Here is a 42,710-nt window from a genome sequence, read left to right as displayed (position 1 = left end):
CCGCCGTTATTGCCGGGGCCGACGAAAATCCACCAGCAGCGACTGTCGGGCCAATGCAGGGTGGCATAGGTGCGCAGCGCGGCACCTGCTCGCTCCATCAGGGCATAAAGAGGTTGCCCCTCGCGCGCGGCCCAGTTGCGCTCCAGTGCGCGGATCTGTTCAGTCTGCCACAGCCCCTGTGGTAAACTGCCCCCCTCTTTTGTGCCCAACGCGCCCCTGATGACCTCTACCATGACGGCTCCCGCCTCTTATCGATCGACCCACGCCAGCAAACGCCGGCCAGGCCAAGCCGCATGAGCGCACCTGACTTCCACCAGCTGGCCCAAGATATCAAGCTCTGGGCACAGGAGCTAGGATTTGACCAGGCGGGCATCACCGACACCGATCTGCGTATCGAAGAGCCGAGATTGCAGGCCTGGCTGGATGCGGGCTATCACGGCAGCATGGATTACATGGCGCGCCACGGCATGATGCGCGCGCGCCCCCACGAGCTGCTGCCGGGCACGGTGCGGGTGTTGTCGGTGCGGATGAACTACCTGCCGTTCGAGGCGGGCTTCGCCGCCACCCTGCGCGATCCGACCCTCGGCTATATAAGCCGCTATGCTCTCGGTCGCGACTACCACAAGGTGCTGCGCAACCGGCTCAAACAGCTGGGTGATCGCATCGAAGCACGCTGCGCCGAGCTGTTTCAAGGCACCGAAGAGACCTTGGGGGAGTGGCGCCCCTTCGTCGACTCCGCCCCCATCCTCGAGCGGCCACTGGCAGCCAAGGCGGGCCTCGGCTGGGTTGGCAAACACTCACTGCTGCTCAACGAATCGGCCGGCTCCTTCTTCTTTCTCGGTGAGCTGTTGCTCAACCTGCCGCTACCGCTCGACCAGCCAGTGGAGAAAGAGCAGTGCGGCAAGTGCGTCGCCTGCATCAACATCTGCCCGACCGGCGCCATTGTCGCACCCTATGTGGTGGATGGCCGCCGCTGCATCTCCTATCTCACCATCGAGAATGACGGCCCTATTCCGGAAGAGTTCAGGCCCCTGATGGGCAACCGCATCTACGGCTGCGACGACTGCCAGCTTATCTGCCCCTGGAATCGCTACGCCGATGCCAGCCCGGAACCCGATTTCAGCCCCCGCCCCAGCCTGCACCGACCGCCCCTGCTGGCGCTGTGGTGCTGGAGCGAGAGCGATTTCCTCAAACAAACCGAAGGAAGCCCGATCCGCCGCATCGGTTACCAGCGCTGGCGCCGCAATCTGGCGGTCGCCCTTGGCAATGGCCCGGCGACTCCCGATGTGATCGCGGCCCTGCAACTGGGGCTGACCACCGCCGAGCCCATGGTGGCCGAACATATCGAATGGGCGCTGACCACCCTTGCCCGGCGTCAGGATGAAGAGAACAAGAAGACCCGTTTGCTGATCCGCTGCATCGAAAAAGGTCTGTCGGATCACGCATAAGTGATCTGCCCCTTGCCGGATTGCAGCACTTTTTTCATGCTCTGCCGACCTGCAGTGCCCATAACAGCGTGGTCACTGCAAACTGGTCGGCACACAACAAGGACAACACAGATGCATATGTTGGGAGTGGATATTGGAGGCTCAGGGATCAAGGGCTGTCTGGTCGATACCAAAACCGGCGAATTGATTGGCGAGCGCCATCGCATTGCCACACCGCAACCGGCCACCCCGGCCGCCATCGCCCATACCCTCAAGGCGCTGGTCGAACACTTTGACTGGAAAGGACCGGTGGGCTGCGGCTTTCCCGCCACCATTCACAACGGCATTGCCAAGAGTGCCGCCAACATCGACAAGAGCTGGATTGAGACCGATGCCGAGCATCTGTTTGCCGATGTCACCGGCAAACCCTGCTATGTGCTGAATGATGCCGATGCCGCCGGTCTGGCCGAGATGCGCTTTGGCGCTGGCAAGGATCGCAAGGGGGTCATCATCCTCATCACGGTCGGCACCGGTATCGGCACCGCCATCTTCGTCAACGGCCATCTGCTGCCCAACACCGAGCTGGGCCATCTGATGCTGGAAGGAATGGTCGCCGAGCACTACTGCTCCGATGCGGCGCGCAAACGGGAAGATCTCTCCTGGAACCGCTGGGGCAAGCGCTTCAACAAGTATCTGGCGCGCCTTGAGTTTCTCTTCTCCCCCGACCTCTTCATTCTGGGGGGCGGCAGCGCAGCCAAGCTGGATAAGTTTGTCGATCGCATCGAGACCCGGGCACCGCTTATTCCGGCGGCCAGCCTCAATCAGGCGGGCATTATCGGGGCCGCCCTTTACGCGGCCGAGCAGCAGGGCTGACCCAGGCTCACTGCAAGTCCGCAGATATCCAATGGAAAGGGCCCGGCACTGCTGTCGGGTCCTTTTGTTTGGCGGTCATCTTGCGTGTTTGGCGCTTATCACCCGTTACATGTCGTCGAGTCGCTGCACCCCGTGCACCAGTCGGGTCAGGCGGGTCTGCTCCAGCCCGGCCAGATTCTCGAGCAAGGCGGTGGTGGCCGGTGTCGGGCACTCCCGGGCCAGATGGCTCAGCTCGCCCACCAGCTGCTCCTCCCAACGGCATACCTGAGTGACGATATCCTGAGTCTGGACTGATGCTGGCAGCTCGAAGCGGGTAATGGCAGGCAACATATCCTCGCTGAAACTCTGGTTCAGCCAGGTCTCCCTGACCGCCTCTCCCAGTTGAGCAGCATATTCGTGCAGATGGGCACTGGCCGCATCCTCACGCCCTTGCAGATAGACCAGCAACATCCGGCTGCGTTCGCTGTCCACCTGACTGGTCAAACGCCCGTAACAGAGTCCGAGCTGGTGGTGAACCTGCTCAAGATAGTGCAGCAACTCTTTGATCTGTTGGAATCTCATCGCACTGCCCTCCATGCTTGTCGACATCATCAGTATAAAAAACCGGCGCCACCGACCCAATCCCTATCAGTGCGCCCCTTGCGCTGCATCAAGGTTGACGCCGACAAAGTGGCCGCCAGGTGATCCTGTCACGAATAGGGAACGATTTGTGCAGCAATTTGTGCAACGATGGAGGAGCATCAGGCTCGATAGCCGATATGGACAGATACGGGCTGACACACTAATAAAACCAGCATTTACCCGGAATAAACCATCTTTAATTCGGTTATCTGCCGCAGGGACGAAACAGGATCTGGAAGAGCAACAATACCATCCTGATTGTTATCCACCTTACAGAAATCCTTATCACTTTTTTAGACGTCTAGACGTAAAAACATGCGTTGACACAGCCATCCGGACATCTTAGCATCATCCTCCATGATGACAGAGTAACCCAGTGGAACCTCTGCCCAATTTCCCCGCCTGTAGCGCCCTGTGCTTTAAGGCTGTTAGCACGGAAGAATCCATGATTAAGTTGATCGGTCTCAACAAAGTCTACGGTACAGGCAGTGACGCCGTGCACGCCCTGCGTGATGTGAGTCTGCATGTACCCCAAGGCAAAATTTTCGGGGTGATCGGTGCCTCCGGTGCCGGCAAGAGTACCCTCATTCGTTGTGTCAACCTGCTGGAGCGCCCGACAGAGGGCCAAGTCATCGTTGATGGCCAGGATCTGGTCGCCCTGAGCGAACGGGATCTGACCCAGGCTCGCCGCCAGATCGGGATGATTTTCCAGCACTTCAACCTGCTTGCCTCCCGCACCGTCTCCGCCAACATCGCCTTTCCGCTGGAGCTGGCGGGCTGGAGCAAAGAGAAGATCCAGCAACGGGTTGCCGAGCTGCTGGCACTGGTCGGGCTGGAAGCCCGTGCCCAGGCCTATCCGTCCGAGCTTTCCGGCGGTCAGAAACAGCGTGTCGCCATTGCCCGCGCACTGGCACCGTCCCCCAAGGTACTGCTCTGCGACGAGGCCACCTCGGCCCTCGACCCGCAGACCACCCGCTCGATCCTGACCCTGCTCAAGGAGATCAACGTCAAGCTGGGGCTCACCATCCTGCTCATCACCCACGAGATGGATGTGGTGAAGGGGATCTGTGACGAAGTGGCCATCATCAGCGACGGCCGTCTGATCGAGCAGGGCGAAGTGGCCTGGTTCTTCAGCAACGCCAAGACCCAGCTGGCCCGTGACTTCATCCACTCCACCATCCATCTGGAGGTACCGCAGGAGTATCAGGATCGGATGAGCAGCGAGCGGGTGCCGGGCAGCTACCCGCTGGTGAAGCTTGGCTTTACCGGCAGCACGGTCGATACGCCGCTCATCTCCGAGGCGAGCCGCCGTTTCAATATCGACATCAGCATTCTGAGCGCAGACATCGAATACGCCGGTGGCGTCAAATTCGGTTTCCTGCTGGCCGAGCTGTTCGGGGACGAAACCCAGTGCGAGGCGACCCAGCAGTTCCTTATCGACAACCACATTCAGCTGGAGGTAATGGGTTATGTCCGAAGCCATGATTAATCTGCTCATCACGGCCCTGGGCGACACCCTGATCATGGTGTTTGCCTCCGCCCTGTTTGGCTGCCTGCTGGGTCTGCCGCTCGGCGTGGCACTGCACGTGACCAAGGCGGGCCAGATCCTAGCCAACCCCTTGCTCAACCGTACTCTGGGTATGGTGGTCAACGTGGGTCGCTCGGTGCCCTTTATCATCCTGCTGGTCGCCATCATTCCGCTAACCCGGCTGATTGTCGGCACCAGTATCGGCACCATCGCCGCCATCGTGCCGCTGACTGTCGGCTGCATCCCTTTCATCGCCCGTCTGGTGGAAGGGGCACTGATGGAGGTGCCGGACGGCCTGCTGGAAGCGGCCAAGGCGATGGGCGCCAAGCCGTTGCAAATTATCACCAAGGTGCTGCTGCCCGAGGCTCTGCCTGGCATCCTCAACAGCGTCACCATTACCCTCGTCACTCTGGTGAACTACTCGGCCATGGCCGGGGCCATCGGTGGCGGCGGTCTGGGGGATGTGGGTATTCGTTATGGTTATCAGCGCTTCGATCCAACCGTCATGCTGGTGACCGTGGTTATCCTGGTAGTACTGGTTCAACTTATCCAGAGCGCGGGTGAGCGCCTGGTCAACAAATGTGATCATCGTTAATCGTCGATTTCTGACAGGAGGTTTTATGAAATTTGGCATCAAATCCGTTGCGGCTGCCCTGCTGGCTGGTCTGGTTCTGGCCGGTTGCGGTCAAAAAGAAGAGAGCAAGGTTCTGAAAGTGGGCGCCATTGCCGGCCCCGAGACCGAGCTGGTTGAAGTGGCGGCCAAGGTAGCCAAAGAGAAATACGGTCTGACAGTCGAGGTGGTCAACTTCTCCGACTATGTCACCCCGAACGTGGCGCTGAACGATGGCAGCATCGACGTCAACGCCTTCCAGCACAAACCCTATCTGGATGCACAGGTGCGTGATCGTGGCTTCAAGCTGGTGCCGGTTGGCAACACCTTCGTCTACCCGATTGCCGGTTACTCCAAGAAGATCAAGGCGCTGAGCGAGCTGCAAGATGGCGCCCAGATCGCGGTACCGAACGATCCGACCAACCTGGGCCGCTCCCTGATCCTGCTGGCCAAACAGGGTCTGATCACCCTGAAGGATGGCGCCGGTCTGGAAGCCACCGTGCTGGATATCGCCAACAACCCGCGTAACTTCAAGATTGTGGAACTGGAAGCAGCCCAGCTGCCGCGCTCGCTGGAAGACGTGGACTTGGCCATCATCAACAACACCTTCGCCGGTCAGATTGGTCTGACCCCGACTGAAAACGGCCTGTTTGTTGAAGACAAAGAGTCCCCCTACGTCAACCTGATCGTCGCCCGCGACAACAACAAGGATGACGAGAAGGTCAAACAGTTCGTACAAGCTTTCCAAACCGATGATGTTTACAAGAAAGGTCTCGAGCTGTTCAAAGGCGGCCTGGTAAAAGGTTGGTAATTGCTCACTCGGCAAAAAAGGCCACGCAATGCGTGGCCTTTTTTATTGGCGCCGCTATCATATCCGCGAGCACGGCAACACGAACATACTCATAACATGAAAAAATGGTATCTGGCCTACTGCAAGCCAAAAGAAGAGGCCCGCGCCCGCGCCCACCTCGATGCCCAGGGTATCGAATCCTATTACCCCATGGTGGAGATCGATAAGCTGCGCCGGGGCAAGCGAGTTCCGGTACGGGAACCCATGTTCCCCAACTACCTGTTTATCTTTGTCGATTTGGAAGAGGTGACACCGGTCACCCTGAAATCGACCCGCGGCATCAGCCGGATCATCCACTTTGGCAGTGAATGGACCCCCATCAGCAGCAAGCTGGTCTATCAACTGATGAGCCGCGATGATAGCGACGAGGCGAGAGCCAGCTACGCCAGCCTGCCCTGCTCGGGCGACAAGGTGCTGATTGAAGAGGGGCCGTTGGCTGGATTCGAAGCCATCTATATGGAGCCGGATGGAGAGAAACGGGCAATTTTGCTGGTCAGCCTGCTCAACCGGGAGACCACCAGCAGCTTCGACAACCACACCTTCAGACGCCTGGACTAAACCCACGGGCCAGACGGATCGGTGCATGGCAATAGCAATAGCGCGATGATCCTGCCTTCTCACGCATCAAGATCAAAGCGGGCGATGACCGCCTTCAGCTTGCCGGTATCGCCAGCCAGTCTGGCTACGATCTCCTCCCCCTGCTGACTACGCTGACAGGATTGCCGACTGAGCGAGGCAATGTCGTCGACCGTCCCGGATACCTCGGCGGCCACCCGCGACTGCTGCTCGGTTGCTACCGAAATGGCCTCCAGCTGGCCCGATAGCGACTGCACCAGCTGGTTCATGGCACTCAGGGTATCGGTCACCAATCCGACTGCATCCCGCCCTTGCTCCACCAACCGGGTACCGCTGCTAACGGTACTTACCGTCTGGCGAGTCTGCTGGGAGATGGCCGCAATAGTCTGGCTGATCTCGGCGGTTGATTGATGGGTGCGGGTCGCCAGCTGGCGCACCTCATCGGCCACCACCGCAAAACCGCGCCCCTGCTCGCCTGCCCGCGCAGCTTCTATCGCCGCATTGAGTGCCAGCAGATTGGTCTGCTCGGCTATAGTGGCGATCACCTCGGTGATCTGCCCCACCTGTTCACTCTGATGCTCCAGCAGCCCCATGGCTTCGTTGGCCTGTCCAATCATGGCGGCAATCTGCTGCATGGTATCGCTCATTCGTGCCAGCGCGGCCTCTCCCTGACGGGTCTGCTGCCGCACCTGATGGGCTCCATCCGCCACACCGGCAATGTTGCCAGCCACATCACGAGCACTCACTGACATCTGATCGATAGCCGCCGCCACCGCATCGACCCGCTGATCCTGCTCCGTCAGATCCGCCACTATGGCTCTGGTGGTGCTGCCCACATCGAGACAGGCCACCTCGACCTGCCCCACTGCGCCCTGCAACTCCCCGACCAGATGATGTAACTGGGCAGACATCCGGTTGATGGAACCGGTCAACTCTCCCAACTCATCCTGCCCTGTGATTGGCAAGGGCTCGGCCGCCAGCCGACCATCCGCAACCTGCCCCGCCCGGGTCACCAGACAGGCAATGTCACGGGTCAGACGGCGACTAAAGAGCCATGCGACCAACATGCCAAGCACGATGGCGCTGCCGGTAGCCAACAGCAGTGTCTGGTTGATGGCCCTCCCGGCTCCGGTCATCTGCGCCGAAATCTGATCCACCTCGGCACGGGTTTTCCCCACCTGCTGGACCAGCTGCTCACTGAGGCTGGACTGCATCGGCTCGATGTCGGTGGCCATCAGGTAGTTTGCCTGATCCCAATCCGGTGCCTGGCGCTTCTCGATCACCTGCCCCACCAGCTCGGAGAAGGGGGTCGCCATCTCTTCAAACAGCTGCCAGAGGCTCTGCTGGGTGTCGGTAAAGAGCGCGGCTTGCTGCTTCACCTCAGCCACCCGCTGCTGGTGAAACTGGTAGTAATCCTGATACTTGCTGCGGTATTCGAGATCGCCTGAGATGAGAAAATCCCGCAGTGCGGAGAGGGAATTGGCGAGGCTGTTGTAGGCATCTCCCACCTGCTTGAGCAGCATGCGGCGATCGCCGGAGAGTTGATCCTGCGGAGTGCCAACTTCTTCATTGGCAAAGGATTGCAGCTGATCGAGCGCAGCCTCCGCCAGCGGCCCCGCTTCCTGCAGCATCAGGGTGTGAGCGGGCAGATTCTCTTCGCTCTGGGCGATGGTCCACACCTTCTCCTGATGGCTTTTGAAGGTCTCGAGAGACTTGGCGAGCGCCGGACTGAACGCCTGATGGGCAATAGCCTGCCAGGCCGACTCCCACTCCTGCTTGAGGCGGGAAGCCTGAGCCGGATCCTTGCCGAGGATCAGATAGCCACGCAAGGCAGAAACGGTGGCAACCAGTGCCTTCTGGCTCGCCTCATCCCGCTGCAAAGCGGGCAGCGCCTGCTCCAACAAGGTGTGTTGGGCCTGATTGATCTGGGTCAGCCGGTAATAGACCAGCGTGGAGGAGAGCAGGATCAGCAGGTTGATAAAACCGAAGCTGAGCAGCAACTTGCTTGAGATTTTCATGAACATCCTTGTTCAAACGGAGGGATCCAGCCAACAGAATCAGATAGATATCAGTGTAGGCAATCTATCTTGCCAAGTCCGGTGCCAATTAGCCAATTCACTGCGCGGCATCGGGCGGGCAGAGAAAAATCCCTGACAGAGGTCACAACCGAGCTGAGCCAGCACTCGCCAGGTCGCCTCATCCTCTACCCCTTCCGCCACCGACTTCAACCCCAGCTTGCGGGCCAACTCAATACTGGACTCGATGATAGCCAAACGTGACGGATCGGCATGGCAGCGATCGACGAAAGAGCGATCCAGCTTGAGTTCGGTGAATGGCAACAGTGCCAGCTGCTGCATCGAGGAGTAGCCGGTACCAAAATCATCGATTGAGAGGCCAAAACCATGCATCCTCAGCCGGGTCAGCACCTCCAGAGACTTGCCCAGATCCTGTACGAATGCGCTCTCGGTCACCTCCAGGGTGATGAGCTCAGGATTGATACTCCAGCGCTTGCACTGATCAATCAATAAGTTGCAAAGATCCCCTTCAATGAGTGAGGTGGTGGAGAGGTTCATCGACAGATTGAGTGACAACCCGGTTTCCTCCCATAAATGGCCATCACTCAGAGATTTGCTGATGATCACCTCGGTCAACGGATCGATAAGCCCGTTGTGCTCCGCCAGTGAAATAAAACGCCCGGGCGGGATCAGGCCAAACTCGGGGTGTTGCCAGCGGGCCAACGCCTCCATCCCGACCCACTCGCCGGATGCAAAACTCACCTTGGGCTGATACCAGGGCAGCAGTTGATCTTGTTCGATCGCCCGACGCAACTCATCGAGTCCTATTCTGTGCCCCTCTTCCTCCTTGAGGGGTTCCTGCCGGGGTGACCAAGCCTGGATAAGCCGCTGGAGCTGCTGCGGCGTTGAGGGTTTCTCTATGCGACCGAGCACCTGCAGGCCATAAGCGGTACTCATACGCAATACGGCTTCGACCACATCCCCCTCAAGCGCGCTGGAGAGGATAATGCCGCCCTGAAAACCACCCAGCGACAGGCGGCGCAACAGCGCCATGCCATCCATTCCGGGCATTCGCAGATCGCAAAACAGGATATCGACGTTGTGTTGCTGGCTAAGCGCCAACGCCTCGATACCATCAACCGCTTCCAGCAGATTCTGGTAACCCAGGCTGCGGATCTGGTGCAGCAGCGCCTTGCGCTGAAATCCATGGTCTTCCACGACCATGATGACCAACTCATGTTGTGCTTTTTTCATCGAGCCATAATCCAATGTCGTGGGCAATCGCCGTCATCAACCTCTGCACTGTGCTGACCAGATCGTCGAGCTCGTCGAGCCGCTTCAATCGCGCTGCCGATTCCAGCATGGCAGCCTGGCTGGCAAGCTCCTCCAACCCGACCATTCGGGCAGCCCCCTTGATCCGGTGGGTTGTCTCTACCAAAGCGCTGGCATCATGACAAATCAGTGCTGCCATCATGGCCTCGCCATCCTGCCGGTTGGAATCGAGATACTCCACCGCCATGGCTCGCGCGGTCAGCTCGTCACCAAACAGCGCCAACCAGCGCTCAGCCTGCATGCCTGTAGCCCCAACAACGGGCGCAACCGCGCTTCTGGTTGGCGTCCTCTCTGCCAGCCAATGGGCCAGCATCTGGCGCAAGATATCCAGCGGGTAGGGCTTCAGTAACATGTCACTCATGCCTGCCTCTACCATACGCGCACTCGCCTCTTCCGACGTATCTGCCGTTACCCCTATGATAGGGGCCGTCACTCCCGCAGCCCGCAGCGCCTTGGTCAGGGCATAACCATCCATCACCGGCATATGGCAATCAGTCAACAGCAGGGAGAATTGCTGTCCCTGCCAGGCCCGCAGAGCCTTCTCGCCATCTTCCACAACCTGAGCCTCGATACCAAGAATGGCCAACTGCCGTGCCAGCAAGGCACGATTGACCGGATGATCATCAGCCACCAATACTTTGCCACCCAGCTTCTCTGCAAGCGTAGGGAGGTGCGGTGTGACCCGCTCCTGTAGCAATTCGTGGCAGCTCTCCAGCAGAAGATCCGGATAGAGAGGAGATAGACCCAGGCGCCACCATTTCTGTTCACCAATCCGCCCCCGTAACGCCTCATCGGGTGACGCTATGATCCCCTTCAGCGCAGAGTGTTGCAGCCAGCTTTGCCATTCCCCCCCAAGCGCTTGCTCAAGCCACCGTTGATCGGCCAACAGCAACCCGTCTAGTGAGCGACTGAGCTCATTGGCCCCCAAGTACCTGAGCTTGGCCCCCTGCCGCACCATGGCCGCTTCGAGGTTGGTGTCATCGCTGAAAAACCACCATTCTGTATCAGCCAGAGCTGGGGGATCCCACTGCGGATTGGTAAGCGGTACGGTAAAGCGGAAGCTGGAGCCCTCCCCTGCCTTGCTGGTCAGTGTCAGTGCCCCCCCCATTTTGCACACCAGCTGCTCACAGATTGCCAACCCCAAGCCGGTGCCACCAAAACGACGGTTGATATCTGACTCCACCTGCTCAAAAGGCGTGAACAGCAGCGCCTGCTTCTCTTCGGCGATCCCGATACCGGTGTCACTGACACTGATGGTCAGTTGCTCGCTCAGGTAGCTGACCTGGATAGTAATCCCCCCTTGTTCGGTAAACTTCACCGCATTATTGAGCAGGTTGGAGATAACTTGACCGATACGCACCCCATCGATGTCGGCCCAATCCGGCACATGATGCTCCCACTCAAGCACCACGTTGAGCCCCTTGTTATGAGCCAGTGCCGCGTGGCCACGAATGGCATCGCAGATCACCGTTTGCAACCGGCTGCTCTGGTAATTCAACTGCAACTGACCCGCTTCTATCTTGGAGAAATCGAGGATGTCATTGACCAGATAGAGCAGGTTATTGGTCGAGGTGACCACATTGCGCACCATAAAACGCTGGTCGTCGTTGAGCTCGCTCATTTGCAGCAATTCGAGCATGCCATGCATGCCTGAGATGGGTGTTCGTAGTTCATGGCTCATGGTTGCCAAAAAGCGGCTGCGAGCCTGCATCGCCTGCTCGGCATAGGCGCGAGCTTCGCGCAGCTCATATTCCTGTTGCTTGAGGGCAGTGATGTCCTGAATCACCCCATTGAGGATCAGTGCCTGCTGCTCCTGTCTGACAAAGTTGCCACGCACTTGCAGATAGCGATCTCCATCAGGTCGCTCCACCTTGACCTCCAGGTCGAGGGGGGCCAGGGTTTCGGCATGGTTGGCCACCTTGCTGACAAACTCCTGCAGGGCCTGTTCGGTAAAGCCAAATACCTCACCACCCGATTCAGCGTTAAATAAATCCTGGTGAGATACCCCCAGAATCTCGTTGGCCCCCTGAGAGGCATAAAGAAAGCGCCCCTTGCCCGGCCCTTGCCACAAATACTGATAGACCACCCCAGGCATGCTGTCGGTAATCTGGGTAAGGCGATTTTCAGCCTGACGGGCGCGCTCCTCCGCCTCCTTGATCCGGCTGACATCGGTCAGTACTGTCAACACCCCCAGCATATTGCCATCGGGATCGCGATAAGGGCGTTTGGCATAGATAACATGGCAGGGCGTACCATCAGCTCGCAGGTTGCTCCCTGCCCCCTCCAAATCCTGTCCTGTCTGCCACACTAAACGCTCTTCTTCCAACACACTGTTTCTGAGTGTCTCTGGCATGTTTTGCAGCTCCTCACTGCAACTGCCAGCACCGAGAAAAGCATCGCGATAGGCCTGATTGCACAAGGTGATCCGCTGCTCGCTATCACGTAGCGCCACCATGGTTGGCAGTGAGTTGAGCAAAGTCTGCACAAACAGCAACTGTTCGTTCAGCTTGTCCTCTGCGATTTTCCGCTGCGCAATCTGGCGACGCAAACTGCGAGCCCAGAACATCACCAGCAAACCGCTGACGAGCAAGGCGCCCCCCCCTATGGCCAACCATTTGTAAATCAGGGTGTAATCAGACTCGATATTGACCGACACATTGAGCCAGCGTCGTTCCAGCAGTTGCCACTCCTCATCCGTGATGGTCAGCAGCAACTTGTCCATGATGCGGAGCAACTCGGGCTGAGCATTGTCGACAGCCATACTGATAGGTACGGAAAATTCGGGAGAGCTCAGCACCACCCTATACTTCTCATTGAAACCCTTCATTGCCTGCTGTCCCAGATTGGTCATGGTCAACAGCACATATTCGGCTCGCCCAGTATCAAGCAAGGTCAGTAAATCGGCATCTTTGCCTACTTTGATAATATTGGCGCCCAGCGCGTGAATGAGAGAGGCTTCGTAAGAGCCCGTCACACCACCAATCAGACGCCCTTTCAGCTCGACCAACGACTTCAGCGGGCGAGCACCGTGTCTGGCCACGACATAGCTGTCGAACTTCAGATAGGAGGAGGTAAAAGAGGCAAAGGACTGACGATCCTTGAGCGGTGTCATCAAGGGAATAAGGTCCACTTTGTGCTCTTTCAGCAGTTTAAGTGACTCCTGCCAGGTATTTGTCGACGCCAGCTCAAAGCGGATCCCGGAGCGCAGACTCAGTAACTTCATCAGGTCTGCCGTATAGCCATGCAATTCACCTTCGTCATCGATTTCGCTGATGCCGGCAAATCCGGGGGCAACGGCGAACTTGATCACCTTGTTTCTCTGCTTCAGCCAACTAGCCTCATCTGGTTCCAGCAAAAGGCCAGCGTTGGCGCGTTCATCTTTCTGATGCAACCGTAATCGTGAGTCTGCAACGGGTATCTGTTGATATGCATGCCAAAGCTTCTCGCTCAGCTCTGGCTGGCGGGAGCTGGTCGCCATCGTCAGCGTGCTGCCAGAAAGCCACCCTGGAGCGACAACCCCCATTGACGCTGGCATTCTCTCCATCTTGAGGGTAACAATTGGGCCCAACTCAAGATATGCATCGACAGCGCCCAGCTTGACCATATAGGTCGCCTCAGTGCGGCTCTCAAGCTCAGTTACATCAGAGATCCCCAAACGAGCCAATTCATTACAACTGCCAAACCCGCGAATACAGACCCAGCGTAACTTGCGCGCCTGCTCCAGGGTCAATTGCTGATCCGGGGTATGCATTAAAATGGAGCGGGCATATGAACCGATACTGCCGATATGGTTTATCCCCTTCAGCTCAAGAGCATTACGTTCGACTCCGATTAATGCATCGATCTGGCCGCCTTGGAGAGCAATCTGGGCATCCACGTAGGAGTTGTAGGGGATATAGCGCAGGGACACGCCCATTTCGGCTGCAATGCGCGAGGCCAACTCCTTGAGCGGACCGGCATAACGCTGGTTGGGGAGTTGATAGATGAAAGGGGGATAACCACCACGGGGAACCCCGACCAGCAGCTCCTTTTGTGCAGAAATTTCGTTACTTGTGCTCTCATCTTGCGGCTGGGGAGCCGCAACAGCCAACATGCCTGAAAACAACAGCAAAATGGGAAGAAAAAGCTGACGAAGGAGTGGCATAAGGTCTTGTCCTGATGAGTAAAACAGATAGGGCTGCCACCTCTAATCTTGCAGATCCTGACGACGCAAGGCGAGAAAACAATCGCAGCTGTTACAAAGAGGGCGGAGAGGATAATACTGAGTCACCAACATGTGAACCTGGAATCAACCATAAGATGGAAAAATGGCAGGCATGCAGCCTGCCATTTCACTAGCGAGGGGGATCTTATTCTCCCCTTCGCGATCAGGTTATTCGATTCCCGAGGCGGAAGCCGGTTTGATACTCCCGCTCGCGAACGAGGGCGATTTGACCCTGATATCCTTCCAGCCCGATATCCCTGAGCAGGGCGGGCGACAGATTGACCTGCACGAGACGACGCTCGACCCGGGCAATCCTTCTCTGGACCAGGGATTCAACACTGCGCAGTAAAACCAGTTCGATAGACATGACATTCTCCAGTTGAACATGCGGTTCTCCCGGAGAAAGTGGATATCACCCTGCGGGACGAACCGCGGGTGATAAAAAGACAGGGGTTACCTGTTTACGCCACGCGGTAAAAGAGCACGAGATTTCACGCCGCACGCAGTGCCGCGAGAGAATGCAATATTGAGCATCAGATGTTGCATTTTCGTCTCCTTACCGGGTAAAAGTTGAACAGGTTGCAGAAGTCTAAAAAATATCCGAATTTAAAACAAGCCTCTTGCGACTCCTTTTTAAACGTTTTTACGGCATTTTATGCTGCCCGACAGGGAGCCTGGGGCATCAGATCCCCGAGAGTAGCCGGTACTCCTCCAGCACGTAGGTATCCGTCATGCCGCTGACATAATCGAGCAGCAGCCGCACCCGGTAATACCACTCCTGCTCGTTCTGGCAGGCAAAGCGCGGATCCGGAGTGGCGATCGCCAATCGATAGGCCTTGAGATGGCGGGCCGAGAGGCGGTGATAGAGGCGGCGCGCAAAGAAAAGCGTCTGACTCCCCTCCCCGGCCAGCAGACGGGCAAACTGTGGCGCTGGCAGCGCCAACAGGCAGGCATAACTGGTCAGCACCCCGCGCAGCGCCGCATACCCCTCCAGCTCAAGCGCTTCCACCTCGGGGCGCATAAAGACCAGCTCGCGGGCCACCCGTTTGAGGATATCGAGCACCCGCGCCGCCGGCGCCTGACCGTGCAGCAGCGCTTGCGGATAGGATCCCTGCAAAATGGCCTGATGTTCGCTGACATAGCTCTGCGCCGCCAACGCCACCAGATCCCGGGTCAGTTGCTGGCGAAAATGGGGGAAAAAGCCCCGACCACTGGCAAGCGCCTCATCCAGCAAAGTGCCCATGTAGTCACTCTGGTCAGCAGCTCGCAGTGCCGCCAGCAGTTCACCCTGAGTCAGGATCCTCCGATCTACCGCATCTTCCAGATCGGCGATGCAGTAGGAGATGTCATCGGCCGCCTCCATGATGTAGACCAGCGGATGACGACAACCGGGGGCCAATCCCAGGCTCTGACCGAGGGCCCGGTAGAGCGGCTGCTCACTGAAGAAGATGCCCCGCTTGCTGCTCCAGCCATGATGCTGGCCGTAACTCACACCGGGTTGCGGCTGCTGCGGGTATTTGCAGAGTGCCGCCAGCTGCCCGAGCGTCAGGTTGAGCTCGTGCAGGCTGTGCACCAGCCGCAGGCTCTGGGCGTTGCCATCAAACAGTTGCAGGTCCTGACGCAGCTCAGCCCACTGGGTCGAGGGGGGCTGCGCCAGCGCCTGCTGATAGAGGGGATCCAGCATCTCGCCGAGCCACTGGCTCATCACCTGCTCGCCAAAGTGGCCAAACGGCGGGTTGCCCACGTCATGAAGCAGGCAGGACATCTCCACCAGATTGATAAAAGCCCCTTCACAGACCATCCTGGCAGGCAAGGCGGCCAGAATGCGGCGGCTGATCTGGCGACCGGTCTCCTGCACCTCCAGCGAGTGGGTGAGGCGACTGCGCACCGAGGCCTTCACATCGAGCGGAAAGACCTGGGTCTTCTGCTGCAACCGGCGTACCGGCGCCGCCTGCACGATACGGGCGCGATCCTGCTCGGTCGCCTCCAGCAGCTCCTCATCCCCCCAGGAGTGGATGCGCGCGGGGGTAATCAAACGGCTATACATATTGCAGCTCCTTGCCAGCAACTTCCATCAGACACAAGACAACCTCCAGCCTCAAGACAGCAACCAGCGCCGCAGACGGGCGATGTCGCCCGGATATTCGCGGCGCAGCGTCTCAATCCAATCTTCCACGTTTTCCCACCAGGCGGGATGATCCGGGCTCTGGATCAGCTGTGCCGTCTGCTGCAATCGGCGCAGGCCAATGGAGCCTGCCGCCCCTTTGATCTTGTGTGCTTCTTCCACCACCCCCGCTTGATCCCGGGCGATCATATTGGAGTCGAGCACTGCCATGTAGTCCGGCATCATCTTCTCGAACAGCTCAACGCTGGAGAGCAGCACCGGCTTGCCCACGGTATCGGCGTAATCGGTGAGGAAGGGCAAGTCCAGTAGCGCATCCTGATTGCCCGCATCCGCCTGCTCGTCCGCTTCATCCTCGGCCAGACCGGCAAACAGGTGGCCAATCACCTCCCGCACCGCTTTGGAGCCAAGCGGCTTGTTAATGACATCCTGCATGCCGTGATCCCGGTAGTACTGGCGATCGCCGGTGGAGTTGGCGGTGAGCGCCACCATGGGTGGCAGGCTGTCGCCATAACGCTCCAGCAGGGTTTTCGCCACATCGAAGCCGGTCATGTCCGGCAGCTGGATATCGAGCAAAATGAGGTCGAAATCATCCGGGTTGGCCATCGCCAACGCCTGGGTGCCGTCCCGTGCCACCTGCACCTGATGACCCAGCTTGCCCAGCAGGGCGCAGGCCACCGTCACGTTGAGCTCCACATCCTCCACCAGCAGGATATCGAGGGAGGGCATCTCCTCCTCCTGCTCTGGCAACACAGGTTCGGCGCAAGCCACTTCCAATTCGGCAGTGAAGCAGGAACCTTCGCCCGGATCGCTGTCCACATAGAGCTGGCCGCCCATCGCCTGCACCAGCTGACGGGAGACCGCGAGGCCAATGCCGGTGCCGGTGGCGTGCTTCTTGCCCTGTACCTGATAGTACATGGCGAAGATCTTCTCCTGCTGGGCGCGCGGGATGCCGATGCCGGTATCCTCCACCTCGAAGTGCAGGGCCAGCTTGCCCGGCTCGTCAGCGGGATGGGATAGGCAACGCACGGTGACGCCCCCCTCATCGGTAAACTTGACCGCATTGCCCACCAGATTCCACAGCACCTGACGCAGACGGGTGCCGTCAGCCATCACGAATTGCGGCATGTCACCATCGCGATCGAAATGGAGGTAGAGCCCCTTCTGCTCCGCCTGAATGCGCGACAGGGTCTCCAGCTCGTCGAGGAAGGCGGGCAGGTCGATACGGGTCGGCGCAATTTCTAGGCGACGGCGATCGAGTTTGTCCAAGTCGATGATGTCGTTGAAGATATTGCCAAGGGTCACCGCACTCAGGTGAATGGTCTTGAGCTGCTGGTGCTGCTTGGGATCGAGGGGGGTATCCATCAGCATCCGGCTTAAGCCCACGATGCCGTTGAGCGGGGTGCGCAACTCGTGGCTGATGGTGGAGATAAAGGTGGTCTTGTCGCGACTCGCCTTCTCCAGCTTGTCCTGATACTGCTTGCGCTCGGTGATGTCACGGCCAAAGCCGAGCAGGCCGAGTCGCTTGCCGAAGCGGTCGAAGAAGGGCACCTTGCGCAGCTCGAAGTAGGCTTTACGGCCATCGGGATACTCCAGCCACTGCTCGTAGGTGAGCGGCTCGTTGCTGGCAAAGACCTGCTTGTCGGTCTCCACCACCTTGTTGGCGATCTCCTGCTTGTAGACATCGAACGGGGTCAGACCGATCAGCTCGGCCTCCACCTTGCCGGTCAGCTCCTCCATGGCGCGGTTGCAACCGGAGAACTGTTCATCCTCGTTGCGGTAGTAGACCAGATCCGGGGAGCAGTCGATAAAGGAGCGCAGCAGCGCGGTGCGCTCCCCCAGATGGAGCTGGGCTTTCTCCCGCTGGAACACTTCGTTCTCGAGATCCTCGATAGCCTGCAGACGCAGACTCTCGGCCCGGTTGGTCTCGGCAATCTGGGCATTGAGGCGGCTGATGTTCTCCTGCAGCTGGGTATTGAGCTCCAGATCCCGCTCGCGCATATCTTGCAGCTTGCGCACCATCCGGCTCAGTCGCTGACGGGAATCCTCCAGCTGATCCACCACGATGGAGAGAAAATAGACCGCCCAGGGGGTCACCAGCAGGCCAAAAAACACCGAGCGAACGAAGTCGATCACATCGATATTGCCACGCAGGAACAGGGTCACCCCCATCTGGATGGCGACCGCCAGCACGATAATGCCCGCCGCCAGGAACATGCTGAAGCGCACCAGTCCCAGCTTGGTCATCAGATCGACATAATATTGCGCCCAGGATTTAATCTGTTTCATCTTATTATTTTCCCCCGATATTCGCGGTACAGAATACCAGCACACTAGATTGAACTCTTCTTATCTCGCACAATTAATTAACGATTCGCCGAATCAAATGAGTGGGTTAGGATAATTGGCAATATTGAGTCAGTTACCATTAAGGTTTTTTCTTTATACTCACCGGCCGAAAAATTCATACCCGTTTAATTTAGGAGTTATCTGATGCGTAACATCACCTTGCTAGGCCTGGGCCTGCTGGTCGCAAATAGTGCTTATGCTGATTTGGGTGAAATTCCCAAGGAGTCTGGCTGGTCCGGTTTCCTGCTTGGCGGGGTCAGTGTCATCAATTACGAATCGAATTTTTATAGCGGTGATGATGAAAACCGCCGCCTGAGCGGACTGGGCGGTGCCGAGAGCAGTTCCGCCGTTGCCCCGCTGCTCAACGCCGATATCCGCTACACCTTTGCCGATACCCGCACCCAGGTCTTCCTCGGTAACCTGATCCAGGATGCCATCCGTTTCGACTTCACCCAGCAGCTCGGTATCCGTCAGGAGATGAGCGACAAGGGCATCGTAGCTGGCTCCGTGGTCTTTAATGCGATGCCGACCGAGCAGTGGAGCGATCCCTTCGCCGTAGGCGTTGATCGCCAGTCGACCGATATCAAGTCAAAAGGGGTTCGCTTCGCCTGGGACAGCATCTGGGGTAGCAACTTCAATGGCAGCCTGACCACCCGCAACATCGAGGTGGATGAGGAGCGCAGCGGCAGCCAGTATGGCGCCGATACTGCCGCCAAGCTGGATCGCAACGGCAAGATCCACGCCCTCGACCTCTCCTACAAATGGCAGCTGGCACCCGGTCAGATGCTGGAGCCAGCCTTTATCTACCGCCAAGCCGATCTGGATGGCAGCGCCCAAAGCTACAAAAGCAACGGCCTCCAGTTAACCTACGGCAAGCGCGCTTCCCAGTGGTCTTTCGTCAGCAACGCCTATCTGGGCCAGACCAAATATGATGAGGCCAACCCGATCTTTGGCCAAAACGCCGACTCCGACGAGTTTGCCCTGACCGGCACCTTCTTCTGGCACCGCCTGTTCGGTATCGCGCCGCTCTCCGCAACCTTTACCGCTGGCTATGCCAAGTCCGATTCCGACATCAACTTCTACGATTCTGAATCGGTGATGTTCAACACCGGCCTGCTCTACAACTTCTAACAACGGTTGTGCGCACCGATACAACAAGGCCACCCGAAGGTGGCCTTGTTGCTATCCGGCGTTTGCCTCAGATACCCAAAGAGTCGAGCAGATCATCGTGATCGTTGGCGACCGGGGCCGCAGCCTGAACCGGCTTGGCGGCATCCTGCTTGGCCTGGGCGATCAGCGCATCGGGATCCAGCTCTTCATGCTCCATCCCCTCATTGTGGATGCGGATGAACTCGGTTTTGTCCATCGCCAGCTCCAGATAGAAGATGTTGTTGCGGGCGGTGAAGAAGGTGACGCGGCGGGACTCCGGGCTGTCGAGATTGGTATCGACACTCAGCATCACCTGCTTGTTGAGGGCCAGCATCTTCGGCTGGTTCTGGGTGATGTGGGTCTGCAGATCCCGGCCCACCTTGACGGTGAAGCTGCCGACGATCTGGTTCATCAGCTCGCCCATCACGTTGCTCACCTCGTCAGAGGTGTGGGAGATGGCGAGATCCTCCTTAGAGAGTCCCATGCTGAGCATGTAACTCTCGTACAGCTCCATGGCGGCAGCGGCGGAGAAGTTGATCACCACCAGACCGGAAAAACCGCCATCGAACAGCACGAAGCAGCCGATATCCGGTTTTAGGCAGGTCTTGCTGATCCGCTGCACCATGCCGGAAAACCGCACCTGACTCATGGTCGCGGCACTCAAAACGTCCGTCACCGAGTTGCACAGGCTGAGCAGCACATCCTCTGTGGTCAATACGGCATCGTCATCGGATCTTGTCACTATCATGGGACCTTCCTGAACATCGAAAATGGGCTTATCTATACCATAACTCTATCAGATGGCGCGGCCCGGAGACTGAAATAGCGACACGCCTCTCAGTTGACTCCGTTATCAGCAGTCACAGGGGTGAAACCGCTCAGCTTGGCGAGCCGGGCACGCCATATATCGGCCTGCAGGTCCAAAACTTGTGGCTCGTAAGGCACGACCGGATGAGCTCCCCAGATGGGGCCGGGCCAGGCGCGATCCGTCGCAAAACGGGCGACATGGTGAAGATGGAGTTGCGGCACCAGATTGCCCAGCGCTCCGATGTTGATCTTGTCCGGGCTGAGGGCCTGTTCCATCAGGGCGGCGACAGCGCAGGACTCCTGCATCAGCTGTTGCTGCTGCTCCGGCGCCAGATGGTGAATTTCCCGCAGGTTGGCTACTCGCGGAACCAGGATAAGCCAGGGATACTGGCTGTCTTTGGCCAGCAAGACACGGCAGAGGGGCAGATCCCCGAGCCACCGGGTATCTGCCTGCAGGCGTGAATGCAATTCAAACATGAAAACCTCGTTGAGTACGATGAACAGAGCGCCTGAAAAAGGAGTGTCCACGTTACTGCAACGGGCAGAAAACTTAAAGCTGTGGCACGGCCCAACCGATAAAGCGCTTGCGCAGAGCCGGATCTGCCTTGAGGAACAGCTGCTGCAACTGCCCTTCCAGTTCGCTGGCTGCCACAACGGGTTGAGCACCACCAGCGGCCGTGGCCGTTGGCTGCGTAGCAACGGCGCCAGCCGTCAGCGCCGCCTTGCCGCCGCTGCGGTTGTATTCAGCCAGTTTGCCGTTCCAATCCACCCCAAGCAGCATGCCGCTGGTCACCAGCGCATCCTGCTGGATGGCAAGCGCGCGGCCATTCTCCTGCAACGCTACCACCGGATCCTTGGCATAGGCCTGCATCCCCCGCTCGTCCCCCGGTACGCTGGCCATCAACTGCAAATGCTGATTGCTGCCCTGATAGCACACCACCTGCGGCTCGGAGCGTACCTGCCGATCATTCTCGCTGCTGCTGCGACTGGGAATCACCCCCTCGAAGCGCACCAGCAGTTGCTGTTCGCCATCCGCCAGGGTGGCATGCTGCTCATCTTGCAAGGTGCCGTTGCTCACCGCGAGGATGCGGAAATTCTCCGGCACCTTCACTTCCACCATGGCCTGCGCACTGCCAGCCCCCAACACTGCACAGAGCAGCACAAACCCGGTCAACCCTCTATTACTCTTCATTCCCGCAGATCTTCCTGATGCCGATGATGGGCGCAGGGTAGCAGCCAAAGATGACAGAAAAATAACGCCGCTCAGAGCAGGTAGTGGGGTCGCTCGGCAAACCACTGGGCCAGCACCTGCTTGAACAGCCTGATCTTGCGCGGCACCCGCCGCTGCTGGGCATGCAGCACATGAAGCTGATGCAGCCCGCTCTGCCACTCGTCGAGCACGGTCACCAGCTCTCCTGCCGTCAGTTGCGATTCCACCAGCATCAGCGGGCACTTGGCATAGCCCATACCGGCGCGCGCCAGCTGTAGCACTGTGCTGTAGTGGTTGGCCCGCACCTTGCCCTGCACCAGAATGTGGGCCTCTTCCCCCTCACGGATAAAGTGCCACTGCTCCCAGGCCGGATTGTGCCCCTGCAACAGGCAGCTGCGCCCGCTCAGCTCATAGGGAGTGGCTGGACGCCCCTCTCGCGCCACCAGCGCGGGGCTGGCCACCACCACATCCTTGAGCCGCCCCAGCGGCAGGGCCACCAGATTGTCCGGCACCTCGCTCATGGCGCGCAGGGCGATGTCGTTTTCTCCCTGACTCATGTCGACCATCTGGTTGGTGAAATTGAGTTCCACCTCCACTCCCGGGCAGAGCGTGGCAAAGCTGGTCAGCAGTTCGCTCACCATGCGGTCGCCGGTACTGACCGGGCAGGTAAAGCGCAGGCGACCGCCATCCTCTTCGGTCAGCGCCTGAATATCCTGCTCCGCCTGCCGAGCCAGCGCGAAGATCTCCCCCGCCTGCTGGTAGAGGGTCTTGCCCGCCTCGGTCGGACTGAGGCGGCGGGTGGTGCGCTGCAACAGTTGCGCATTGAGTGAGGACTCCAGCGCGCTGACGTGGCGACTCAGCATCCCCTTGCTGACCCCCAGCGTATCGGCCGCAGCCGAGAAACTGCCGCGCAGCACCACCTCATAAAAGCTGGCCAGATGGGCGATATCCATCATTAGCTCCAATATGGAAACAATGGGTTTATTTTACGCGCTTTTTCGCATTTTCTGTTGCGCTAGAATCGATACATCCCAACCAGGAGTGATGCAGATGAAAATTGTGATTGTGGGTGCCTCCGGCACCGTCGGCTCCGCGGTCAGTGAACTGCTTGCCAAAGATCATCAGGTGATCCGGGTCGGCCACAGCCGTGGCGATGCCACGGTCGACATGCGCGCTCCCGCCTCCATCAAGGCGCTGTTTGCCCAAGTGGGCCAGTTTGATGCACTGGTTGTCGCCAGCGGCAGCGTGGCCTTCAACGGCCTGACCGAGATGACCGACGAGCAGTGGCAGGTGGGACTGGAGAGCAAGCTGATGGGCCAGATCAACCTGACCCGAGCCGCCATTCCCTATCTAACTGACAAGGGTTCCATCACTTTGATCAGCGGTATTCTAAGCGAGGAGCCGATCAACTGGGGGGTGAGCGCCAGCACCGTCAACGGCGCCATCGATCACTTTGTGAAAGCGGCCGCCTGCGAGCTACCCAGAGGCCTTCGCATCAACGTGGTAAGCCCGACCGTGCTGGCGGAGTCGATGGACAAATACGCCGACTTCTTCCCGGGGTTCGTGCCGGTGCCAGCCGCCAAGGTGGCGCAGGCTTACAAGAAGTCGGTGTTGGGCATTCAGACAGGTCAGGTGTTCAGGGTCAACGGCTGATCGCCGCTCGCTTGCCGCCAGACCAGCAATAAAAACGGGCCCCGTAGCGGGGCCCGTCTGTTTCTCTGCCTATCTCCTTCGCTATCAGCAAACGTTTGTTTGTTGACGACAAAAAAAGAGAGCAACCCTTAGTCGATCAGACCGTACTGATCGCGCAGCACCTCGATGATCTCCTGCTTGGGATTGGCAGAACGCGCCAGCTTGTGGCCGATGATCTTCTCGGCGATCCCGACATAGGTGTTGGAGATATCCATCATCACTTCGGTCGGCAGCTTGTTGTCGCGGGCCAGGGCAAAACGTTCCGGCATGCGGTTCTTGTTGAGCAGGATGTCCGGATCCGGGAAGTGGTTGAGCAGCCACTGACGGAAACCCTCTTTGGACTTCTCGACAATCTGACCGTCGCGCAGGGCCGCGCCATCCCAGATACGGGAGCTGTCGGGGGTGCCCACTTCATCCATGTAGATCAGCTTCTCGTTGCCCGCCGCATCGTGGACGTAACCAAACTCGAACTTGGTATCGACGAAGATCTGATCCAGCCCGGCCAGCGCGTCGCTGATGACGTTGAAGCCCTCTTTGAGCAGCACTTCGTAGCGGTCGATGTCGGCCGGTTTGCTGAAGTTAAAGCCCTTATAATGGCGCTCGATATCGGCACGGGAGACGTTGACGTCATCGGCTTCCGGCACGCCATCCAGCCCTTTCAGCACGCCCTTGGTGGAGGGAGTGATGAGGATCTCCGGCAGTTTCTGATCCTTTTTCAGCCCTTCCGGCAGGGTGATGCCGCAGAACTCGCGCTCGCCATCCTTGTAGGCACGCCACATGGAGCCGGTGATGTACTGGCGGGCAATCGCCTCGATCATCACCGGACGGGCTTTTTGCACAATCCAGACGAAGGGGTGCGGAATATCCAGAATGTGGCTGTCGGCCAGCCCCTTCTCCTTGAACAGCTTGAACCAGTGGCTGGAGATGGCGTTGAGCGCCGCCCCTTTGCCCGGCACGCCGTTCAGGCCATCCACACCTTGCCAGATGCAATCGAAGGCCGAGATACGATCGCTGATCACCATGAGGGCGAGGGGCGCATCGGCCGGCACATCATAGCCTTTCTCTTTTATGAGCCGGGCACTGTCTTCGGGGGTCAACCAGTAGACGCTGCGCACTTTGCCGGAATGGACAGGTTTATCGGTACGGATCGGCAAATCGTCATTCACCGCCAATACTTGATCTGCAAGACTCATGGCTAATAACACTTCCTGTTTGTGGGGGGTAAACATCGCGAGTTCCTCACCTGCGCGCTCTGTTTGCAACGGGCTGGCAAGGGGGCTCGCATCATCGAAAACCACTCGGAATCCCCGCGTTTTCAGGGGGATTCTGATAACAAAACAGGGGCACAAGGCCCCTGTATTTATTCTGCTTTTGCTGCTGCCTGATCGGCCAGCCCCTTGGCGAACGCCTCGGACAGGCTGATATACATCTGGGAGATAACCCCGGACGATACCGGCTTCTTGTCCTTGTCGAACAGGGTAATGGAGGTCTTACCTCCCGCCATTTCGCCAAGCTGGAAGCGGTATTTTTCCTCCTCCAGTTTGAACGGCTCGCTCCCTTTCGCCTTCCAGAACTCGGCACCCGGCTCTTCGTACTCGACGTCGATCCAGCCCAGAGACTGCTGGGTATCCTTGATGGTGAAACCGTAAACGGGCAGTACCTGGTTGAGGCGACGCCACACCTGATCAAAGGAGCCTTCGGCAATCCAGGCGCTCAGCTCGTTGTTGTCCAGACCCAGTTGCAGACCCATGCCATCGTTGGACTTGTGCTGCTCGCGGGCTTTCAGCTGGCTGTCGTAATAGAGCGAGAACTGGTTCAGCACTCGCGCGGCATAGCGCTGGGCATCGGCAGGGGTCAGCTTGTTGCTGGTCTCGCCGTCGATGGTCTCTTCGTGATCCAGCACCCGGACCGACATGTTGACGGCGTGGCGCTGGGCGTCGTTGCGCACGGTGAACTGGTAACGCTGACGGATTGTGAAATCCTCGTCATCTTCACCCCAGCCATCGAGGGCGACCGTGTTGTCAAACCAGCCGGTCTGCAATACGCCATCCTGCTGATCCAGCTTCTCGGTGGTGACCTTGTATTTGGCCAGGAAGTTCATCAGGAACGACCAGGTATCGCGCTCCACGCTCTGGCTGGTGCTCAGGGCATAGAAGGCAACGGTCGGTTCGGTTGCACTCTGCACGACCTGACTGCCCGGTACCACGGTCAGCAGCTGGGCGGGCGGGCGCACATCGACCTGGGCGCCGAGGGCACCTTCACGGCTGCTCTCGGGAAGCGGCGGAATATCGTACTGGCTGTTGAAGGTGGGGGCACTCAATCCTGCGGGGATCAAGAACGCGCGGCCCTCGAGGCGGGCATCTTCATAACCGAAGTCGCGGTTGGCCATTTTGCGATCCTGGGGGGTGCTGCAACCGGCCAATACGGCCACAGTCGCAACGCTCAGCACCAGACGGGCTCTATTTCCCTTTCCATTAGATTTAAACACTCGCCATCAACTCCGCTGTGGTCAGTGCTCGCGCCATCAGCTGCTCGCCCTCGGGGGTGAGGTCAACCAGCGGCAGGCGCAAGGTGGCTGTTGCAATCAACCCCAGTTGGACACAGGCCCATTTCACCGGGGTGGGGCTCGGTTCGCAGAACAGAGTCTTGTGCAACGGCATCAAGAGATTGTTGATGTCATGCGCCTGCCCGGCATCACCGGCCAGCGCAGCACGACACATGTCGGCCATCTGGGCCGCTGCAATATTGGTGGTGACCGAAATCACGCCATCGCCACCTTGCAGCATAAAATCACAACCAGTGGCATCGTCGCCACTGTAGAGAGCAAACTCCGGCCCGCACAGCTCGCGCAGCAGCGGGGTGCGGCTCAAATCGCCGGTTGCCTCTTTCAAACCGATAATGCCGGGAACCTTGGCCAGACGGGCCACGGTCTCCGGTTTGAGATCGCAACAGGTGCGACCGGGCACATTATAAAGAATTTGGGGCAGACCACTAGCCTCGGCGATCGCACAATAGTGGCGATAGAGACCTTCCTGAGTGGGCTTGTTGTAGTAAGGAGTCACCGAGAGGCCCGCCACCACGCCGGTTTTGGCCAGTCGCTTGGTCAATTCAATGGCATGGGCGGTATTGTTGGAGCCGCAGCCGGCGATGACGGGAATGCGTCCGGCGGCATACTCAACGGTCTTTTCAACGACGGCAATATGCTCCTGCTCGCTCAGGGTCACCGATTCCCCTGTGGTGCCCACCGCAACAATGGCGCTGGTCCCGGCGCTGACATGATAGTCGACCAGCTTGGCCAGACTGGCCCAATCGACTTCACCTGAAGCCAGCATGGGGGTAACGAGCGCAACAATACTACCGCGTAACATGGACTTTTCTCCCGATTTTCAGGGGCGTAATGGTAAAGCTGACCCCTTTGAAAAACAAGGGAGAGAGGGGGCAAGCCGTGATACCATCCGGCACAAAAAGTAATGGACGAAAGTCGGCAGCGCCCCTCAGGGAGTGGTCATCAGGGCCGGAGGGTTGGCTTGCCAGCGCGGCTTTCGCAACGAAATAACGGACGAGAGAAGATTTATGACTCACTACCTGGTCGTAACGGCCATCGGCACGGACAGGCCTGGCATCGTCAATGAAGTGACCCGCCACGTCAGTGGCTGTGGTTGCAACATTGTGGACAGCCGCCTTGGCATCTTCGGCAATGAATTTACCTTTATCATGCTGCTCTCGGGCGACTGGAACAGCTTGATGCAACTCGAAATCAGCCTGCCCCTGCGTAGTCAGGAGTGGGATCTCATCACCATGATGAAACGCACCGAGCGCCACCAGTCCCTGCAGTATGACGTCCGCGCCAGTGCCGATCTGTTGATCCGCGACGAGCCGGGCATCGTAAGCCAGTGCACCCAGTTCTTCAGCGAACATGGCTGGAATATTCAGGCGATGCAATCCATGACCCTGGAGCAGCAGCCGTTCAACCTGCTGAAGATCAGTTTTCAGCTCAATCTGGCCAGAGAGGGTGAAGTGGAAGGTTCGCAAACCGCCTTCGCCGAATTCTGTCGTCAACTGGGTGCCGAATCGTTCGAGTTTATCGTCAATCGCAAACACGCCTGAGGGCGTTTTACCCGAGGAGACCCCATGCAACCACTACAAGCTGGCAGCCCCGCCCCCGATTTCTCCCTGCCCGACCAGAATGGCAATCAGGTCAGCCTCGCTGGCCTGCGCGGCAAGAAGGTGCTGGTCTATTTCTACCCCAAGGCGATGACCCCCGGCTGCACCACCCAGGCCTGCAGCCTGCGCGATGTGAACACCGAGCTGGCCGCCCTCAATGTGGTGGTACTTGGCATCAGCCCGGATCCGGCCAAACGGCTGAAAAAGTTTGAAGAGCGGGACCAGCTCAACTTCACTCTGCTGGCCGATGAGGACCACGCCGTCGCGGATGCCTTTGGCGTCTGGGGCCCGAAGAAGTTCATGGGCAAAGAGTATGACGGCATTCACCGTCAGAGCTTCCTGATCGATGAAGAGGGCAAGATTGCCCACCACTTCGACAAGTTCAAAACCAGCGATCACCATCAGGTGGTACTGGATTTCCTCAAGGGGTAACCCTCCCCTGCGTCATTGAAAGGCCTGCCATGCAGGCCTTTTTTGTCTGGTCAACCGCCCCTTGCCAACGGATTTTTCTCACCAACTCCCCCGCCCAGATCAAAAAATTCATTTTATATATGGGTTAACGTGACCCCAGAATCATCTTCCAGCGAGATATCCCATGAACATGAGCAACACAGAGCGTTTGATCCTGAGCAACCAGTACGAAATTCTGGCGAAACTCAACCCGGAGAAAGCGGACGTCTACCAGCGCGCCAGCACCATCATCGAGCGCGGCTACTGCCTGCAGATCCTCGAGCTGGAGAAGAGCTTCGGCCATCTGGATCTGGCGACCTGCCAGGAGGTGATCGACACCCTGGAGCTGCACCACGCACTGGCCATCTCATGGGGCAATCTGGATGCGGCCGATCAGGGCGAGATCAACGCCAGCCGGCTGGAGTTCAACGGCTACAGCCGCAGCCAGGAGCGTGAACTGGCTGACTACGTCTGCTTCTTGCTGGAAGTGGACAAGCGCTTCCCCGAGCTCAAGTGCCCGTGCGATGAGCTCTCCAGCGACATCTCCATGCGCGACAAGTACCAGCGGATGCTGACTGTATGGCGCCAGTGCCCCCGTCAATACAAGCTCTCCATTCAGGAGATCCGCAAGGTGCTGGCGGCCTGATCCCTCACGCCAACCGCAACAAAAAAGGCGCCACTGGCGCCTTTTTGCATCTGATACGGGTTATTCGTAGAGAAAGGATTTATCGAGCTGCTGGAAGGCGGCCTTGAGGGTATCGGCCAGCTCTTCATAGCGCGGTTGTGACACCAGCTGACGACGGCCACCCTGCTCGTTCATCTTGCCGTTGATCTCCCGATACCAGCTCGCCAGCGACGGGGGCAAACGAGTGTCGGCACGCTGGCCGAGCCAGTAGTAACCTTGCAGCGGCAAACTGAGCAGAAACAGCACGGAGGTGATGACTGAAGGCCAGTAGTGCAACTCACCAAACTGGAACTGCAACATCACGCTCAGCACCGCCAGCGCGGGGATCACCTTGAGGGCGAACTCGGTCGCCTTGATCACCCGATTTTCAGGAAACATCGAATTGAGCTCGGGACGGCGCGGCCAAAGCGTCATATAATGGCGGCCTTGCTGTAACTTAGTTCCAAAAATGTTCATGCTCATACTACCTCCGAGCGCTTTTTGAACGTACTAACGGCAAAACCTCGACAAAATTTGATGCAAAGTAACAAAGGTTGAGGATGACTTTGTTATTTTTCAACAATCGGGTTATCCTTTGTACGCCCATTTTTGCGTCAAAAGCTTCTTGCTATTGACCTGTCAGGGACGTCTGGATTTCGGGTCTTGTATCACTATACAAGGGGCAAGCAACAGATTGCCAACCCTCATAAGGATAAGTTGAAAGTTTTTGGCCGCACCGCGTCCAACGCATCCGCCTACACAACCCAATCTGCGATAGGATTTATTCATGAGTAAGCTGGTTCTTGTTCTTAACTGTGGCAGCTCTTCCCTGAAGTTTGCCGTCATTGACGCAACCACCGGTGATGACCTGCTGTCCGGCCTGGCCGAGTGCTTCAACCTCGACGACGCCCGCATCAAGTGGAAACTGAATGGCGAGAAAGGCAGTGCCGATCTGGGCGCGGGTGCCGCTCACCAGGAAGCGCTGGACTTCATCGTCAACAAGATCCTGCCGCTCAATCCGGAACTGTCCAAGAACCTGATCGCCATCGGTCACCGTGTAGTTCACGGTGGCGAGCGCTTCACCTCTTCCGTGGTCATCTGCGAAGACGTGATTGCCGGCATCGAAGCCGCCGTTCCGTACGCACCTCTGCACAACCCGGCTCACCTGATCGGTATCCGTGAAGCTCGCCGCGTATTCCCGGCCCTAGCTGACAAGAACGTGGCCGTATTCGACACCGCGTTCCACCAGACCATGCCGGAAGAAGCCTTCCTGTACGCCCTGCCGTACAAGCTCTACAAAGAGAACGGCATCCGTCGCTACGGCGCCCACGGCACCAGCCACTACTACATCAGCCTGGAAGCCGCCAAGCAGCTGAACAAGCCGGTTGAAGAGCTCAACATCATCAACTGCCACCTGGGCAACGGCGGTTCCGTCTGCGCCATCAAGAACGGCAAATCCGTTGATACCTCCATGGGTCTGACCCCGCTGGAAGGCTTGGTCATGGGTACCCGTTCCGGTGATCTGGATCCGGCCATCATCTTCTTCCTGCACGACAAGCTGGGCATGAGCGTGGCCGATATCAACACCATGCTGACCAAAGAGTCCGGCCTGCAGGGTCTGACTGAAGTGACCTCCGACTGCCGTTTTGTTGAAGACAACTACGCCAGCAAAGAAGAAGCCAAGCGTGCTATGGACGTTTACTGCTATCGCCTGGCCAAGTACATCGGCGCCTACGCTGCCGCCATGGACGGTCGTCTGGACGCCGTTGTTTTCACCGGTGGTATCGGTGAAAACTCCGCCCCGATCCGTGAAATCACCCTGAACAAGCTGGGTCTGCTGGGCTTTGACGTCGATCACGACGCCAACCTGAAGGCTCGTTTCGGCAAGGGTGGCGAGATCACCAAGGCTGGCTCTACCAAGGCCCTGGTAATCCCGACCAACGAAGAGTGGGTTATCGCCCACGACGCGCTGGAACTGGTCGGCGCTTAATTGACGCAGTAACTCGAGGCCGCCCACCAGGGCGGCCTTTTCCTGATCCCAAAAAATGAACAAGGGGTATAAAGTGGCACGCACTATTATGCTTATCCCGGTCGGCACTGGTGTCGGCGTAACTTCCGTAAGCCTTGGCGTTGTTCGCGCCATGGAGCGTCACGGTGTCAATGTCAGCTTCTTCAAACCGGTTGCCCAGCCGCGTCCGGGTGAAACCGGTGCCGAGCGCTCAACCGCCGTTATCCGCGCAGCTGCCAACATCAATCCGCCCGAGCCCTTCACCCTCTCCTACGCCGAGAACATGATCAGCTCCAGCAACACCGATATCCTGCTGGAAGAGATCGTTGCCCGCTTCGAAGAGCACGTGAAATCCAGCGGTGCCGAAGTGCTGGTTGTCGAAGGTATGGTGCCGACCGACAAGCAGCCCTTTGCCAACAAGCTGAACTACGACGTTGCCAAGGCGCTGGATGCCGACATGGTATTCGTGACCCACCCGGGCCATGACTCCAGCCAGAAGCTGAAAGAGCGCATCGAACTGGCCTGCTCCAACTTCGGTGGTGTCAACAACCCCCGTATCGTTGGCTGCGTAATCAACAAGGTGGGCGCGCCGGTTGACGAGCATGGCGTAACCCGCCCTGACCTGACCGAGATGTTCGAAGCCCATCACCACGCTTCCGACGCCGCCCACAACTTGGAAGTGCTGCAAGTGTTTGGCAAGAGCCCGTTGCGCATCCTGGGTTGCATCCCCTGGAACACCCAGCTGATCGCCCCGCGCGCCAAGGATCTCGCCAAGCATCTGGCCGCCAAGATCCTGCACAAAGGTGAGCTGGACAGCCGCCGTCTGCAAACCGTGACCTTCTGCGCCCGCTCCATCCACAACATGGTCGAGCACTTCCGTCCGGGCAGCCTGCTGGTCACCTCCGGCGACCGCTCCGACGTCATCGTCTCTGCCTGCCTCTCCGCCATGAACGGCGTCAAGCTGGGTGCCCTGCTGCTGACCGGCAACTATCATCCGGAGCCGCAGGTCATGGCGCTGTGCCAACAGGCCATGGCCACTGGCCTGCCGATCATGATGACCGGTACCAACACCTGGCAGACCGCCGTCAGCCTGCAGAACTTCAACGTCGATATTCCGGAAGATGACCGCGAGCGTATCGAGCTGGTACAGGACTACGTCGCTGGCCACATCGACAAACACTGGATCGAGTCGCTGACCATCAGCTCTACCCGTTCCCGTCGCCTGAGCCCGCCGGCATTCCGTTATCAGCTGACCGAGCTGGCCCGTCAGGCCAACAAACGTGTCGTGCTGCCGGAAGGCGACGAGCCGCGCACCATCAAGGCTGCCGCCATCTGTGCCGAGCGTGGCATTGCCCGTCCGGTGCTGCTGGGTAACCCGGAAGAGATCCGTCGCGTTGCCGAACAGCAGGGTGTTGTTCTGACCGATCGCGTCGAAATCATCGATCCGGCCGTTGTGCGCGAGCGCTATGTGCCGCGTCTGGTCGAGCTGCGCAAGAACAAGGGCATGACCGAAGTGGTTGCCCGCGAGCAGCTGGAAGACAACGTGGTACTGGGTACCATGATGCTGGAGCGCAATGAAGTTGACGGCCTGGTATCCGGCGCGGTGCACACCACTGCCAACACCATCCGTCCGCCGATGCAGATCATCAAGACCGCTCCGGGCTCTTCCCTGATCTCCTCCATCTTCTTCATGCTGCTGCCTGACCAGGTGCTGGTCTACGGTGACTGCGCGATCAACCCGGATCCGACTGCCGAGCAGCTGGCCGAAATCGCCATCCAGTCCGCCGACTCCGCTGCCGCTTTCGGCATCGAGCCGCGCGTAGCCATGATCTCCTACTCTACCGGTACCTCTGGCGCCGGTGCCGATGTAGAGAAAGTGCGTGAAGCGACCGAGCTGGCCAAGGCCAAGCGCCCCGACCTCATCATCGACGGCCCGCTGCAGTACGATGCGGCCATCATGGAGAACGTGGCCAAGTCCAAGGCACCGAACTCACCGGTTGCAGGTAAAGCCACCGTGTTCGTCTTCCCGGACCTGAACACAGGTAACACCACTTACAAAGCGGTGCAGCGTTCCGCTGACCTGGTCTCCATCGGCCCGATGCTGCAAGGCATGCGCAAGCCGGTCAACGACCTCTCCCGTGGCGCCCTGGTTGACGACATCGTCTACACCATCGCCCTGACCGGTATCCAGGCTGCACAGGCTGACGAACAAGCCTAATCAGTGCCTGTCTGAAAAAACCGATCACAAAGGCTGCTCACCCCAGGTGAGCAGCCTTTCTTATTGGTTCTCTTTTGAAGACCAGTGAAACATGCCATCAGTGCAGTGTTATGCAGAATAATGCCATGTGATGTGCCAGAAATGTCTCGAGCGTAGCGCTGTGGGAAAGCGTGCCCGCCACCTTAAAGATGTATCTAAAATAGATTCAAGATCATACGGTTGGATATATGAGGGCATTCATAGTGAAGCGCTTATAGCAAATATTTCGCCATCGGCATGAGGATTTGACCTGTTAGAAATAGCAGTGAAAAAGACCCGTTCGATACGCTATTCATCAATGTGCCACTCGGCAATATCCACATCATGGAGGAATGGAAATGCTGATGAAGAAGCTCTCTGCAATCATGCTGCTGGCCTGCTTGCCCCTGTTCAGCCAACCTGTGCTGGCCGCAGATAAGGCAGCACCCAAGCAAACAACCACGACCGAGGTCGCCAAGGAGACCGGTAAGCTGAACATCAATACGGCCACCCTTGCCGAACTCACCAGCCTGAAAGGGATTGGCGACAAGAAGGCACAAGCCATCGTCGACTATCGGGAAAAACAGGGAAAGTTCACCTCGGTCGATCAGCTGGCGGATGTCAATGGCATTGGCCCGGCCACGCTGGAAGCCAACAGGGACATGATAATAGTCAAATAAAGTCGAATGGATCAGTTGCAAATGGGGCAGCCTGTGGCTGCCCCATTTTTCTTGGGGTATGATTGCCGCACTTTAATCCCGCTGGATAGTTTTCCATGAAAAAGACTCCTCTTGTTGTTCGTAAGGCCGTGCTCCCGGTAGCCGGTCTGGGTACCCGTATGCTGCCAGCCACCAAGGCCATCCCGAAAGAGATGTTGCCGGTGGTCGACAAACCGCTGATCCAGTACGTAGTGCGCGAAGCCATCGCCGCCGGGATCAAGGAGATCATTCTGGTCACCCACTCGAGCAAGAACTCCATCGAAAACCACTTCGACAAGAGTTTCGAACTGGAAGCGACCCTCGAGAAGCGAGTCAAGCGTCAGCTGCTGGAAGAGGTGCAACAGATCTGCCCGAAAGACGTCACCATCATGCACGTCCGTCAGGGTGAGGCCAAAGGTCTGGGCCACGCTGTGTTGTGTGCCCGTCCGCTGATCGGTGACAACCCGTTTGCCGTGCTGCTGCCGGATGTGCTGATCGACGACGTTGCCAGCAACCCCAAGCAGGACAACCTGGCCGAGATGGTGCACATGTACGAAGAGAACCAGATCAGCCAGATCATGGTGGAAGCGGTTCCGGAGAGCGAAGTGGACAAGTATGGCATCGCCGACATCAAGGGCGAGGCCCTGAGCGAGGGGATGTCCCTGCCGATGCAGGCCATTGTCGAGAAGCCGCCCCGTGACGAAGCCCCCTCCAATCTGGCGGTAGTGGGTCGTTACGTCCTCTCCTCCAATATCTGGCCGCTGCTGGAGAAGACCCCGGCCGGTGCCGGTGACGAGATCCAGCTGACTGACGCCATCGCCATGCTGATGGAGCAGGAGCAGGTCAACGCCTACTTCATGAAGGGAAAGAGCCACGATTGCGGCAGCAAGCTGGGCTACATGAAAGCCAATGTGGAATATGGTGTGCGCCATCACGAGCTGAATGGTGAATTCATCGGCTGGCTGAAGCAGTTCGTCAAGCAGTTGTAATCGCTGATAAATCTGTTTTTTATAGACGTATTTAAGGGGCATCAAATGATGCTCCTTTTTCATTTTTGCAACAAAAAATCAATCAAGAGTAAATAAACTCTCAGCAAATCATAATGTTGTAATTTATTCACACATGCTCTATAAGGATTGAGGCGTGTTTCTCGCCCTTGCATAAAAAACTCAAAAAAATATAAGACACAGGTGGAAGTTCCAATGAATAACCCGTCAAAAGGGACCTTTTTAGGTCACCCTAAAGGGCTTTTTTTGCTCTTTAGTACCGAACTGTGGGAGAGATTCTCCTATTACGGCATGCGTGCCGTACTTGTGCTCTATCTGACCGACCTGACTGCCAACGGCGGTCTGGGCTGGAGTCAGGCAGATGCCCTCAAACTCTACGGTATCTATACCGGTCTGGTTTATATCACTCCGCTGATCGGCGGCTGGCTGGCAGACACCTTCCTGGGTCAACGTCGCGCCATCCTGATCGGTGCCGTGCTGATGGCCGCAGGTCAGTTCACCCTGGCACTGCCCCACGCTATGTTCCCGGATATGGTCAACACCATGTTCTACGCGGGCCTCGCGCTGCTGATCGTGGGTAACGGCCTGTTCAAACCGAACATCTCCACCATGGTCGGTGACCTCTATGAAGAGGGCGATCACCGCCGTGATGGTGCTTTCACCATCTTCTACATGGGTATCAACCTGGGTTCCCTGCTGGCAGGCGTGATCTGTGGTGCTGCAGCCACCGCCTACGGCTGGCAAGCTGCCTTCGTCGGCGCCGGTATCGGTATGCTGCTCTCTCTGGTGATCCAGGCTACCATGGCCCAGCGTTTCCTGGGTGACATCGGTCGCGTCACTGCCGCCCAGCGCGCAGCCGCCCTGCGTACTACCGAGCAGAAAGCACCGCTGACCAAGCAGGAAGTGGATCGCATCAAGGTTATCCTGGTACTGGGTCTGTTCACCATCATCTTCTGGGCCGGTTTCGAGCAGGCCGGTGGTCTGATGAACCTCTACACCCAGGAGTATACCGACCGCATGATCGGCAGCTTCGAAGTGCCGACCGCCTGGTTCCAGTCCCTGAACCCCTTCTTCATCATCACTCTGGCACCGGTCGTTGCGGCCATCTGGATCAAGCTCGGCAAGAAAGAGCCGAACTCTCCGGTGAAATTCGCCATGGGTCTGCTGTTCCTGGCTATCGGCTTCCTGTTCATGGTCGGTGCCGTGCTGCAGCAGGGTGGTGACAACACCGTCAAGACCTCCATGTTCTGGCTGGTAGGTGCTTACCTGTTCCACACCCTGGGCGAGCTCTGCCTCTCCCCGATCGGCCTCTCCATGGTGACCAAACTGGCTCCGCTGCGTCTGGCTTCCCTGATGATGGGTGCCTGGTTTGGCTTCGTTGCCCTGGCCAACTACGCTGCGGGCTTTATCGGCTCCTTCGTGGGTGAAGCCGGCCCGATCGCTATCTTCGGTGGCATCGCCCTGGCTGCAGTACTTAGCGCCCTGATCCTGCTGACCATGGCCAACCGCCTGGTCTACTGGATGCACGGTGCCGAAGGCCCGGCCAAAGAGCCGCAAGCTCAAGAGAAGAAACTGCAATCCGCCACCGTCTAAACGGTCAGGATTGTAAACAACAAACAGGGCGCCCATCGGCGCCCTGTTTGTTTTAGCCTGTTTATCAGGTGGCATCAGTGATGACGAACCTGCACATCCAGCGAGCCGCCGCTGTCGCTGCGAAACTGCAGGGCGAACGGTTCATGCCAGCTACGTTTGTGCAGGGCGTAGTGGCTGCTGCGCATCAGACCAAGGGGTAGCCCGCCGGAGCGCATCAGCCAGTGGGGAGAGGTGAGCCCGGCATTGGCAAACACCAGCCCATCATGCTGATCAAACAGCAGCGCCGCCATGGCAAAAGAGTGGCGAAGCCCGGATGCCATCAACTGATGGTTGAGGTAGTCGAGCAACCGGTGCGGCTGGCTCAGCAACCGGCTCTCGTTCTGCTGAAACTGGCGGTAGGGGACATTCATCAAGGATCGCACCAGCGCACCACAAAATGCCGCATCCGTCCCCATGATAGGCAGCTCCATCACCAATACCAGTAACTTGTCCCCCACCTTGAAGGTGTCGGGAATAAAGAGCTGGCCCAACCCCTTGAACGTAATCTGCCAGGGGCCCCACTCCTGCAATCCCGGCGGTTTCAGCCCGGCCAGCAAACGGCTGGCGGCCCGATCGTGGGCACTGAAGTACTCCATATGATCCATCAGCTCCAGCTGCTGACTGCGCGCCCCCCGACTCTTGAGGCACTGCTCTATGCTGCACTCTACCAGCGCATAATCTTCCAGCGGCTTTAGCAGATAATCGCGCGCACCGGCGCGCAGGGCACCAGCCACCGCCTCCATGGTGCTCTGGGCCGAGATGACGATAACCGGGATATCGGGGTAGCGAGCAGAGAGGCAGGCGATCACTTCGTGACCATCCATATTGGGCATATTGAGATCGCAGAGCACCACATCAGGATGGTAGAGAGCAGCGGCCGACAGACCCTCAATCCCGTCTTCGGCCTGAAACACAGTTGCCCCGTCCCGTGCGAGGTAACTCACTAGCGAGTGGCGAAAAACGGCTTCGTCCTCCACCACCAGGATCCGCAACCCGGCTCTTAACATCTTGATAAAGCTCTTATTAGTCAATTGGTTATTTAGGTATTAAGACTAGTTCAAAAGTGCGGTATCCGCGGAAACGATGCGTCAAAAATAGACCTTGGTCAGGTTCTGAACGACAGATTGCTCTATTAACAACCACATAGCAGCACAACCTCTCCCCACAATGTCGCTACCTCCATGCGAATTGTGCAAGCCTGCGCCATAAGGGATAATGCCCCCACTCCAGCCCGTGAAGAAGACCATGACCCCAGCCGAATACAGCGCCCTTGCCCATCCCAGATTGTCCCATCCGGCTCGCAGTCTCTATACCCTGCAGCTGCGCAGACTGGTGCTGGAAAATCAGCTGCCCCGGCTCAACTATCCCGAGCTGGGTCGGGCGCTGGCGGTGGTCGATCCGGGCGATCCCTGCGGCTTCTCGTTTCAGGTCAATGCCCGTCAGCTCACCGAATTGTTCGATGAACTGATGGAGGCAGGCCTGCTGCAGGTCGAGGCGCAGCCCGAGAGTGAACACTACCATCAGTGTCCGTTCCAGTTGCCGCTGCTGACCCAGAAACTGCGCAGCCCGCTGCCGGAGCGCCCCTTCCAGATGCATCTGCAGTGGCGACCGGATGAGGAGCTGCCCGCCCTCGCCCGCCTGTGCGGGGTGATCGATGCCAGCTACAGCGAAGAGGATCTGGGGGAATTTATCGCCTACTGGCTGGGGCGTCCCGAGGTGTTCGACTCCCAGCATCAATGGATGCTCAAGTTCATTCGTGCCCTCAAGACCCGCCGCTACACCCGTCGCAAACCGATGGAGGTACAGGGCTACCAGCAGGTGACCCCCGCCCCGGCTGAGGCAGGCCCCAGCAAACGGGCCCAGCAGATGATCGAAGAGGCCAAACGGCTGGCCCAACAGCAAATGCAGGAACCAGCGCCGCAGCAGGAGCCGGATAATGATTGATAGCGGCCCCTGCCTGCAGGCAAAATCAACCCCCTGTCTACCCATCCCTGATCGAGCAGAAGGAGCATTCCATGACTGACCCGCAAGATCCCCTGCGCCAGGAGCTGGAAGAGATCGAAGCCAAGCGCAAAAGAATCGCCAAGGCCAAGCAGGACCATCGCGTTCACGATCCCGAGCTGAGCCAGCACGTTGGAGGTCTGCTGGAGCGCATTCGTCGCCTGCAGCAAGAGACCGGCGGCGGCCAGTATGACTACGAGACCCTGCGCAAGGAGTATGACGCCAAGGCCAACGCCGAGGTGCGCGAGCTGCAGAAGGCGGCCCGTCAGGAGCGGATCCAGAAGCTGATCGCCCAGGCCGACCTCAACCCCGACTGGGTATTTGACAAGATGGATGCCGGTGACCCGGCGCTGCAATACCCCATCGAAACAGCCCGTTACTTTATCAGCGGCTTCGAGCACTGGGAGAAGAGCGGTGGCGGTTGCATGCTGATCTACGGCGACTACGGCACCGGCAAGTCGACCCTGGCGGGAGCGGTAGCGCATGAGCTGATCGCCCGTCACCAGAAATCGGTGATCTTCCAGCAGTGGGCCTCCATCGTCGATCGGCTGTTTTTCAACGTCATCCCCGATCAGGACGAGCGCAACCAGTACCGCCGCGCGCTGGAAGAGGTGGATCTGCTGATCATCGATGAGGTATCGGCCAACCGCGCCAAGATGGCGGAGAGCCAGTCCAGCTTCCTCGGCCACCTGCTGCGCCGCCGTCGCAACCTGTCAAAGAGCGTCATCATCATCACCAACCACACGCCCCAGACCCTGCATCAGGCGATCGGTGATTTCAGCTATGAGGCGATCAAGGCGTTCAATCCGGTGGATATCCACCTGAGCGGCCCCAGCCGTCGCCCCAGCATCGGCAACTACAACGGCTGATCCCTCTCAAAGAGTGCGAGTCGCTGACGGCTCGCACCTTCTCCTCCTTGCTGACTCACAAATAGAAACAACTCTCATTTACAGCAGACGAACAAGCCACTAGGCTAGCCCCTTTTGCCAAGGGAGCTCATCTATGCCAACCACACTGATTTTCGGAGCCAGCCGCGGGCTGGGCCGCGCCTTTACTCATCACGCCCTGAACCAAGGGCACCGGGTCGTTGCGCTGGTGCGCAGCCCCGAGATGGCCATGGAACTGAGTGCGCTGGGAGTTGAGGTGATCGAGGGGGATGCGCTGGATCCGGCTACGGTGCAGCAGGCATGTGTCCGGGCAGGGCAAAATGCACAAGTCGTCTCTACCCTCGGCAGCTTCCGTCAAGCCGCGCCGGTGGACTATCAGGGCAACCGCCATGTGATCGATGCCATGGAGCAGGCAGGCCTGAAACGGCTGCTGCTGGTCACCTCCCTCGGCTGTGGCGACAGCTGGCAGTATCTGCCGGAGCGGGCCCGCGCCGCCTTCGGTCACGAGGTACGTCTCAAGAGTCTGGCGGAGAGCTGGCTGCAGACCAGCGCCCTCGCATGGACCATTCTTCGCCCGGCGGGCCTTCAGGATGGCGACACCACCGGCCGCGCCGAGCTGAGTCAGGGCAAGGAGGTACACGGACTGGTGCGCCGCGCCGATGTGGCCGCCCGAGGCTTGCGTCTGCTGGCGGATGAGACGGCAGTGGGGCAGATCTACGCCATCGGCGATCCCGAACTCCAACGCGGCTAAACCAGCAGTAAAACCGCTTAACCCCACCACATAACAAAACGGTCAGCCCTTGGGCTGACCGTTTCCGCTATACCGCACACGCCATCTCACACGTGCTTGCACCATCCCGCTAACCGGCGGTCGTTTCACTCTGAACGACTGATGGGCCAGCAACTAGCTGCGACTGCTGCCGCCAACGCAGCAGCAGGCAGGCCAGCGCGCCGTAGAGCAGCGCCAGTCCCCACAGCTGCCACCAGTAACGGGAAACCTGCGCAAAGTCGGCCCCCATCTGGTTAAGGCGCAGAAAACCCTCGATGGCGGGGATAGTGGGCACCCACTGAGCCAGCCAGTTGAGAGGGGCAGGGATCAGCTCCAGCGGCCAGATAAAGCCCGCCAGAAAGACCAGCGGCAGGGAGGAGATCAACACCACCTGAGTGGGCAGATCGCGCCGGGTAAAGATGGCGCCCAACACAATACCGAACCAGCAGGTCGCCAGCAGGAACGGCAGGGCAAACAGCCACAGCTCCAGCGGATCTGCATGACGAGCGATATTGTAGTGATCGAAGCAGAAGCCGAGGAAGTAGCTCACCGGCAGCAGGAACAACCCCGTCAGCACCAGGGTTCTGGCCAGCAGCAGCGGCAGTACCGGCGCGCTTTGCCAGTAACCATGCTCGCCGCGGCAGCTGCGCTGGTTCTGGGTCGCCCCCAGGATCCCCGCTCCCATCAGCAACACCTGATGGAGGATCAGCACGAACACCGCTGGCACCACGTAGTTCACATAACCCATGGTCGGGTTGAACACCGGCACCACGTTGAGGGCCACCGCATTCCAGCCCATGGCCGCTTGTGGCAGTGCCTCGCCGTGGCTCAACAGCCGCGCCACCTTCACCTGCGCGGCGAGAGTGCCGCCGGCCTGCGCCAGCCCCTCGGCAATGGTACCGTAGACCAGAAAGTAGGAGGCATCACCGGCATAACTCAGGGTGACGCTCTTGCCCTGCATCAGGTCCCGATAGAAGTGGTTGGGAATATGCAGGATCCCGCTCGCCTTCCCGGCCATCATCAGCTGGCGCGCCTCGGCCAGTGAATTGGCCCGCGCCACCAGCTTCACCTGCGGCGTGGCATCGGCCATAAACTCCAGCTGCCGCGACAGCTGGCTGCCATCCTCGTTGACCACCACCACCGCCTCTTCCCGCGGCAACTGATGCAGATAGGGCTGGGGGTAGAGAAACGAGTAGAAGATCACCCCGCCAAACAGGGTGAGCATGATGGCGCGATCCGCCAGCAGGGTGCGCAGCTCAAGGCGCAACAGATCGACAAATCCCAGCATCACTCAGGCTCCTTCTCGGCGACGGCCACTGCGGCTGATTGACGGGCCAGATCGGCCTGCTGCTTGTAACGGCGCACCACCAGCAGCAGGGGGAGCAGGAACAGCAGCAGCGCCCCCAATTGCGGCAAGGCGGATGCGAGGGGCAGACCATAGTTGCTCTGACCTATCTGCAGCTCCACATAATGAGAAACCGGCAACAGGCTACGCCAGAAGCGGGCGAAATCCCCCATGGCGCTCACCGGAAAAGTGACCCCCATAAAGGCGAAACCGGGCGCCGTGTAAGCCCCCGCCAGCGACAGGGCGCGGGCCGGATCCCGAATAATGCCGTAAAAGAACGCCCCCATGGTGACGCAAGCGGCCGAGGCGAGCCCCAGCCCCACCACAAGTACTAACCAACTGCCGTGCATGGGATAGGCCAACCCCTTGAACAACAGCAGCGTCCAGACGATCCCCCAGCCCCAGCCAATCAGCACATGGGGCAGCAGGGTGCGCCACAGGCCGAACCAGACACCGCGGGTGGTCCAGTCCAGCCCCAGCCGATCGGTGCGGGCCAGCGCATTGAGGCCGAACAGCACCACCAGGATCTGCCACACCGCGGGCAAAATCGCGCTCAGCAGAAACTGGGCATAACTGGAGTTGAGGTTGTAAAGCGCAGTGACCTGACTGCTGATGGGCACCGACTGCCCAATCGCACCGGGCAGCGCCTTGCCGTCGGCCATCGCCTCCAGCACACCGACCTGGCCGTTGAGAGTGCCTACCACCTGCGCCAGCGCCGAGTTGACCAGCTTGGCGATGAGGATGAACTGGCCATTGTTGAACACCGTCACCTGCGGCTGGGTACCCCGGCGGGCATCCCGCTCCAGATGGTTGGGGATCACCACCAGCGCATAGATGTCGCCACCGCGCAGCGCGCGCGCGCCAGCATCGATGGAGTCAAACTGATTGGCCACCTTGAGCCCGGCCGAGCCATCCAGCGAGAAGGCCAGCTGGCGCGACAGCACGCTGTGGTCCAAATCCACCAGCCCCACCTTGAGGTCGCGGGCCAGCCCTGCCGAGAAGATCCAGCAGAGGATCCCCATCAGCAGCAGCGGTACCCAGCTCATCAGGGCACGGCTGAACGGGTCCTGCCACAGCAGCCGAAATTCACGTCCCATCAGAGTTCAACCAGCACACTCATGCCAACCCGCAGCCCCTCAACCGGTTGCAGCGGACGGGCCTCCACCTGGAAGCTCTTCATGTCGAAACCCTGACGGGTATCGGTGGCACGCCAGGTGGCGAAATCCCCCATCACGGCCACATGGGTCACCTTGAAGCGCACGGTTTGATCGCCGAGGCCCGGGATGCGGGCATCAAACTCGGTATCCACGGTGAAACGGGGCAACAGATCTTCGCGGATGTGGAACTGGGCCCAGGCATCGCTCATGTCGAGCAGCGTCACCACCGGGAAGCCTTGCGGCGCCAGCTCGCCGCTACGCAGCAGCACCTGACTCACTTCACCATTGTGGGGACTGGTGATGCGGGTGTCGGCCAGATAGGCCTCT

Annotated in this window: 39 protein-coding genes; 19 read left to right on the top strand and 20 right to left on the bottom strand. The window is 58.8% G+C overall.

Annotated features, from left to right (window positions below; genetic code table 11):
* On the bottom strand, positions 1 to 233 hold a 233-nt coding region (locus DBR30_RS22490; RefSeq protein WP_308813283.1), incomplete at its 3' end, for an NAD(P)H-hydrate epimerase.
* A 60-nt stretch (positions 234 to 293) separates the two neighbouring features.
* On the opposite strand from DBR30_RS22490, the gene queG reads away from it, so the two are divergent.
* Both queG and ppgK read left to right on the top strand, forming a co-directional pair.
* On the top strand, positions 294 to 1,448 hold the full coding sequence (gene queG, locus DBR30_RS17580) for a tRNA epoxyqueuosine(34) reductase QueG (RefSeq protein WP_108588456.1): 1,155 nt from the start codon (positions 294 to 296) through the stop codon (positions 1,446 to 1,448).
* Between the two features lie 111 nt (positions 1,449 to 1,559).
* Complete coding sequence (gene ppgK, locus DBR30_RS17575) at positions 1,560 to 2,300, top strand: polyphosphate--glucose phosphotransferase (RefSeq protein ID WP_005349265.1); 741 nt, start codon at positions 1,560 to 1,562, stop codon at positions 2,298 to 2,300.
* Between the two features lie 105 nt (positions 2,301 to 2,405).
* Here the strand turns inward: ppgK and DBR30_RS17570 are convergent, their stop codons facing one another.
* Entirely contained in the window at positions 2,406 to 2,861 is a 456-nt protein-coding gene (locus DBR30_RS17570; protein WP_108540940.1) for a hypothetical protein, read from the bottom strand.
* Between the two features lie 505 nt (positions 2,862 to 3,366).
* Here DBR30_RS17570 and metN point away from each other — a divergent pair.
* From metN to rfaH, 4 genes are all read left to right on the top strand, one after another.
* Complete coding sequence (metN, locus tag DBR30_RS17565) at positions 3,367 to 4,410, top strand: methionine ABC transporter ATP-binding protein MetN (protein ID WP_108540939.1); 1,044 nt, start codon at positions 3,367 to 3,369, stop codon at positions 4,408 to 4,410.
* Positions 4,391 to 5,044: a methionine ABC transporter permease gene (locus tag DBR30_RS17560; RefSeq protein ID WP_005339070.1), complete on the top strand. Its 654-nt coding sequence runs from the start codon at positions 4,391 to 4,393 to the stop codon at positions 5,042 to 5,044. Before metN ends, DBR30_RS17560 begins: the two co-directional genes overlap by 20 nt.
* 25 nt (positions 5,045 to 5,069) lie before the next feature.
* Positions 5,070 to 5,870, top strand: a complete 801-nt coding sequence (gene metQ / locus DBR30_RS17555) for a methionine ABC transporter substrate-binding lipoprotein MetQ (RefSeq protein WP_042052310.1) — start codon at positions 5,070 to 5,072, stop codon at positions 5,868 to 5,870.
* A 96-nt stretch (positions 5,871 to 5,966) separates the two neighbouring features.
* Positions 5,967 to 6,467 carry a transcription/translation regulatory transformer protein RfaH gene (rfaH, locus tag DBR30_RS17550; RefSeq protein ID WP_181363614.1) on the top strand — a complete coding sequence of 167 codons (501 nt, stop codon included), beginning with the start codon at positions 5,967 to 5,969 and terminating at the stop codon, positions 6,465 to 6,467.
* A gap of 59 nt (positions 6,468 to 6,526) precedes the next feature.
* On the opposite strand, the gene DBR30_RS17545 is transcribed toward rfaH, so the two are convergent.
* From DBR30_RS17545 to arcB, 6 genes are all read right to left on the bottom strand, one after another.
* Positions 6,527 to 8,503 (bottom strand): HAMP domain-containing methyl-accepting chemotaxis protein, encoded by a 1,977-nt coding sequence (locus tag DBR30_RS17545; RefSeq protein WP_108540937.1) that lies wholly within the window; start codon positions 8,501 to 8,503, stop codon positions 6,527 to 6,529.
* 39 nt (positions 8,504 to 8,542) lie between these two features.
* On the bottom strand, positions 8,543 to 9,754 hold the full coding sequence (locus tag DBR30_RS17540; protein ID WP_108540936.1) for an EAL domain-containing response regulator: 1,212 nt from the start codon (positions 9,752 to 9,754) through the stop codon (positions 8,543 to 8,545).
* Positions 9,735 to 13,976 carry an ATP-binding protein gene (locus tag DBR30_RS17535; protein ID WP_108540935.1) on the bottom strand — a complete coding sequence of 1,414 codons (4,242 nt, stop codon included), beginning with the start codon at positions 13,974 to 13,976 and terminating at the stop codon, positions 9,735 to 9,737. The genes DBR30_RS17540 and DBR30_RS17535 overlap by 20 nt, the downstream gene beginning before the upstream one ends.
* A 223-nt stretch (positions 13,977 to 14,199) precedes the next feature.
* Entirely contained in the window at positions 14,200 to 14,403 is a 204-nt protein-coding gene (locus DBR30_RS17530) for a hypothetical protein (RefSeq protein WP_005349248.1), read from the bottom strand.
* A 315-nt stretch (positions 14,404 to 14,718) separates the two neighbouring features.
* The gene (dgt, locus tag DBR30_RS17525; protein ID WP_108540934.1) at positions 14,719 to 16,083 is read right to left on the bottom strand and encodes a dGTPase; all 1,365 of its coding nucleotides are present in this window, start codon (positions 16,081 to 16,083) and stop codon (positions 14,719 to 14,721) included.
* 51 nt (positions 16,084 to 16,134) lie between these two features.
* The gene (gene arcB, locus DBR30_RS17520; RefSeq protein WP_108540933.1) at positions 16,135 to 18,447 is read right to left on the bottom strand and encodes an aerobic respiration two-component sensor histidine kinase ArcB; all 2,313 of its coding nucleotides are present in this window, start codon (positions 18,445 to 18,447) and stop codon (positions 16,135 to 16,137) included.
* Between the two features lie 204 nt (positions 18,448 to 18,651).
* Between arcB and DBR30_RS17515 the strand changes: the two genes are divergently transcribed.
* Complete coding sequence (locus tag DBR30_RS17515) at positions 18,652 to 19,638, top strand: DUF2860 family protein (RefSeq protein ID WP_108540932.1); 987 nt, start codon at positions 18,652 to 18,654, stop codon at positions 19,636 to 19,638.
* 67 nt (positions 19,639 to 19,705) lie between these two features.
* On the opposite strand, the gene DBR30_RS17510 is transcribed toward DBR30_RS17515, so the two are convergent.
* From DBR30_RS17510 to DBR30_RS17495, 4 genes are all read right to left on the bottom strand, one after another.
* Positions 19,706 to 20,404, bottom strand: coding sequence for a DUF3334 family protein (locus tag DBR30_RS17510; protein WP_021231953.1), 699 nt, complete (start codon positions 20,402 to 20,404; stop codon positions 19,706 to 19,708).
* An 89-nt stretch (positions 20,405 to 20,493) separates the two neighbouring features.
* The gene (locus DBR30_RS17505) at positions 20,494 to 20,940 is read right to left on the bottom strand and encodes an HIT domain-containing protein (protein WP_108540931.1); all 447 of its coding nucleotides are present in this window, start codon (positions 20,938 to 20,940) and stop codon (positions 20,494 to 20,496) included.
* 73 nt (positions 20,941 to 21,013) lie between these two features.
* Positions 21,014 to 21,655 (bottom strand): DUF2057 domain-containing protein, encoded by a 642-nt coding sequence (locus tag DBR30_RS17500; RefSeq protein WP_108540930.1) that lies wholly within the window; start codon positions 21,653 to 21,655, stop codon positions 21,014 to 21,016.
* 71 nt (positions 21,656 to 21,726) lie between these two features.
* Positions 21,727 to 22,626, bottom strand: coding sequence for a LysR family transcriptional regulator (locus DBR30_RS17495; RefSeq protein WP_108540929.1), 900 nt, complete (start codon positions 22,624 to 22,626; stop codon positions 21,727 to 21,729).
* Between the two features lie 97 nt (positions 22,627 to 22,723).
* Here DBR30_RS17495 and DBR30_RS17490 point away from each other — a divergent pair, with 97 nt between their 5' ends.
* Positions 22,724 to 23,326, top strand: coding sequence for a short chain dehydrogenase (locus tag DBR30_RS17490; RefSeq protein WP_108540928.1), 603 nt, complete (start codon positions 22,724 to 22,726; stop codon positions 23,324 to 23,326).
* Positions 23,327 to 23,454: 128 nt separating this feature from the next.
* Here DBR30_RS17490 and DBR30_RS17485 read toward each other — a convergent pair whose 3' ends face one another.
* The 3 genes from DBR30_RS17485 to dapA form a co-directional block, all read right to left on the bottom strand.
* The gene (locus tag DBR30_RS17485; protein WP_040065098.1) at positions 23,455 to 24,558 is read right to left on the bottom strand and encodes a phosphoribosylaminoimidazolesuccinocarboxamide synthase; all 1,104 of its coding nucleotides are present in this window, start codon (positions 24,556 to 24,558) and stop codon (positions 23,455 to 23,457) included.
* 167 nt (positions 24,559 to 24,725) lie between these two features.
* Positions 24,726 to 25,853: an outer membrane protein assembly factor BamC gene (bamC, locus tag DBR30_RS17480; RefSeq protein WP_108540927.1), complete on the bottom strand. Its 1,128-nt coding sequence runs from the start codon at positions 25,851 to 25,853 to the stop codon at positions 24,726 to 24,728.
* Complete coding sequence (gene dapA, locus DBR30_RS17475) at positions 25,846 to 26,733, bottom strand: 4-hydroxy-tetrahydrodipicolinate synthase (protein WP_108540926.1); 888 nt, start codon at positions 26,731 to 26,733, stop codon at positions 25,846 to 25,848. The genes bamC and dapA overlap by 8 nt, the downstream gene beginning before the upstream one ends.
* 205 nt (positions 26,734 to 26,938) lie before the next feature.
* Here dapA and DBR30_RS17470 point away from each other — a divergent pair, with 205 nt between their 5' ends.
* The 3 genes from DBR30_RS17470 to DBR30_RS17460 all read left to right on the top strand — a co-directional run bounded on the left by DBR30_RS17470 (position 26,939) and on the right by DBR30_RS17460 (position 28,625).
* Positions 26,939 to 27,472 carry a glycine cleavage system protein R gene (locus tag DBR30_RS17470; RefSeq protein WP_005341119.1) on the top strand — a complete coding sequence of 178 codons (534 nt, stop codon included), beginning with the start codon at positions 26,939 to 26,941 and terminating at the stop codon, positions 27,470 to 27,472.
* A gap of 24 nt (positions 27,473 to 27,496) precedes the next feature.
* Positions 27,497 to 27,961 carry a thioredoxin-dependent thiol peroxidase gene (gene bcp / locus DBR30_RS17465; RefSeq protein ID WP_108540925.1) on the top strand — a complete coding sequence of 155 codons (465 nt, stop codon included), beginning with the start codon at positions 27,497 to 27,499 and terminating at the stop codon, positions 27,959 to 27,961.
* Between the two features lie 163 nt (positions 27,962 to 28,124).
* Positions 28,125 to 28,625 carry a YfbU family protein gene (locus DBR30_RS17460; RefSeq protein ID WP_108540924.1) on the top strand — a complete coding sequence of 167 codons (501 nt, stop codon included), beginning with the start codon at positions 28,125 to 28,127 and terminating at the stop codon, positions 28,623 to 28,625.
* Between the two features lie 60 nt (positions 28,626 to 28,685).
* Here the strand turns inward: DBR30_RS17460 and yfbV are convergent, their stop codons facing one another.
* Positions 28,686 to 29,126 (bottom strand): terminus macrodomain insulation protein YfbV, encoded by a 441-nt coding sequence (gene yfbV, locus DBR30_RS17455; RefSeq protein WP_005339116.1) that lies wholly within the window; start codon positions 29,124 to 29,126, stop codon positions 28,686 to 28,688.
* Positions 29,127 to 29,430: 304 nt separating this feature from the next.
* On the opposite strand from yfbV, the gene DBR30_RS17450 reads away from it, so the two are divergent.
* From DBR30_RS17450 to DBR30_RS17430, 5 genes are all read left to right on the top strand, one after another.
* Positions 29,431 to 30,633, top strand: a complete 1,203-nt coding sequence (locus DBR30_RS17450; RefSeq protein ID WP_108540923.1) for an acetate kinase — start codon at positions 29,431 to 29,433, stop codon at positions 30,631 to 30,633.
* A 55-nt stretch (positions 30,634 to 30,688) separates the two neighbouring features.
* Positions 30,689 to 32,869 (top strand): phosphate acetyltransferase, encoded by a 2,181-nt coding sequence (pta, locus tag DBR30_RS17445; protein ID WP_041210398.1) that lies wholly within the window; start codon positions 30,689 to 30,691, stop codon positions 32,867 to 32,869.
* 377 nt (positions 32,870 to 33,246) lie between these two features.
* A complete protein-coding gene (locus DBR30_RS17440; protein ID WP_019445026.1) occupies positions 33,247 to 33,567 on the top strand; it encodes a ComEA family DNA-binding protein in 321 nt (106 codons plus the stop codon).
* Between the two features lie 95 nt (positions 33,568 to 33,662).
* Positions 33,663 to 34,574: a UTP--glucose-1-phosphate uridylyltransferase GalU gene (galU, locus tag DBR30_RS17435; protein ID WP_100654493.1), complete on the top strand. Its 912-nt coding sequence runs from the start codon at positions 33,663 to 33,665 to the stop codon at positions 34,572 to 34,574.
* A 213-nt stretch (positions 34,575 to 34,787) separates the two neighbouring features.
* Positions 34,788 to 36,185 (top strand): peptide MFS transporter, encoded by a 1,398-nt coding sequence (locus DBR30_RS17430; RefSeq protein ID WP_021231963.1) that lies wholly within the window; start codon positions 34,788 to 34,790, stop codon positions 36,183 to 36,185.
* 74 nt (positions 36,186 to 36,259) lie between these two features.
* Here DBR30_RS17430 and DBR30_RS17425 read toward each other — a convergent pair whose 3' ends face one another.
* Positions 36,260 to 37,231, bottom strand: coding sequence for a response regulator (locus DBR30_RS17425; protein ID WP_108540922.1), 972 nt, complete (start codon positions 37,229 to 37,231; stop codon positions 36,260 to 36,262).
* A 238-nt stretch (positions 37,232 to 37,469) separates the two neighbouring features.
* Between DBR30_RS17425 and DBR30_RS17420 the strand changes: the two genes are divergently transcribed.
* From DBR30_RS17420 to DBR30_RS17410, 3 genes are all read left to right on the top strand, one after another.
* Positions 37,470 to 38,168, top strand: coding sequence for a DnaT-like ssDNA-binding domain-containing protein (locus DBR30_RS17420; protein ID WP_108588458.1), 699 nt, complete (start codon positions 37,470 to 37,472; stop codon positions 38,166 to 38,168).
* A 71-nt stretch (positions 38,169 to 38,239) separates the two neighbouring features.
* On the top strand, positions 38,240 to 39,094 hold the full coding sequence (locus DBR30_RS17415; protein ID WP_108540921.1) for a DnaA ATPase domain-containing protein: 855 nt from the start codon (positions 38,240 to 38,242) through the stop codon (positions 39,092 to 39,094).
* A gap of 133 nt (positions 39,095 to 39,227) precedes the next feature.
* Positions 39,228 to 39,863 carry an SDR family oxidoreductase gene (locus tag DBR30_RS17410; RefSeq protein ID WP_108540920.1) on the top strand — a complete coding sequence of 212 codons (636 nt, stop codon included), beginning with the start codon at positions 39,228 to 39,230 and terminating at the stop codon, positions 39,861 to 39,863.
* A gap of 109 nt (positions 39,864 to 39,972) precedes the next feature.
* On the opposite strand, the gene DBR30_RS17405 is transcribed toward DBR30_RS17410, so the two are convergent.
* The 3 genes from DBR30_RS17405 to DBR30_RS22485 form a co-directional block, all read right to left on the bottom strand.
* The gene (locus tag DBR30_RS17405; RefSeq protein WP_108540919.1) at positions 39,973 to 41,169 is read right to left on the bottom strand and encodes an ABC transporter permease; all 1,197 of its coding nucleotides are present in this window, start codon (positions 41,167 to 41,169) and stop codon (positions 39,973 to 39,975) included.
* On the bottom strand, positions 41,169 to 42,323 hold the full coding sequence (locus DBR30_RS17400) for an ABC transporter permease (protein ID WP_058053042.1): 1,155 nt from the start codon (positions 42,321 to 42,323) through the stop codon (positions 41,169 to 41,171). Before DBR30_RS17400 ends, DBR30_RS17405 begins: the two co-directional genes overlap by 1 nt.
* A partial coding sequence (locus DBR30_RS22485; protein WP_258224482.1) for an HlyD family secretion protein occupies positions 42,323 to 42,710 on the bottom strand: 388 nt, incomplete at its 5' end. The genes DBR30_RS17400 and DBR30_RS22485, both read right to left, overlap by 1 nt.

Origin of the sequence: Aeromonas sp. HMWF017 (assembly GCF_003061465.1) — a bacterium.
GTDB lineage: Bacteria > Pseudomonadota > Gammaproteobacteria > Enterobacterales > Aeromonadaceae > Aeromonas > Aeromonas veronii.
This window is presented reverse-complemented; position numbering and strand designations above follow the sequence as displayed.

What these genes read in the sequence shown, in the direction of transcription:
- queG (WP_108588456.1), top strand. Translation starts at nt 294, where the DNA reads ATGAGCGCACCTGACTTCCACCAGCTGGCCCAAGATATCAAGCTCTGG.
- ppgK (WP_005349265.1), top strand. Translation starts at nt 1,560, where the DNA reads ATGCATATGTTGGGAGTGGATATTGGAGGCTCAGGGATCAAGGGCTGT.
- DBR30_RS17570 (WP_108540940.1), bottom strand. Translation starts at nt 2,861, where the DNA reads ATGAGATTCCAACAGATCAAAGAGTTGCTGCACTATCTTGAGCAGGTT.
- metN (WP_108540939.1), top strand. Translation starts at nt 3,367, where the DNA reads ATGATTAAGTTGATCGGTCTCAACAAAGTCTACGGTACAGGCAGTGAC.
- DBR30_RS17560 (WP_005339070.1), top strand. Translation starts at nt 4,391, where the DNA reads ATGTCCGAAGCCATGATTAATCTGCTCATCACGGCCCTGGGCGACACC.
- metQ (WP_042052310.1), top strand. Translation starts at nt 5,070, where the DNA reads ATGAAATTTGGCATCAAATCCGTTGCGGCTGCCCTGCTGGCTGGTCTG.
- rfaH (WP_181363614.1), top strand. Translation starts at nt 5,967, where the DNA reads ATGAAAAAATGGTATCTGGCCTACTGCAAGCCAAAAGAAGAGGCCCGC.
- DBR30_RS17545 (WP_108540937.1), bottom strand. Translation starts at nt 8,503, where the DNA reads ATGAAAATCTCAAGCAAGTTGCTGCTCAGCTTCGGTTTTATCAACCTG.
- DBR30_RS17540 (WP_108540936.1), bottom strand. Translation starts at nt 9,754, where the DNA reads ATGAAAAAAGCACAACATGAGTTGGTCATCATGGTCGTGGAAGACCAT.
- DBR30_RS17535 (WP_108540935.1), bottom strand. Translation starts at nt 13,976, where the DNA reads ATGCCACTCCTTCGTCAGCTTTTTCTTCCCATTTTGCTGTTGTTTTCA.
- DBR30_RS17530 (WP_005349248.1), bottom strand. Translation starts at nt 14,403, where the DNA reads ATGTCTATCGAACTGGTTTTACTGCGCAGTGTTGAATCCCTGGTCCAG.
- dgt (WP_108540934.1), bottom strand. Translation starts at nt 16,083, where the DNA reads ATGTATAGCCGTTTGATTACCCCCGCGCGCATCCACTCCTGGGGGGAT.
- arcB (WP_108540933.1), bottom strand. Translation starts at nt 18,447, where the DNA reads ATGAAACAGATTAAATCCTGGGCGCAATATTATGTCGATCTGATGACC.
- DBR30_RS17515 (WP_108540932.1), top strand. Translation starts at nt 18,652, where the DNA reads ATGCGTAACATCACCTTGCTAGGCCTGGGCCTGCTGGTCGCAAATAGT.
- DBR30_RS17510 (WP_021231953.1), bottom strand. Translation starts at nt 20,404, where the DNA reads ATGATAGTGACAAGATCCGATGACGATGCCGTATTGACCACAGAGGAT.
- DBR30_RS17505 (WP_108540931.1), bottom strand. Translation starts at nt 20,940, where the DNA reads ATGTTTGAATTGCATTCACGCCTGCAGGCAGATACCCGGTGGCTCGGG.
- DBR30_RS17500 (WP_108540930.1), bottom strand. Translation starts at nt 21,655, where the DNA reads ATGAAGAGTAATAGAGGGTTGACCGGGTTTGTGCTGCTCTGTGCAGTG.
- DBR30_RS17495 (WP_108540929.1), bottom strand. Translation starts at nt 22,626, where the DNA reads ATGGATATCGCCCATCTGGCCAGCTTTTATGAGGTGGTGCTGCGCGGC.
- DBR30_RS17490 (WP_108540928.1), top strand. Translation starts at nt 22,724, where the DNA reads ATGAAAATTGTGATTGTGGGTGCCTCCGGCACCGTCGGCTCCGCGGTC.
- DBR30_RS17485 (WP_040065098.1), bottom strand. Translation starts at nt 24,558, where the DNA reads ATGAGTCTTGCAGATCAAGTATTGGCGGTGAATGACGATTTGCCGATC.
- dapA (WP_108540926.1), bottom strand. Translation starts at nt 26,733, where the DNA reads ATGTTACGCGGTAGTATTGTTGCGCTCGTTACCCCCATGCTGGCTTCA.
- DBR30_RS17470 (WP_005341119.1), top strand. Translation starts at nt 26,939, where the DNA reads ATGACTCACTACCTGGTCGTAACGGCCATCGGCACGGACAGGCCTGGC.
- bcp (WP_108540925.1), top strand. Translation starts at nt 27,497, where the DNA reads ATGCAACCACTACAAGCTGGCAGCCCCGCCCCCGATTTCTCCCTGCCC.
- DBR30_RS17460 (WP_108540924.1), top strand. Translation starts at nt 28,125, where the DNA reads ATGAACATGAGCAACACAGAGCGTTTGATCCTGAGCAACCAGTACGAA.
- yfbV (WP_005339116.1), bottom strand. Translation starts at nt 29,126, where the DNA reads ATGAGCATGAACATTTTTGGAACTAAGTTACAGCAAGGCCGCCATTAT.
- DBR30_RS17450 (WP_108540923.1), top strand. Translation starts at nt 29,431, where the DNA reads ATGAGTAAGCTGGTTCTTGTTCTTAACTGTGGCAGCTCTTCCCTGAAG.
- pta (WP_041210398.1), top strand. Translation starts at nt 30,689, where the DNA reads ATGAACAAGGGGTATAAAGTGGCACGCACTATTATGCTTATCCCGGTC.
- DBR30_RS17440 (WP_019445026.1), top strand. Translation starts at nt 33,247, where the DNA reads ATGCTGATGAAGAAGCTCTCTGCAATCATGCTGCTGGCCTGCTTGCCC.
- galU (WP_100654493.1), top strand. Translation starts at nt 33,663, where the DNA reads ATGAAAAAGACTCCTCTTGTTGTTCGTAAGGCCGTGCTCCCGGTAGCC.
- DBR30_RS17430 (WP_021231963.1), top strand. Translation starts at nt 34,788, where the DNA reads ATGAATAACCCGTCAAAAGGGACCTTTTTAGGTCACCCTAAAGGGCTT.
- DBR30_RS17425 (WP_108540922.1), bottom strand. Translation starts at nt 37,231, where the DNA reads ATGTTAAGAGCCGGGTTGCGGATCCTGGTGGTGGAGGACGAAGCCGTT.
- DBR30_RS17420 (WP_108588458.1), top strand. Translation starts at nt 37,470, where the DNA reads ATGACCCCAGCCGAATACAGCGCCCTTGCCCATCCCAGATTGTCCCAT.
- DBR30_RS17415 (WP_108540921.1), top strand. Translation starts at nt 38,240, where the DNA reads ATGACTGACCCGCAAGATCCCCTGCGCCAGGAGCTGGAAGAGATCGAA.
- DBR30_RS17410 (WP_108540920.1), top strand. Translation starts at nt 39,228, where the DNA reads ATGCCAACCACACTGATTTTCGGAGCCAGCCGCGGGCTGGGCCGCGCC.
- DBR30_RS17405 (WP_108540919.1), bottom strand. Translation starts at nt 41,169, where the DNA reads ATGCTGGGATTTGTCGATCTGTTGCGCCTTGAGCTGCGCACCCTGCTG.
- DBR30_RS17400 (WP_058053042.1), bottom strand. Translation starts at nt 42,323, where the DNA reads ATGGGACGTGAATTTCGGCTGCTGTGGCAGGACCCGTTCAGCCGTGCC.